Source organism: Phyllobacterium sp. MT110, from assembly GCF_058792715.1.
In genome coordinates, this window is the sequence record NZ_JBXAFE010000001.1 from 1,976,496 (window position 1) to 2,034,166 (window position 57,671).

Annotated in this window: 48 protein-coding genes and 1 riboswitch (1 of these 49 only partly in view); of the genes, 26 read left to right on the forward strand and 22 right to left on the reverse strand. The window is 60.9% G+C overall.

All coding sequences use genetic code 11. The features are described from left to right. Window positions 1-1,223: OmpA family protein (locus tag AC1Q5O_RS10040; protein WP_492562699.1), on the forward strand; the 1,223-nt coding region annotated here is incomplete at its 5' end. A gap of 130 nt (window positions 1,224-1,353) precedes the next feature. After that, complete coding sequence (locus tag AC1Q5O_RS10045) at window positions 1,354-1,878, forward strand: TIGR00645 family protein (RefSeq protein ID WP_403177294.1); 525 nt, start codon at window positions 1,354-1,356, stop codon at window positions 1,876-1,878. A gap of 473 nt (window positions 1,879-2,351) precedes the next feature. Here AC1Q5O_RS10045 and rpoD read toward each other — a convergent pair whose 3' ends face one another. Together rpoD and dnaG are read right to left on the reverse strand one after the other, a co-directional pair. Continuing rightward, on the reverse strand, window positions 2,352-4,376 hold the full coding sequence (rpoD, locus tag AC1Q5O_RS10050) for an RNA polymerase sigma factor RpoD (protein WP_105732097.1): 2,025 nt from the start codon (window positions 4,374-4,376) through the stop codon (window positions 2,352-2,354). A 305-nt stretch (window positions 4,377-4,681) separates the two neighbouring features. Then, window positions 4,682-6,652 carry a DNA primase gene (gene dnaG / locus AC1Q5O_RS10055; protein WP_346306725.1) on the reverse strand — a complete coding sequence of 657 codons (1,971 nt, stop codon included), beginning with the start codon at window positions 6,650-6,652 and terminating at the stop codon, window positions 4,682-4,684. A 383-nt stretch (window positions 6,653-7,035) separates the two neighbouring features. Between dnaG and AC1Q5O_RS10060 the strand changes: the two genes are divergently transcribed. After that, a complete protein-coding gene (locus AC1Q5O_RS10060; RefSeq protein WP_492562702.1) occupies window positions 7,036-8,706 on the forward strand; it encodes a Na/Pi cotransporter family protein in 1,671 nt (556 codons plus the stop codon). Window positions 8,707-9,263: 557 nt separating this feature from the next. Here the strand turns inward: AC1Q5O_RS10060 and AC1Q5O_RS10065 are convergent. Then, a complete protein-coding gene (locus AC1Q5O_RS10065) occupies window positions 9,264-9,713 on the reverse strand; it encodes a GatB/YqeY domain-containing protein (protein ID WP_223612634.1) in 450 nt (149 codons plus the stop codon). A 283-nt stretch (window positions 9,714-9,996) separates the two neighbouring features. Here AC1Q5O_RS10065 and carA point away from each other — a divergent pair, with 283 nt between their 5' ends. Continuing rightward, the gene (gene carA / locus AC1Q5O_RS10070; protein WP_492562704.1) at window positions 9,997-11,235 is read left to right on the forward strand and encodes a glutamine-hydrolyzing carbamoyl-phosphate synthase small subunit; all 1,239 of its coding nucleotides are present in this window, start codon (window positions 9,997-9,999) and stop codon (window positions 11,233-11,235) included. A gap of 166 nt (window positions 11,236-11,401) precedes the next feature. On the opposite strand, the gene AC1Q5O_RS10075 is transcribed toward carA, so the two are convergent. Further along, complete coding sequence (locus AC1Q5O_RS10075; RefSeq protein WP_492562707.1) at window positions 11,402-12,322, reverse strand: aldo/keto reductase; 921 nt, start codon at window positions 12,320-12,322, stop codon at window positions 11,402-11,404. A gap of 159 nt (window positions 12,323-12,481) precedes the next feature. Between AC1Q5O_RS10075 and AC1Q5O_RS10080 the strand changes: the two genes are divergently transcribed. Both AC1Q5O_RS10080 and AC1Q5O_RS10085 read left to right on the forward strand, forming a co-directional pair. Beyond that, on the forward strand, window positions 12,482-12,955 hold the full coding sequence (locus AC1Q5O_RS10080) for a nuclear transport factor 2 family protein (RefSeq protein ID WP_492562709.1): 474 nt from the start codon (window positions 12,482-12,484) through the stop codon (window positions 12,953-12,955). Window positions 12,956-12,957: 2 nt separating this feature from the next. Beyond that, window positions 12,958-13,512 (forward strand): TetR/AcrR family transcriptional regulator, encoded by a 555-nt coding sequence (locus AC1Q5O_RS10085; RefSeq protein ID WP_492562710.1) that lies wholly within the window; start codon window positions 12,958-12,960, stop codon window positions 13,510-13,512. Here AC1Q5O_RS10085 and AC1Q5O_RS10090 read toward each other — a convergent pair. After that, window positions 13,507-14,778: a TCR/Tet family MFS transporter gene (locus AC1Q5O_RS10090; protein WP_492562712.1), complete on the reverse strand. Its 1,272-nt coding sequence runs from the start codon at window positions 14,776-14,778 to the stop codon at window positions 13,507-13,509. The genes AC1Q5O_RS10085 and AC1Q5O_RS10090 overlap by 6 nt on opposite strands. Before the next feature lie 160 nt (window positions 14,779-14,938). Next, a complete protein-coding gene (locus AC1Q5O_RS10095; protein WP_223612630.1) occupies window positions 14,939-15,403 on the reverse strand; it encodes an Lrp/AsnC family transcriptional regulator in 465 nt (154 codons plus the stop codon). A 146-nt stretch (window positions 15,404-15,549) separates the two neighbouring features. Between AC1Q5O_RS10095 and AC1Q5O_RS10100 the strand changes: the two genes are divergently transcribed. After that, window positions 15,550-16,272: an aspartate/glutamate racemase family protein gene (locus AC1Q5O_RS10100; protein ID WP_492562714.1), complete on the forward strand. Its 723-nt coding sequence runs from the start codon at window positions 15,550-15,552 to the stop codon at window positions 16,270-16,272. A gap of 180 nt (window positions 16,273-16,452) precedes the next feature. Here AC1Q5O_RS10100 and ypfJ read toward each other — a convergent pair whose 3' ends face one another. Further along, a complete protein-coding gene (gene ypfJ / locus AC1Q5O_RS10105) occupies window positions 16,453-17,397 on the reverse strand; it encodes a KPN_02809 family neutral zinc metallopeptidase (RefSeq protein ID WP_492562716.1) in 945 nt (314 codons plus the stop codon). A 369-nt stretch (window positions 17,398-17,766) separates the two neighbouring features. On the opposite strand from ypfJ, the gene carB reads away from it, so the two are divergent. Further along, window positions 17,767-21,249, forward strand: a complete 3,483-nt coding sequence (carB, locus tag AC1Q5O_RS10110) for a carbamoyl-phosphate synthase large subunit (protein WP_492562718.1) — start codon at window positions 17,767-17,769, stop codon at window positions 21,247-21,249. Window positions 21,250-21,295: 46 nt separating this feature from the next. Here the strand turns inward: carB and AC1Q5O_RS10115 are convergent, their stop codons facing one another. Continuing rightward, the gene (locus AC1Q5O_RS10115) at window positions 21,296-21,643 is read right to left on the reverse strand and encodes an ArsR/SmtB family transcription factor (protein WP_223612626.1); all 348 of its coding nucleotides are present in this window, start codon (window positions 21,641-21,643) and stop codon (window positions 21,296-21,298) included. 218 nt (window positions 21,644-21,861) lie between these two features. Here AC1Q5O_RS10115 and AC1Q5O_RS10120 point away from each other — a divergent pair, with 218 nt between their 5' ends. After that, window positions 21,862-22,737, forward strand: coding sequence for an NAD(P)H-binding protein (locus tag AC1Q5O_RS10120; protein ID WP_492562719.1), 876 nt, complete (start codon window positions 21,862-21,864; stop codon window positions 22,735-22,737). Between the two features lie 188 nt (window positions 22,738-22,925). Here the strand turns inward: AC1Q5O_RS10120 and AC1Q5O_RS10125 are convergent, their stop codons facing one another. Then, window positions 22,926-24,710, reverse strand: coding sequence for an ABC transporter ATP-binding protein/permease (locus AC1Q5O_RS10125; protein ID WP_492562720.1), 1,785 nt, complete (start codon window positions 24,708-24,710; stop codon window positions 22,926-22,928). Between the two features lie 604 nt (window positions 24,711-25,314). Here AC1Q5O_RS10125 and AC1Q5O_RS10130 point away from each other — a divergent pair. Next, entirely contained in the window at window positions 25,315-25,527 is a 213-nt protein-coding gene (locus AC1Q5O_RS10130; protein WP_027233379.1) for a cold-shock protein, read from the forward strand. A gap of 90 nt (window positions 25,528-25,617) precedes the next feature. Here the strand turns inward: AC1Q5O_RS10130 and AC1Q5O_RS10135 are convergent, their stop codons facing one another. Then, window positions 25,618-27,039, reverse strand: a complete 1,422-nt coding sequence (locus AC1Q5O_RS10135) for an amidohydrolase (RefSeq protein WP_492562723.1) — start codon at window positions 27,037-27,039, stop codon at window positions 25,618-25,620. A gap of 212 nt (window positions 27,040-27,251) precedes the next feature. Then, entirely contained in the window at window positions 27,252-28,283 is a 1,032-nt protein-coding gene (locus AC1Q5O_RS10140; RefSeq protein ID WP_492562724.1) for a zinc-dependent alcohol dehydrogenase family protein, read from the reverse strand. 123 nt (window positions 28,284-28,406) lie between these two features. Between AC1Q5O_RS10140 and AC1Q5O_RS10145 the strand changes: the two genes are divergently transcribed. Next, window positions 28,407-29,333, forward strand: coding sequence for a LysR family transcriptional regulator (locus AC1Q5O_RS10145; RefSeq protein ID WP_492562725.1), 927 nt, complete (start codon window positions 28,407-28,409; stop codon window positions 29,331-29,333). On the opposite strand, the gene AC1Q5O_RS10150 is transcribed toward AC1Q5O_RS10145, so the two are convergent. Then, a complete protein-coding gene (locus AC1Q5O_RS10150) occupies window positions 29,322-29,948 on the reverse strand; it encodes a glutathione S-transferase family protein (protein WP_298702930.1) in 627 nt (208 codons plus the stop codon). The two genes, AC1Q5O_RS10145 and AC1Q5O_RS10150, sit on opposite strands and share 12 nt — an antisense overlap. Window positions 29,949-30,185: 237 nt before the next feature. Here AC1Q5O_RS10150 and AC1Q5O_RS10155 point away from each other — a divergent pair, with 237 nt between their 5' ends. Continuing rightward, window positions 30,186-31,388, forward strand: coding sequence for a pyridoxal phosphate-dependent aminotransferase (locus AC1Q5O_RS10155; RefSeq protein ID WP_298702929.1), 1,203 nt, complete (start codon window positions 30,186-30,188; stop codon window positions 31,386-31,388). A gap of 140 nt (window positions 31,389-31,528) precedes the next feature. Next, the gene (gene msrP / locus AC1Q5O_RS10160; RefSeq protein WP_492562727.1) at window positions 31,529-32,509 is read left to right on the forward strand and encodes a protein-methionine-sulfoxide reductase catalytic subunit MsrP; all 981 of its coding nucleotides are present in this window, start codon (window positions 31,529-31,531) and stop codon (window positions 32,507-32,509) included. 338 nt (window positions 32,510-32,847) lie between these two features. Here msrP and AC1Q5O_RS10165 read toward each other — a convergent pair whose 3' ends face one another. Continuing rightward, window positions 32,848-33,744, reverse strand: coding sequence for a LysR family transcriptional regulator (locus tag AC1Q5O_RS10165; RefSeq protein WP_105732078.1), 897 nt, complete (start codon window positions 33,742-33,744; stop codon window positions 32,848-32,850). 60 nt (window positions 33,745-33,804) lie between these two features. Continuing rightward, window positions 33,805-34,779: a thioredoxin-disulfide reductase gene (gene trxB, locus AC1Q5O_RS10170; protein WP_464661314.1), complete on the reverse strand. Its 975-nt coding sequence runs from the start codon at window positions 34,777-34,779 to the stop codon at window positions 33,805-33,807. Window positions 34,780-35,056: 277 nt separating this feature from the next. On the opposite strand from trxB, the gene AC1Q5O_RS10175 reads away from it, so the two are divergent. Both AC1Q5O_RS10175 and AC1Q5O_RS10180 read left to right on the forward strand, forming a co-directional pair. Beyond that, window positions 35,057-36,457, forward strand: a complete 1,401-nt coding sequence (locus tag AC1Q5O_RS10175; protein ID WP_492562729.1) for a TrkH family potassium uptake protein — start codon at window positions 35,057-35,059, stop codon at window positions 36,455-36,457. Between the two features lie 113 nt (window positions 36,458-36,570). Next, window positions 36,571-37,041 (forward strand): Lrp/AsnC family transcriptional regulator, encoded by a 471-nt coding sequence (locus tag AC1Q5O_RS10180; protein WP_223612615.1) that lies wholly within the window; start codon window positions 36,571-36,573, stop codon window positions 37,039-37,041. Here the strand turns inward: AC1Q5O_RS10180 and AC1Q5O_RS10185 are convergent. From AC1Q5O_RS10185 to greA, 3 genes are read right to left on the reverse strand one after another with little or no spacing between them, the layout of a single operon-like run. Then, the gene (locus AC1Q5O_RS10185) at window positions 37,038-37,766 is read right to left on the reverse strand and encodes a glycosyltransferase family 25 protein (RefSeq protein WP_492562731.1); all 729 of its coding nucleotides are present in this window, start codon (window positions 37,764-37,766) and stop codon (window positions 37,038-37,040) included. The genes AC1Q5O_RS10180 and AC1Q5O_RS10185 overlap by 4 nt on opposite strands. Continuing rightward, window positions 37,763-38,863, reverse strand: coding sequence for a glycosyltransferase family 4 protein (locus AC1Q5O_RS10190; protein WP_492562733.1), 1,101 nt, complete (start codon window positions 38,861-38,863; stop codon window positions 37,763-37,765). Before AC1Q5O_RS10190 ends, AC1Q5O_RS10185 begins: the two co-directional genes overlap by 4 nt. Further along, the gene (greA, locus tag AC1Q5O_RS10195) at window positions 38,835-39,308 is read right to left on the reverse strand and encodes a transcription elongation factor GreA (RefSeq protein ID WP_112526015.1); all 474 of its coding nucleotides are present in this window, start codon (window positions 39,306-39,308) and stop codon (window positions 38,835-38,837) included. Before greA ends, AC1Q5O_RS10190 begins: the two co-directional genes overlap by 29 nt. A gap of 288 nt (window positions 39,309-39,596) precedes the next feature. On the opposite strand from greA, the gene AC1Q5O_RS10200 reads away from it, so the two are divergent. Both AC1Q5O_RS10200 and AC1Q5O_RS10205 read left to right on the forward strand, forming a co-directional pair. Beyond that, window positions 39,597-40,484: a DMT family transporter gene (locus AC1Q5O_RS10200; RefSeq protein ID WP_223612612.1), complete on the forward strand. Its 888-nt coding sequence runs from the start codon at window positions 39,597-39,599 to the stop codon at window positions 40,482-40,484. Between the two features lie 120 nt (window positions 40,485-40,604). Further along, entirely contained in the window at window positions 40,605-41,582 is a 978-nt protein-coding gene (locus AC1Q5O_RS10205) for an extensin-like domain-containing protein (protein ID WP_492562737.1), read from the forward strand. Window positions 41,583-41,588: 6 nt separating this feature from the next. Here AC1Q5O_RS10205 and AC1Q5O_RS10210 read toward each other — a convergent pair whose 3' ends face one another. Beyond that, window positions 41,589-42,773, reverse strand: coding sequence for a low temperature requirement protein A (locus tag AC1Q5O_RS10210; protein ID WP_492562739.1), 1,185 nt, complete (start codon window positions 42,771-42,773; stop codon window positions 41,589-41,591). Between the two features lie 198 nt (window positions 42,774-42,971). On the opposite strand from AC1Q5O_RS10210, the gene AC1Q5O_RS10215 reads away from it, so the two are divergent. Next, a complete protein-coding gene (locus AC1Q5O_RS10215; protein ID WP_464661321.1) occupies window positions 42,972-43,388 on the forward strand; it encodes a VOC family protein in 417 nt (138 codons plus the stop codon). A gap of 9 nt (window positions 43,389-43,397) precedes the next feature. Here AC1Q5O_RS10215 and AC1Q5O_RS10220 read toward each other — a convergent pair whose 3' ends face one another. Beyond that, window positions 43,398-43,742, reverse strand: coding sequence for an acyl-CoA thioesterase (locus AC1Q5O_RS10220; RefSeq protein ID WP_105733051.1), 345 nt, complete (start codon window positions 43,740-43,742; stop codon window positions 43,398-43,400). Between the two features lie 226 nt (window positions 43,743-43,968). Between AC1Q5O_RS10220 and AC1Q5O_RS10225 the strand changes: the two genes are divergently transcribed. The 4 genes from AC1Q5O_RS10225 (at window position 43,969) to uvrB (ending at window position 49,756) form a co-directional block, all read left to right on the forward strand. Beyond that, window positions 43,969-45,165: a mandelate racemase/muconate lactonizing enzyme family protein gene (locus tag AC1Q5O_RS10225; protein WP_492562740.1), complete on the forward strand. Its 1,197-nt coding sequence runs from the start codon at window positions 43,969-43,971 to the stop codon at window positions 45,163-45,165. A 141-nt stretch (window positions 45,166-45,306) separates the two neighbouring features. Beyond that, complete coding sequence (locus tag AC1Q5O_RS10230) at window positions 45,307-46,476, forward strand: alpha/beta hydrolase (protein WP_464661323.1); 1,170 nt, start codon at window positions 45,307-45,309, stop codon at window positions 46,474-46,476. A 139-nt stretch (window positions 46,477-46,615) separates the two neighbouring features. Then, window positions 46,616-46,873 (forward strand): SemiSWEET family sugar transporter, encoded by a 258-nt coding sequence (locus tag AC1Q5O_RS10235; RefSeq protein ID WP_223612606.1) that lies wholly within the window; start codon window positions 46,616-46,618, stop codon window positions 46,871-46,873. Window positions 46,874-46,996: 123 nt separating this feature from the next. Then, window positions 46,997-49,756: an excinuclease ABC subunit UvrB gene (gene uvrB / locus AC1Q5O_RS10240; protein ID WP_492562742.1), complete on the forward strand. Its 2,760-nt coding sequence runs from the start codon at window positions 46,997-46,999 to the stop codon at window positions 49,754-49,756. A 182-nt stretch (window positions 49,757-49,938) separates the two neighbouring features. On the opposite strand, the gene AC1Q5O_RS10245 is transcribed toward uvrB, so the two are convergent. Next, window positions 49,939-50,517 carry a TetR/AcrR family transcriptional regulator gene (locus tag AC1Q5O_RS10245; RefSeq protein WP_472460670.1) on the reverse strand — a complete coding sequence of 193 codons (579 nt, stop codon included), beginning with the start codon at window positions 50,515-50,517 and terminating at the stop codon, window positions 49,939-49,941. A gap of 109 nt (window positions 50,518-50,626) precedes the next feature. Between AC1Q5O_RS10245 and AC1Q5O_RS10250 the strand changes: the two genes are divergently transcribed. After that, entirely contained in the window at window positions 50,627-51,931 is a 1,305-nt protein-coding gene (locus AC1Q5O_RS10250) for an MFS transporter (protein WP_492562743.1), read from the forward strand. Between the two features lie 62 nt (window positions 51,932-51,993). Then, a riboswitch (cobalamin riboswitch) is annotated at window positions 51,994-52,210 on the forward strand. A gap of 105 nt (window positions 52,211-52,315) precedes the next feature. Then, window positions 52,316-54,631: a 5-methyltetrahydropteroyltriglutamate--homocysteine S-methyltransferase gene (gene metE, locus AC1Q5O_RS10255; RefSeq protein WP_492562745.1), complete on the forward strand. Its 2,316-nt coding sequence runs from the start codon at window positions 52,316-52,318 to the stop codon at window positions 54,629-54,631. Here the strand turns inward: metE and AC1Q5O_RS10260 are convergent. Continuing rightward, window positions 54,628-55,185: a CGNR zinc finger domain-containing protein gene (locus AC1Q5O_RS10260; RefSeq protein WP_492562747.1), complete on the reverse strand. Its 558-nt coding sequence runs from the start codon at window positions 55,183-55,185 to the stop codon at window positions 54,628-54,630. The genes metE and AC1Q5O_RS10260 overlap by 4 nt on opposite strands. 121 nt (window positions 55,186-55,306) lie before the next feature. Between AC1Q5O_RS10260 and AC1Q5O_RS10265 the strand changes: the two genes are divergently transcribed. Then, window positions 55,307-56,197, forward strand: a complete 891-nt coding sequence (locus AC1Q5O_RS10265) for an alpha/beta fold hydrolase (protein ID WP_492562749.1) — start codon at window positions 55,307-55,309, stop codon at window positions 56,195-56,197. Between the two features lie 174 nt (window positions 56,198-56,371). Here AC1Q5O_RS10265 and AC1Q5O_RS10270 read toward each other — a convergent pair whose 3' ends face one another. Continuing rightward, a complete protein-coding gene (locus tag AC1Q5O_RS10270; protein ID WP_492562750.1) occupies window positions 56,372-56,959 on the reverse strand; it encodes a TetR/AcrR family transcriptional regulator in 588 nt (195 codons plus the stop codon). 107 nt (window positions 56,960-57,066) lie between these two features. Between AC1Q5O_RS10270 and AC1Q5O_RS10275 the strand changes: the two genes are divergently transcribed. Next, window positions 57,067-57,671, forward strand: partial view of a Rossmann-fold NAD(P)-binding domain-containing protein gene (locus AC1Q5O_RS10275; protein ID WP_492562751.1) — the 5' portion only. The gene runs 460 nt beyond the window's last position; only the first 605 of its 1,065 coding nucleotides appear in the window; its start codon is at window positions 57,067-57,069; the stop codon falls past the right edge of the window.

Sequence of the window (57,671 nt, forward strand, 5' to 3'; positions counted from 1 at the left end):
AACCCGCTGCAGAAAAACCCGCGCCGGTCACCGAACCCGCAGCAGGCGAAAAGCCCGCAACCCCTGTCGAGGCTGGAAAACCCGCACCGAAGGAACCATCGCCGCTGCCGGAAAATGCCGCGCCAGTGCTCGACAGCCAGAAACCCGCGCCGCCGGCCAAGGGCACGGGCGGCCAGGCCGCCGGCAAGCCGGCCGCTGCAACGCCGGTTGTCCAGCAGCCCGCCGTTCAGGCCCCGGCCACGCCGCCCGCACCGCCGCCGAAGAACGATGCGGACGTGCAGAAGGCGCTTGTCCCGGTCAGGATCGAGCCCATCCGCACCGAGGAAGGCACCCGCATCAAGCAGGCGCCGCGCGAGGAGCGCCCGGCCGACGTGCAGGTGATCAAGCAGATCGACAACCGCACGATCGTCGAAGTCAACAACAACATCTTCGTGGAGAGCTCCGACCGTCCGCGCATGTCGCGCGATGCGCAGGATGTCTATTACGAGAACCTGCCGCGCAACCGCACCCGTGAAACCATCGTGCGCGACAATGGCGTCCAGGTCGTCACGATCCGCAACCGTTATGGCGATGTGATCCAGCGGTCGCGCGTCATGCCCGACGGGCGTGAGGTTCTGCTGAGCTACACGCCGGATTACGACCGCGAGGAACGCTATCAGTGGCGCGATCCCGGCCTTGACCTGCCGCCGCTGGTGCTCGATATCCCGATTGCCGACTATATCCTCGATGCCGATCAGGTGCCGGAAACCGACGTCTATGACTTCTTCTCCCGCCCGCCGGTGGAACGCGTCGAACGCATCTACTCGGTCGACGAGGTCAAGCGCTCGGCCCGTATCCGCGACAAGGTCCGCCGCATCGATCTGGACACCATCACCTTCAAGTTCGGTTCGGCTGATATCACCGAAGACCAGATCCCGCATCTCGACAGCGTTGCCAAGGCGATGGCCGAGATCCTGAAGAAGAACCCGGCGGAAACCTTCCTCATCGAAGGCCATACGGACGCCGTCGGTTCCGATCAGGCCAACCTCGTGCTGTCGGACAAGCGGGCTGAATCGGTTGCCCAGGCGCTGACCAATGTCTTCGGCATCCCGCCGGAAAACATGGCGACGCAGGGCTACGGCGAACGCTACCTGAAGATCAAGACCGACGGTCCCGAACAGCAGAACCGCCGCGTCGCCATCCGCCGCATCACCCCGCTGGTGCAGCCGCTGGCCAGCAAATAGCCTGATCCGCAGGCTGTCATGCGAAAACCCGGACCTCGGTCCGGGTTTTTTGTGACGGCCGGTGGTTTTGTCTTGAGTTCGCCGTCCGCATCGCTATCTGATGCATGAGATCAATCGGACCCTGCTGTTTATGAAACGTATCGAAATATTCATCGAAAACATCATCCTGGCGTCGCGCTGGCTGCTTGTTGTTTTCTACCTTGGGCTTGCCGTTGCGCTTGCCATCTATGCCTTTTCCTTTGCCGGAAAGCTGCTGGATTTCGTCATGAAGGTGACGAGCCTCGACGAAACCGAAACGATCCTGAAAATGCTGGGATTGATCGATGCGGCGCTGGTCGCCAGCCTCGTGGTGATGGTCATCATCTCCGGCTATGAAAACTTCGTCAGCCGCTTTGACCAGGCCGATGACGTGCACTGGCTCGGCACGATCGATGCCGGTTCGCTCAAGATCAAGGTGGCATCGACCATCGTCGCCATCTCGTCGATCCATCTTCTGCAGGTGTTCCTTAACCTGACGAAATACACGACGGAACAGCTGACGTGGTTCACGGTGATCCACCTCGCCTTCGTCTTCTCCGCGCTGTTCCTTGCCTATATCGATAAGATCATGGCCAAGGACAAAGGCGCGAAGAAATCGAACGAGCCGTCCATCTGAACCGAATGAAACAAAGAGCCCGGATTTTCCCGGGCTTTTTCTTGTCTGCCCGCATAAAACCACAGGCTCGATCATATCGAACGCGATCATATTGAAAAGGCCACCAAGGCACACGCGACGGACGGCGCAGCACGTGATGCGCAATGAGTGCACGCCCCCCAAGAAGGAGGGTAACAGTGGTGGCTCCTGCACCGCTTTTTGCCTGAGCTTCAAATAGTTGCATCGACATAGTGCGTGGTTCGACAAGCTCACCATGAGGGAGACGGAGGATTGCAGGGAGCCGTATTCTGCGAGACTGTTCAGACTGCAATGTTTCCGTTTAGCCTTGCAGCACCACTCTCCCTCATGGTGAGCTTGTCGAACCACGCACTATGTCGATGCAGCTGTTGGCTGATTGTACCACTCACCCGATCAAGCAAAACGGGATGGGTTTTCACCCATCCCGTCTGCATTTCCAAACTGTTGTCTGCGGTTTAGCTGTCGAGGAAGCTGCGCAGCTTGCGCGAGCGGCTCGGATGCTTGAGCTTGCGCAGCGCCTTGGCTTCGATCTGGCGGATACGCTCGCGCGTCACCGAGAACTGCTGGCCGACTTCTTCCAGCGTGTGGTCAGTATTCATGCCGATGCCGAAGCGCATGCGCAGCACGCGTTCCTCACGCGGCGTCAGTGAAGCGAGAACCCGGGTCGTCGTGTCGCGCAGATTGGCCTGGATGGCCGCATCGATCGGCAGAAGCGCATTCTTGTCCTCGATGAAATCGCCGAGATGTGAATCCTCTTCGTCGCCGACCGGTGTTTCCAGCGAAATCGGTTCCTTGGCGATCTTCAGCACCTTGCGCACTTTTTCCAGCGGCATGGCCAGCTTTTCCGCCAGTTCTTCCGGCGTCGGTTCACGGCCGATTTCATGCAGCATCTGGCGCGATGTCCGGACGATCTTGTTGATCGTTTCGATCATGTGCACCGGAATACGGATGGTGCGCGCCTGATCGGCGATCGAACGGGTGATCGCCTGACGGATCCACCAGGTCGCATAGGTCGAGAACTTGTAGCCGCGCCGGTACTCGAACTTGTCGACCGCCTTCATCAGGCCGATATTGCCTTCCTGAATGAGATCGAGGAACTGCAGGCCGCGGTTCGTGTACTTCTTGGCGATGGAAATCACGAGACGCAGATTGGCCTCGACCATTTCCTTCTTGGCAAGAGCTGCTTCGCGCTCGCCCTTCTGCACCTGGTTGACGATGCGGCGGAATTCCGAAATCGAGATCGCAGTTTCCTGCGCCATGTTCTGGATTTCCGTGCGCAGGTTCTTGATCGTGTCTTTTTCGTTCTTGGTGAACTCTTTCCAGCCGCGGGTGGTAAGGTTGGAAACGGCCTTCAGCCAGTTTGGATCAAGCTCGTTGCCCTGATATTCCTTAAGGAAGTCCTCGCGGCGCACGCCATAGGATTCGGCAAGACGCAGCAGACGGCCTTCGTTCTGCACCAGACGCTTGTTGATGTCGTAGAGCTGGGCAACCAGCGCTTCGATACGGTTCTGGTTCAGCGACAGCGACTTCACCGCCTTGATCAGCTGATCCTTCAGTTCCTTGTAGCGGCGTTCCTGGCTTGGCGACAGGGAACCGGAGGCAGCGAGGCGGTTTTCTACCTGCTGGTCCTGCAGCTTGCGCAGCTTCTTGTAGGTGTCGGCGATGACGTCGAGCGTTTCCATGACCTGCGGACGCAGCTCGGCTTCCATCGCGGCGAGCGACAGATTGGCTTCATCATCCTCGTCATCATCATCTTCAACGGGCGTATCGCCGCCGACATTGGTGATGTCGTCGTCGTCGCGGCGGCTGCGCGAACGGTCATTGCCGGCGGCCGGCTTTTCTTCCTCGACGCGCTCGATCACCGGAGCCTGCTTGGCCTCGGGGCCCGCATAGGTGGTTTCAAGGTCGATGATTTCGCGCAGCAGAATCTGCGAGTCGTTCAAGGCATCGCGCCAGATGATGATGGCCTGGAAGGTCAGCGGGCTTTCGCACAGCCCGGAAATCATCGTCTCGCGCCCGGCCTCGATCCGCTTGGCGATGGCGATTTCGCCTTCGCGCGACAGAAGCTCGACAGTGCCCATCTCGCGCAGATACATGCGCACGGGGTCGTCGGTGCGGTCGGTCGGCTCTTTCTTGGTCGTGGTCGGGGCAACGGCGGTGCCGGTTGCGTCGGCAAGCTCGCGGGCATCACTCTCGTCGTCGCTGTTGTCAGCTTCTTCGGCGTCCGCATCCTGCTCGTCGTCTTCGACAACGTTGATACCCATGTCACTGAGCATGGCCATCGTGTCTTCGATCTGTTCGGAAGTGACCTCTTCGGACGGCAGAACGGCATTGAGCTCGTCCATCGTCACATAGCCGCGCTTTTTGGCGAGCTTGATCATCTTCTTGACAGCGTCATCGGAAAGGTCGAGAAGCGGTCCGTCCGGCGCGCCTTCGCGCTCGACTTCTACTTCTTCGTTTTCCTTTGCTTTCGTTGCCATATTCTATGTCTCCAAGCGACGTTTCGCTTTGTTCATGCATGGGAACTAACGAGTGCGGTGGCGCACCGGTTTCCCTGCAGCGTCAAGGTAATAAATGATCGACTAGCCGAAATCCCGTTAATGCCGGATTAACCTTGTTATTCCGATGGCGAGCACATTGTATATTTGCCGTATTTGCCGGTTTTTCAGCCAAACCTACAAACATCAACCCAATATTTTCAATTCCGCGCAATCTGATTCCGTCATTATTGACCCACGTCAACCCCGACTCAACTGATTCGCGGCAAAAAAGCGAATCAATTTCGTCAAAAACCCTTTCCGGACCGTCCGGAGGGGATTCCAAAGCCCTCGATCAGTGCTTCCGTCGCCTGGGCGTTGCGGATGTCGTTCTGAATATCGAGCAGCCGGTTGAGGTTTTCGTCGGTCGTTTCCGTCGCCAACGCGGTTTCAGCTACTTTCAGCTCTTTATGTAGTGTGCTTGCGCGCTGATGCAAGTGAACGGCCTGCCGCAATGCTTCGAGCGCATCCTCTTCCGCCGCTTCCGCCGTCGCCGTCCACATGCGGGCGCGCCGCACGAGGGCCTCGAGCGCCTCGATCAGCGTGCCGTGTCCGGCCTCTGCCATGGCCTTGCGCATTTCCAGCCCGTCCACCACGTGGTGCTCGGCCAGGGCATTGAGCATGGCGGAATGAAACCGCTTCAGGTCCGGGTGGCTGAATTCCAGCCGCACCACCGTTTCGAAATCCTCTTCGATCAGCCGGGGATGATTGAACAGGGTCATCAGGATGGCGGTCTCGCGCAGGGGCGGCGCCGCCGACGTGGTCTTGACCAGCACCGAGCGGGCAAGACTGTCGGAAACGGCGAGCCGCCCCGAGGCTGCGCCCCTGCCCCGCTGGCCATAGCCGTTCTGGTTGCCATAGCCATTCTGGCCATTGCCGCGCTGGTCGCCGTCGCGCCGGTTGTTGTTGCTGCGCTGGTTCGAGCCGAAGAACTGCTGGATGCGGTCGCGCACATCCTGCGCATAATGCCGGCGCACATTCTCGTCGGCGATCAGCGCCGTCATCTGCTTGAGCCGGGATTCCAGTTCGGCGCGCCGCTCCGGCGTATCGAAAACCCCGCCGCTGGTCTCGCGCGTCCACAGCATGTCAGCGAGTGGCCTGGCATCGTCCAGCACCGCCTGAAACGCCTGCGGGCCCGATGCCTTGACGAGGTCGTCCGGGTCCTTGCCTTCCGGCAGCACGGCAAAGCGCAGCGACCGCCCCGGCTTCAGCGCCGGCATGGCCAGATCGATGGCGCGGTAGGCCGCCTTGATCCCGGCCTGATCGCCGTCGAAACACAGCACCGGCTCCGGCGACATGCGCCAGAGCAGATCAAGCTGGTCTTCCGTCAGCGCCGTGCCGAGCGGTGCGACCGCCTGGCCAAAGCCCGCCTGCGCCAACGCAATCACATCCATATAGCCTTCGACCGCGATCACGGCCTTGGCGGCCTGCCCCGCCTGCGGCTGCGCGGCGCGCCGGGCACGCAGGGCGTTGAACAGCACCTTGCCCTTGTGAAACAGCTCGGTTTCGTTGGAATTGAGGTATTTGGCCGGGGCATTGGGCGTCAGCGCCCGGCCGCCGAAAGCGATGACCCGCCCGCGCAGATCCTCGATCGGGAACATGATGCGGTCGCGGAAGCGGTCGTAGGACACTGGCTTGTCGTCGCCATAGACCACGAGGCCGCAGGCTTCGATCTGTTCGCGTGTCGCGCCTTTCAGCGCCAGATGCTCCTTCAGCGCATTGCGGCTCTCCGGCGAATAACCCAGCCGGTAGGCATGCTGGGTGGTTGCCGACAGGCCGCGATCGCGCAGATAGGCCCGCGCCTTGGCGCCTGCCGCCGACTGCAGCTGCTCTTCGAAGAATTTCGTCGCCATGTCCATGACGTCATAAAGCGTGGCGCGCTTGGCCTCGCGCATTTCCATCTCGGCATCGCGCGCCGGCATGGGAATACCGGCCATATCTGCCACGCGCTGCACCGCCTCGGGAAAGCTCAGGCCCTCGAGTTCGGTGAGAAACTTGAAATGATCGCCCGTCACCCCGCAGCCGAAGCAGTGGTAGCGGCCCTTGCGGTCCTCGCAATGGAAACTCGGCGATTTCTCGCCATGGAACGGGCAGCACGCCCAGAAATCACCCTTCGGCGCGTTGGTTTTTTTCCGGTCGAACGACACCCGCGTGCCGATCACACTGGAAATCGGTACACGCTCCCTGATCTCATCGAGAAAGGATGGCGGAAATCGCATGCTGCTCTTCGTTCACTTCATCCGGCGATTCGGGGGCTCACGCCCTGAATGCCTCCATTTTCCACGGTTTCAACAGCTGTCTGCAGAACCGGTTCCATATTGCATCATATCGGGGGGCGGTGAAAGGTCTGCAAGCCAGTCATCCCCCGCTCATCCTATCTTTTTGATTTAATTATCAGATCGCATATTGAAAAGCCGGCTCATCATTACCGGTACGGCCAAAGACTGTCATAAAACTGTTACACTTTGTCAAAAACGACATAATTTTTCTTAGCCGGAACATATTTTTTCCCCTTTTGGATTGATATGTTATCTTAATAATTGGCAACTAGAATTGGTCTGGTTGTATACCGCATTTTTCCACCTCGTTAGGATTGGCTCAAGTGAACGGTTCGACAGTTTTATTGCATCTCGCAGGTGCGGTGGCCCTTCTCTTGTGGGCCACGCGCATGGTTCGCACCGGTGTCGAGCGCGCCTATGGCGAACGCATGCGCCAGAGCCTGCGCGGCGTGCTGCACAATCCCGTCCTTGCCGTCCTCTGGGGTACGATGCTTTCCATCGCCCTGCAGAGTTCGACGGCCGTCAGCCTGCTCGTCGGCTCCTTCGTCGGTTCCGGCATTGTCAGCGGCATTTCCGGGCTCATGGCGGTGCGCGGCGCCGAGGTCGGCTCGGCACTCGTCGTGCTGATCCTGAGTTTCGACCTGACCCTGCTGGTGCCTCTGTGCCTGCTCGCCGGCACCGTCATCTTCATGTCGACCGAGCGCGGCGACTGGCGCCAGATCGGCCGCATTCTCGTCGGCATCGGCCTTCTCGTGCTGTCGCTCGAGATGACCGGCCAGGCCACCGAGCCCCTGCGCAACAGCGACCTCCTGCCCGTCATCGTCAGCTATCTGAGCACCGACCCGGTCACCGCCTTCATGCTGGCGGCGCTGATGACCTGGCTGTTCCATTCCAGCATCGCGGCCATCCTGCTGCTGGTCACCTTTGCCTCGCGCGGGCTGATCGATCCGGAACTGGGCGTCGTCATGGTGTTCGGCGTCAATCTCGGCTCGTCCTTCATCGCGCCGCTGCTGACCCGCAATGCCGCGCCGCAGGCGCGGATCGTGCCGATGGGCAACCTGCTGATGCGCGGCGCCGGTTCCCTTGTCATCCTCATCGCCTACCTCACCCTCAAGCCATCGGTGGCCTTCCTCGGTGCGGCACCGGCCGACCAGATCATCCATGCGCATATCCTCTTCAACATCATCATCCTGCTTGCCGGCGTGCCGCTGTCGGGCCTCGTCCTGAAGGCCACCAAGGCCATCGTCGCGCTCAATGCCCCGGCGCCGCAGACGCCATCGCTGGAACAGGCGGAGCTCAGCGCGCTGGATGAAAGCGTGCTCGATGCACCGAGCCTTGCCCTTGCCAATGCCACCCGCGAGACCGTACGCGTCTGCGAAACCGTGGAAATCATGCTGCAGCGGATCATCGGGCTCTACGAGAATCCCGAGCAGGCGCGCATCGACGAATTGTCGGGCCTCGATGACAAGGTCGACCGCAAGCACGCCGCGATCAAGCTTTACCTGGCCAAGCTGACCACGCGCGCCCTGTCGCCGCAGGAAGTCAGCCGCGCCCAGGAATTGCTCGGCGCCTGCGTCAAGCTCGAACAGGTCGGCGACATCATCGTGCGCAACATGCTCGCGCTCGTGCAGAAGAAGATGGACCGCAAGCTGAAATTCACCGATGAGGGCTGGCTGGAACTCAGCAACTTCCACGCAAAGGTCCTGACCAATGCGCGCATGGCGTTCAACGTTCTGGTGTCGCGCGACAGCGAAATGGCGCACCAGCTGGTGCTGGAAAAGGATCTTCTGCGCGATCTGGAAAAGCAGAGCAGCCAGCGCCACTTCAGCCGCCTGCGCGAGGGTACGCTGCGCAGCCTGGAGACCAGCTCGATCCACCTCGACACCATCCGCGACCTCAAGCAGATCAACTCGCTGCTTGCCGCCATGGCCTATCCGGTGCTGGAGGAACAGGGCCTGCTCAACACCACCCGCCTGCGCGCGCTGAACAACTGATTTATCGTTCTTCACCCCCCTCTGGGCTGCCGCCCATCTCCCCCACAAGGGGGGGAGATCACATTGGCAGGAACGCTTTCGCGCTATTCTCAATGTTGAAGATTGGCTGAAACAATCGTGACAGCTGATCTCCCCCCTTGGGGGGAGATGTCCGGCAGGACAGAGGGGGGTGAAAAGTAATTGGACTGAAACTTATCCACCACGTCCCAAGCCGAGATATTCTCATCCCTGTCCTTTCCGGCGGGAATGCTTCCGGAAACCTTCGAAAGTCAGGAAAGGACCGGCACTTCATCCCGCAGGGAAAACCTGCGGGATGAGGAGGTTGCGCTGAGGCTGTGCGCGTTTCCGATGAGGAAACAAGGCAGAACAGGCAAGGCCTGAAATCGCCGGGGCGGGTGGTCCCAGGATCGCAAGCATAGCATACCACATACCCCAAGACCCGCGTTCCAGGGACCGCCCGTCTTTCCTCTTTTGCAATGGCCAGATGCGATCGCGGGCGTGGCAAGGCAATGCCGCGCCCGGCGCATCCCATCCGCTGTGCGTGCCGTGTCAGCAGCTTACTGCAGGATTTCCTTGACGATGCCGCTGGCCTTGGTGAAGTCCATCTGGCCGGCGTATTTTTCCTTCAGCGCATTCATGCACTTGCCCATGTCGCGCAGGCCGCCCGCGCCGATTTCCTCGATGACCTGCGAGCAGGCCTGGCGGATATCCTCGTCGCCCAGCTGCTTGGGCAGGAAGCCCCGGATGATCTCGATCTCGCTGCGCTCCTGCTCGGCAAGCTCAAGCCGGTTGCCGTCCTCGTACAGCTTGGCGGATTCCTCGCGCTGCTTGATCATCTTGGCCAGAATCGCGCTGATCTCGTCGCCCGTGACCGGGTCCTTGCCCGATCCGCGATTGAGAATATCCCGATCCTGAATGGCGGCCATGATCAGGCGCAGCGTCGAGACGCGGCGCTTGTCCTGTGCCTTGATGGCGGTTGTCAGTGCCCCGGCGATGGTATCGCGCATGGCTTTACTCTCCTGTTGTCCGCGCAGCCTACCGGCGGGTCCGAACGAAATCAATCATCGCGGCGGACCGGTTCGGCACCGATTTCCACGAAGAGTTGTCGTGTCGCAATTGACCGGAAGCGCGGTTTTCTCTAAGGTCCGTGACCTAGCCAGACATTTTGGGTTGTTGCAGCGGTGGTAAGGTCAATCGACCACCGCGTTCAGCCATGTCATATGGAATACCGAACGGCATTTTTCAATGCCCAATGAAGAACGACGACGCAAGCCCACGCAGGAGTGCCGCATGACCGCCCCGATAACGACAGACGCAGGTGCAAAGACCGCAGCCTGGACAGAATTCAAGCCGACAGCGGTGCTGGTTCTGGCCGATGGAACGGTGATCGAGGGCAAGGGACTGGGTGCGACCGGCGCCTGCGAGGCGGAAGTCTGCTTCAACACCGCGCTGACCGGCTACGAGGAAATCCTCACCGATCCTTCCTATGCCGGCCAGATCGTCACCTTCACCTTCCCCCATATCGGCAATGTCGGCACCAACCGGGAAGACATTGAAGACCTGACCCCGGCCAACCGCGCCGGTGCCGTCGGCGCCATCTTCAAGGCTGACATCACGGCACCGTCGAGCTACCGCGCCGCCGAACATCTCGACGATTGGCTGAAGGCGCGCGGCGTGATCGCCCTTGCCGGTGTCGATACCCGTGCGCTCACCGCCCTCATCCGCGAAAAGGGCATGCCCAATGGCGTCATCGCCCACGATCCCGCCGGCAATTTCGACATCCCTGCCCTGACCAAACGCGCTGCCGCCTGGCACGGCCTGCTCGACCTCGATCTGGCCAAGGACGTCACGTCAGGCCAGAGCGCGGTCTGGACCGAGAAGCCATGGGTGTGGAACGAGGGTTTTGACCAGCAGACCGCACCGGAATTCCACGTGGTTGCCATCGATTACGGCATCAAGCGCAATATCCTGCGCCTCATCGCCGGCCTTGGCGCCAAGGTCACCATCGTTCCGGCCACGGCAACGGCGGACGACGTGCTTGCCCACAAGCCCGACGGCATTTTCCTGTCGAACGGCCCCGGCGATCCCGCTGCCACGGGCAAATATGCGGTTCCGGCCATCCAGGACCTGATCAAGACCGACATTCCCGTGTTCGGCATCTGCCTCGGTCACCAGATGCTGGCGCTGGCGCTCGGCGGCGACACCAAGAAGATGCATCAGGGCCACCACGGCGCCAACCATCCGGTGCGCGACGACACCACCGGCAAGGTCGAGATCGTTTCGATGAACCACGGCTTTGCCGTCGATGCGGATTCCCTGCCCGACGGTGTGGAAGAAACCCACGTCTCGCTGTTCGATGGCAGCAATTGCGGCCTGCGCGTCACCGGCAAGGCCATCTTCTCGGTGCAGCACCATCCGGAAGCCTCGCCCGGCCCGCAGGACTCGCACTACCTGTTCCGCCGCTTCGCCAACCTGATCCGCGCCCGTCAGGGTCTTGCGCCCCTGCCCGAGCGCGATCAGGCCGCCTAAGATAAATATTGCATCCCCATGGTGCGTGGTTCGACAAGCTCACCATGAGGGAGGACGAGGATTGCAAGGGGTATGTTCTGCAACCTTTGCAATTTGCATTGAAATCAGCCCACCTCCCTCATGGTGAGCTTGTCGAACCACGCACAGCGGGAATGCAGCTTATAACTTAAGCAACGTCCCGGCCGGTACTGGCTTTCAGGATGGCAAACCATTGCTGGCGCTCGAGCGTGATATCGAGCGCCGCCACCATTTTCGCCAGGCGCTCCCGCTTCAGGCTGCCGAGCACGGGAACGAGCCGCGCCGGATGGCGCAGCAGCCAGGCAATGGCAACCGCCGAGATATCATCGACACCCAGTTCAGCCCCCACCGCCTGCAACGCGGCACGCACGCGCTGCTCCTGCTCGCCCGTGCCGGTAAACAGACTACCGCCGCCAAGCGGTGACCAGATCATCGGCGCATAGCGCAGGCGCTGGGCGTGATCGAGGCTGCCATCGGTGAGCGGCGCCGTTGAGGTGACCGACATCTCGATCTGGTTGGTTACAACGGGAAATGGCAGGCGCGAAGCCAGCAGATCGATCTGCGACGGCGTGAAATTCGACACGCCCACGGCGCGCACCTTTCCGGCCTTCACCACATCCTGCAATCCCGCCGCCGTGTCATCCGCATCCATCAGCGGATCGGGGCGGTGCAGCAGCAGCACGTCGATATAATCGGTCCTGAGGTTCTGCAGCGAGCGGTCGACGGACGCCTTGATATGCGCCGCGCTGGTATCGTAGTGCTTCACCCGGTTCTCCGGGCGCTGGTCCGATGTCAGCATGATATCGCATTTGGTGATCAGCTCGATCGACTGGCGCTTGCCGCTCCAGCCGGCAAGGCCCGCACCGAAAGCCGCCTCGACACCATAATTGCCGTAGATATCGGCGTGGTCGAAACTGGTCAGGCCAAGCGCAATCGCCTCATCGATCAGGCGCGCCACCTCGGCCGGCGCCGGCTTTGCGCCCTGATCGAGCAGCCGCCACGCGCCCAGCACCAGCCGGGACAGCGACAGACCTTCGGAATTGAGCGGGATACGGTTTTGGGCGGACATGGAAAACCTCGTTTCGGCGGGTGGGACCCGTTGCATATCGTAAAGGGAGGGCCAGTCAAAGGTGCGCATGCGAATCTGCGATCCTCGTTGACAATAATGCACGGCGATTGTACCTATCGATACAGACTTTACCAATCAGTACAATCCATGGAGATGACCATGCCGGAACAACGCCCGCCACTTCCTCCCTTTACCCGCGAGACTGCGATCCAGAAGGTCAGGGCCGCAGAGGACGGCTGGAACAGCCGCAATCCCGAACGGGTGGCGCTTGCCTATAGCGTGGACAGTTACTGGCGCAACCGGGCCGAGTTCATCCAGGGCCGTGATGCCATCGCCGCATTTCTCACGCGCAAATGGAACCGCGAGCTCGATTATCGCCTGATCAAGGAGCTGTGGGCCTTCACCGGCAACCGCATCGCCGTGCGATTTGCCTATGAATACCATGATGATTCCGGCAACTGGTTCCGGGCCTATGGCAACGAAAACTGGGAGTTTGACGAGAATGGCCTGATGCGCACGCGCTTTGCCTGTATCAATGATCTGCCGATCGGGGAATCCGAGCGGAAGTTTTTCTGGGACCGCGCCGCCTCCCGCCCGGCTGACCATCCGGGCCTGTCGGAACTCGGCCTCTGAACATGGCCAAAACCAACGCCGAGCGCGCCGACATCGTACCTGTTCTCGCCGAGATCTTTCGCGAATATGGTTTTGAGGGGGCGAGCCTCGCAGTCATCGGCGACAAGACCGGCCTTGGCCGCGGCAGCCTTTACCACTTCTTTCCCGGCGGCAAGGAAGAGATGGCAACAGCGGTCCTGCACCATATCGATACATGGTTTGAAGACCGGATTTATCACCCTCTGCGCGAGTCGGACGATCCGGCCGCAGCCATCAATGCCATGTGCCGGGCCGTGTCGGATTATTTTCATTCGGGATGCCGCATCTGTGTCGTGGGTGCTTTTGCCCTCGACAATGTTCGGGATCGCTTTGCCGGCGCTATCCTCGACTACTTCGCAGAATGGCGGAATGCGCTTGCGATAGCCCTGCAGAAGACCGGCCACGCCCGTGATCAGGCAATCGACCTCGCGGAAGAAGCGGTGGCCAACATTCAGGGCGCACTGGTTCTTGCCCGCGCGCTGGATGATCCTGCCGTGTTCGAACGGGCCATGCAGCGGATCGAAAAACGTTTGTTATGAGGCTTCGCTCGAGACCAGCGCCGCCTGTTCCAGCGGCTCGTGCGCGGCAATGGCAGGTTTTTCCACCCGCAGGACAAAGACGGCGACGGCGATCACCACGAAGAGCCCGCCGAGTACATAGGGGGCGCCGCCGAAGGCGACCGATGCCGCCGGCGCGGTGAACATCGCAAAAATCTGGGTAAAAATCAGCGGACCGATCACATTGGTGATGCTGAACAGACTGGTCATCGCGCCCTGCAATTCGCCCTGCTCCGACGGCGGAACCTTGGCGGCGGCGATGCTGCGCATGGCTGGATCCGCCAGGCTTTCCAGGCAGGTCGCGACGATGACCGCATAGACCATCCAGCCCTGCCACGCCGCGGCATAGCCGAAGAAACCGAGCGCCGTGAAAACCAGCCCGATCACCGCCGTCCGCCACTCGCCGAAGCGGGCGACGACGCGCGGCAGGATGAAACCCATGACCAGCGCGCCGCCCATGCCGAACACGCCGAGCGACAGGCCGATGTCCCGCTGGTTCCAGTCATAGCGATAGGCGCTGACGAACGACCACACCGAGGGATAGGCCATGTGGCCAAGGGTGAGCATGAAGAAGACGAGGCCGATCCACAGGATCCCCCGGTGGCCGCGCATCTGTTTGAGAGCGCCGAGCGGATTGGCGCGCTTCCAGTCGAACGTCCGGCGGTTCTTCGTTGCAAGCGTTTCCGGCAGGAAGAAATAGGCCACGAGAAAATTCAGGAAGGCGATCAGCGCCGCACCGAAGAACGGCACGCGCGGACCGAACTCGCCGAGCAGGCCGCCGATGATCGGACCGAGGATAAAGCCGACGCCGAAGGCAATGCCGAGAAGGCCGAAATTCTTGGCGCGGTTCTCGTCGGTGCTGACATCGGCGATGTAGGCGGAGGCGGTGGAAAAGCTCGCGCCGCTGACGCCCGCCAGTACGCGGCCGATGAACAGCATGCCGAAACTCGTTGCGAGCGCGCAGATCAGATTGTCGATGGCAAAGGTGAACACCGAGGCAAGCAGCACCGGACGGCGGCCGAAACGGTCGCTCAGATTGCCGATCAGCGGGGCAAAAACGAACTGCATGGCGGCGTAGACGAACAGCAGCCAGCCGCCGTCTATCGCCGCGTGACTGACATCCGATCCCGTCAGCTGTTCGAGATAGGCCGGCATGACCGGCACGATGATCGCGATGCCGATGACATCCATAAGGAGCATGACAAAGACAAGAGTCAGCCCGCGCTTGGCAAGGACAGGATCAATCATCGAAACTCACTTTTGGCGTTCCGGAACGAAATTGATCCGGAAAATGCTCATAATCGATTTCCACGAGTGAAACAATACGTGAACATGATCAGAAAATCTGAGAAAATGCTTGCCGATTATGCTCAGGAATCAATATCTCCTGACATATGCTGCCACATCCCTACCTGGCATAACGGGTCGGCAGCGCGGTGGTTGCCTTCAGCGTCTCCATCGAAACCGAAGCGGATATGTCGAAAAACTCGACCTTTTCCACCAGCGCCTTGTAGATGCCGTCATAGGCTTCGACGCGCGGGAGAACGAGCTTGAGGATATAGTCGAAGGTGCCGGTCATCCGGTGCACTTCGACAATTTCAGGGATATCGATGATCGCGGCGCGGAACTGCTCCAGCCAGTCGGCGGAATGGCGCGCGGTGCGGACAATGACGAACATCGTCGTCGGCAGCCCCATCACCGGCCGGTCGAGCAGAACGACGCGGCGGGCGATATAGCCCTCTTCCTCCAGACGCTGGATGCGGCGGGAACAGGCGGAGACGGACAGGCTGACCCGGTCGGCCAGATCCGACACGGCGATGGACGAATCCGCTTGCAGCAAATCCAGGATTTTACGGTCACGATGGTCGAGCATATCCATTCCCGCGCAATATTTCGGCGTTGCGGCAGGAATATACGCCAATCCTTTGCGTGACGACAGATTTAATCCGCAAACTTTGCGAACCGTTCGCGCGGCATCTGAATTATCATTCCCTCAGTGATTTCAATGGGAGAATGAGAATGCGCACGATTGGGCTGATTGGCGGTATGAGCTGGGAAAGCACTGCCGTCTATTACCGGCAGATCAACGAAGCCGTCCGCGCCCGGCTGGGCGGCCTTGCCTCCGCCAAGGTGGCCTTGCAGTCGCTGGATTTCTCCGAAGTCGTCGCCCTGCAGAAAAGCAACCGCTGGGACGATGCCGCGGCGCTGTTGTCGGATGCAGCCAGGCGGCTTGAAGCGGCCGGCGCCGACTGCGTTCTCATCTGCACCAACACCATGCATCTCGTTGCCAGCGAGGTGGCAGGTTCCGTCAGCATTCCGCTGATCGACATCCGGCAGGAAACCGGCCGGGTGCTTGTCGCCGCCGGCAAGCAACGTCCGCTGCTGCTGGCGACGCGCTACACCATGGAACACGGGTTTTACGCAGACTATATGCGCGATGCATTCGGCATCGAGGTTATGGTTCCCAATGAAATCGACCGGGCAAAAGTCCACGCGGTGATCTTCGACGAACTCTGCTGCGGCATCGTGAAGGAAGAGTCCCGCCAGGCGCTGGAAAAGATCATCGTGCGCGGCAGGGAAGCCGGAGCCGACTGCGTCATTCTCGGCTGCACCGAAATCTGCCTCTCCCTCACCGATGACAATGTCGCCCTGCCGATGTTCGATTCGACCACGATCCATTCCGAGGCGGCCGTATCGCTGGCACTGGGACGGGATTTCACGGATCAGCAGACCGCCGTTTAGCCTCTTGTGATTTCAGGCTTGCAGGTGCGTGGTTCGTGGTTCGACAAGCTCACCATGAGGGAGGTGGGTTAGCTGCATGCCAATCGCGAACGTCGCGGAATAAGGCTCCCTGCAACTCTCAACCTCCCTCATGGTGAGCTTGTCGAACCACGAACCACTCGTCATGCAGCGCGCGTCTTATCAGATCGCGCCGCTGAACGTATCGCAGCTGTCGAGCTTGCCGCTGTCGAAGCCGCGCTTGAACCATGAGCTGCGCTGGGCAGACGTGCCGTGGTTGAAGCTTTCGGGAACCACATAGCCCTGCATCTTGCGCTGCAAGGTGTCGTCGCCGATCTGCTTGGCGGCATTCAGCGCTTCCTCCAGGTCGCCCGCTTCCAGAATACCCTTCTGCTGGGTGAAATGCCCCCAGATACCGGCAAAGCAATCCGCCTGCAGCTCGACCCGCACGGACATGGCATTGGCGTCGGCCTCGCTCATGTTCTGGCGCATCTGGTTGAACTTCGGCAGGACACCGATCAGGTTCTGCACGTGGTGGCCCACTTCATGGGCAAGCACATAGGCCTGGGCAAAGTCGCCCGACGCGCCGAACTTCTTGTCCAGCTCGTTGTAGAAGTTCAGATCGATATAGACCTTGCGGTCGCCCGGACAATAGAACGGTCCTGTCGCCGCGCTGGCGGAACCGCAGGCCGAACGGGTCTGCCCACTGAACAGCACCAGGGTGGGCGGCGGATACTGCTTGCCCTCCGCCTGGAAGATGCCGGTCCAGACATCTTCGGTCTCGGCCAGGACGGTCTTGACGAACTGCGTCATCTGGTCATTGGCCTGCGCCGTCGGGCGTGAGGCGGGCGACTGGCTCTGGCTTTGTCCGGGCGATGATTGATCCATCATACCGCCATCTACCAGAATCTGCATCGGATCGATATTGGTGCAGAATTTCAGGAACAGGAAAATGGCCGCAAGGACAAGGATACCGGATATGCCGCCGCCGCGCACGGACGGTATGCCGCCGCCGCTGGGAAAGCGGAAGCCGCCGCCATTGCCCATGCCGCCGGGAGTGCCGCCATCGTCACCATCGGTGCGGCGGTCCTCAACATTGTCACTTTGCCTACCGCCCTGCCAGCGCATTACCCACCTCCAGATGAACCCTCGGCCATGCCGCTGATATGTTGCACATCAACAGTATAGCTCCTTATTTGTTCCATGCACGATGCTATTTTCAACTGGTGGCTGCAATCAGTTCACGATCAATTTTCATGACCGAATAATGCAGAGTCCGCCCGTTGTTTTCGAGCAGGATGAGCACAAAGCGCCGCCGCATTCCTTTTCCATCCGAAACTGCGGCGAAAAAGCATGGATTTGCGCGTTTTTGGGGTTACGTAATCCGATCGCTTTGCCTATAAGGCAGCCTTAGCCTCGCATTAGGAATTTTGTGTCTGCCCGTACGGTCAAGTCCGTGCGGTTTTTTGTGCAGCACGCTGTTGATAGGAAGAAGCCATGCCAAAACGCACCGACATCAAATCTATTCTGATCATCGGCGCAGGACCGATCATCATCGGTCAGGCATGTGAGTTCGATTATTCCGGCACACAGGCCTGCAAGGCCCTGAAGGAGGAAGGCTACCGCGTCATCCTCGTCAATTCCAACCCGGCCACCATCATGACCGATCCGGAACTGGCCGATGCCACCTACATCGAGCCGATCACCCCGGAAGTCGTCGCCAAGATCATCGCCAAGGAGCGTCCGGACGCCCTGCTGCCGACCATGGGCGGCCAGACCGCGCTGAACACCGCCCTGTCGCTGCGCCGCATGGGCGTGCTCGAACGCTACAATGTCGAAATGATCGGCGCCAATGCCGAAGCCATCGACAAGGCCGAGGACCGCGCGCTGTTCCGCGAGGCCATGGCCAAGATCGGCCTGGAAACACCCAAATCCATGCTGGCCAATGCGACCGACGTGAAAAACCTCGACCGCCGCCTGCACAAGGAGCAGCGCGAAATCGTCAAGGCCAAATATTCCGGCGCCGAACTTGATGCGGCGCTCGACAAGCTGGAAACCGAATGGCAGCTGGGCGAAGGCGACCGCAAGCAGCGCTACGTCTCGCACGCGCTCGGCATGGCCGGTGCGGCGCTCGACCATGTCGGCCTGCCCGCCATCATCCGCCCCTCCTTCACCATGGGCGGCACCGGCGGCGGCATTGCCTACAACCGCACCGAATTCTACGAGATCATCGGCAGCGGTCTCGATGCCTCGCCGACCACCGAAGTGCTGATCGAGGAATCGGTTCTCGGCTGGAAGGAATATGAGATGGAGGTCGTCCGCGACAAGGCGGACAACTGCATCATCATCTGCTCCATCGAGAACATCGATCCGATGGGCGTCCATACCGGTGACTCCATCACCGTTGCCCCCGCCTTGACCCTGACGGACAAGGAATACCAGATTATGCGCAACGCCTCGATTGCGGTGCTGCGCGAGATCGGCGTCGAGACCGGCGGATCGAACGTGCAGTTCGCCGTCAATCCGGAAAACGGCCGCCTGATCGTCATTGAAATGAACCCACGCGTGTCGCGCTCCTCGGCGCTGGCGTCCAAGGCTACCGGCTTTCCCATCGCCAAGATCGCGGCCAAGCTCGCGGTCGGCTACACGCTGGACGAACTGGAAAACGACATCACCGGCGGCGCCACCCCGGCCTCGTTTGAACCATCCATCGACTATGTCGTCACCAAGATCCCGCGCTTTGCCTTCGAGAAATTCCCCGGCGCCGAACCGACGCTGACCACGGCGATGAAGTCCGTCGGCGAAGTCATGGCCATCGGCCGCACCTTCAAGGAATCGCTGCAGAAGGCGCTGCGCGGCCTTGAAACCGGTCTCACCGGTCTCGATGAAATCGCCATTCCCGGCCTTGGTGAAGGCAGCGACAACAATGCCATCCGCGCCGCCATCGGCACGCCGACGCCGGACCGCCTGCGCATGGTGGCCCAGGCGCTGCGCCTCGGCCTTTCCGTCGAGGAAGTGCACGAGGGCTGCAAGATCGACCCGTGGTTCCTGCAGCAGATGGCGGAAATCATCGCTACGGAAGAGCGCGTGCGCGAGCACGGCCTGCCGCAGGACGCGCAGAACCTGCGCATGCTGAAGGGCATGGGCTTCTCCGATGCCCGTCTCGCCAGCCTGGCCAAGGTCGACCCCAACGAGGTGGTCAAGCTGCGCAAGAAGCTTGACGTGCATCCCGTTTTCAAGCGCATCGATACCTGCGCGGCCGAGTTCGCCTCGCCGACCGCCTATATGTACTCGACCTATGAAGTGCCCTTCGCCGGTGCCCTCGCCTCGGAAGCCCAGGTTTCCGACCGTAAGAAGGTCGTCATCCTCGGCGGCGGCCCCAACCGGATCGGCCAGGGCATCGAGTTCGACTATTGCTGCTGCCATGCCGCCTTCGCCCTGCGCGATGCCGGCTATGAAGCCATCATGATCAACTGCAACCCCGAGACGGTATCAACAGACTATGACACCTCGGACCGGTTGTACTTCGAACCGCTGACCGCCGAAGACGTGCTGGAAATCCTGCGCGCCGAACAGACCGCCGGGACACTGCATGGCGTCATCGTCCAGTTCGGCGGCCAGACACCGCTCAAGCTCGCCGATGCGCTGGAGAAGGCCGGTATCCCGATTCTCGGCACCTCGCCGGATGCCATCGATCTGGCTGAGGATCGCGACCGCTTCCAGAAGCTGCTGATCAAGCTCGACCTGACGCAGCCGAAGAACGGCATCGCCTATTCCGTCGAACAGGCCCGCACCATTGCCGGTGAACTCGGCTTCCCGCTGGTGGTACGCCCGTCCTATGTCCTGGGTGGCCGCGCCATGCAGATCATCCATGACGAGCGCGCCCTGCAGAGCTATCTGCTCGACACGGTTCCCGAACTCGTGCCGGAAGACATCAAGCAGAAATATCCGAACGACAAGACCGGCCAGATCAACACCCTGCTCGGCAAGAACCCGCTCCTGTTCGACCGTTATCTCAGCGAAGCCATTGAAGTCGATGTGGATTGCCTGTGCGACGGCAAGAACACCTGGGTTTCCGGCATCATGGAACATATCGAGGAAGCCGGCATTCACTCGGGCGACAGCGCCTGCTCGCTGCCGGTGCATTCGCTTTCGGCGGAGATCGTCGCCCAGCTCGAGGCAGAAACCGCCGCGCTGGCAAAATCGCTCAACGTCGTCGGCCTGATGAACGTGCAGTACGCCATCAAGGACGGCACGATCTATGTGCTTGAAGTCAACCCGCGCGCCTCGCGCACGGTACCCTTCGTTGCCAAGACCATCGGCAAGCCGATCGCCAAGATCGCCGCGCGCATCATGGCGGGCGAAACGCTGGACGAGGCGCTGGCCAATTATGGCGGCAAGCCGTCCGGCACCGCGCGCAAGCACATCGCCGTCAAGGAAGCCGTCTTCCCCTTCGCCCGTTTCCCCGGCGTCGACATCCTGCTCGGACCGGAAATGCGCTCGACCGGCGAAGTGATGGGCCTCGACTACGACTATGCGCTGGCCTTTGCCAAGGCGCAGCTCGGCGCCGGTGTCGACCTGCCGCGTGACGGCACCCTGTTCGTCTCGGTGCGCGACGAGGACAAGCAGCGCATTCTTGCGCCGGTCAAGCGGCTGGCGAATCTCGGCTTCAAGGTCCTGGCGACTGGCGGCACGGCGCGTTTCCTCGCGGAGAACGGCGTTGCCGCGCAGAAGATCAACAAGGTCCAGGAAGGCCGTCCGCATGTCGAGGATGCCATCCGCAACCGGCAGGTGCAGCTGGTGTTCAACACCACCGACAGCGCCAAGGCGATCTCGGACTCAAAATCGCTCCGCCGCGCCACGCTGATGCAGAAGGTGCCCTACTACACGACCCTGTCGGGTGCCGATGCGGTGGCCGAAGCCATTGCGGCGCTCAAGGCAGGCTCGCTCGAAGTGCGGCCGCTGCAGGATTATTTCTGACACTTGCTCCGGTCGCGGCCCTTGCCGTGACCGGATTTTCCCTCACTCAGTTGGGCGTTCCCTCAGGATCGCCCTTCTGCAGCGCCTGCAGATAATCCTCGAGCCGGTCGAGGCTCTCGTCCCAGAAACGCCGGTAATGGTCGAGCCAGTCCGACACTTCGCGCAACGGCCCGGCTTCCAGGCGGCAGGGGCGCCACTGCGCCGCGCGGCCGCGGGCAATCAGCCCGGCCCGCTCCAGCACCTTCAGATGCTTTGAAACCGCAGGCATGCTCATATCGAACGGCGCCGCCAGTTCGGTGACGGAGGTTTCACCTTCGGCTAGCCGCGCCAGAATGGCGCGCCGCGTCGGATCGGCGAGCGCGGCCAGAATGCCACTGAGACGGTCAGGCGTCATATTTTTTACATTACCTATTGGTTAAATAACTAAATAGTTTAATATTGCAAAGCCCGGGCCTTGTCAAGATTCGGCACGCCGATGGTAACGGCAGCAAAGAGCGGAAACCAGACCCGCCGGAGCTTGGACAAAATGACCTGCACCCGCGATTGACCTCAACTTAAGTTGAGGTTTTATAAGCTTCACTCCGCCCGGAATCCATCCACTCAGGAGCACGCATGTTGACCGATATCGAACGACTTACAGACGCACAGTTTCTCCGGCTGTTTCAGGCAAAACGGTTTTTTGTGACAGGCGCGACGGGCAATGTCGGCCGGCACGTCGTCAATGAACTGCTGGAAAACGGCTATCTCGTGCGGGCGCTCACCCGTAATGCGCAGCGCGCCAATCTGCCTGCCGGCGTCGAGGTGGTCGAGGGCGACCTGACGCGGCCGGAAACATTCGAACGGGCGCTTGCCGGCGTGGCCGGCATGCATCTCATCACCATCGGCGGCGACGATTACACGCCTCTCGACAACGGCGCCGAGATTGTCCAGCTGGCGCGCTGGGAGGGCGTGCAGCGCATCAGCGTGCTCAGCGACGAGCGGGCCGGAAGCGTCGAGGAGGCCGTCCGGGCAAGCGATCTGGAATGGACCATCCTGCAGCCCGTCGACCTCATGTCCAACACGCTCGGCTGGATCAAAAGCATCAAATCGGCCAATATCGTGCGCGAGCCCTATGGCAGCACGGCAAGAACCCTCATCCACGAGGCGGATGTGGCAGCCGTGGCCGCCCGGATTCTCAGCCATGGCGGCCACGCCCGCAAGACCCTCAAGCTAACGGGCTGCGAAGTCCTGACCATACCGGACAAGATCAAGGCGATCAGCGCGGTGACGGGCAAGCCGATCCGCTATGTCGAGGTGAGCGAGGAGCACACGCGGCAATCCATGCGTGAACTCGGCATCGGCGAAGACGTCATCGACTATGTGGTGGCGTGGAACAGCAATCCGCCGCCGGAAGGGCGTGCCGTCACCGGAAGCGTCCAGCAGGTCATCGGCCGCACGCCCCGCCGCTTCAGCCACTGGGTTAAGGAGCATGCCCCGCTGTTCATGTGAGGGAAAGGCAAGGCTGCATGTTATTTGGTGCGTGCCTGGTGCGTGGTTCGACAAGCTCACCATGACGAAGGTGGTTTGGTGCAAGATCAATCACAAACGCTGCAGAACGGTGCTCCCTGCAGCCCGCCCACGTCCCTCATGGTGAGCGTGTCGAACCACGCGCCATAAATCGCGCAGCGGCAAAACGCCTAGACGCCGCTCAGGCCTTCCGCTTCCATGCCATGGCCACTGGGATCGCTGACAAAGTGCAGCACCTTGGAAAAGACGTGATTGCTCATGTCCTCGCGCCCGATATGCACCACGGTGGACTTGGCCAGCTTGTCGCGCAGCACGGCCATCACCCGGTCATGCGCGCCCGCTTCCATGGCATCCAGCGCCTCGTCGATAACCACCCAGTCCGGCTTGTGCAGCATCAGGCGGGCAAAGGCCAGGGATTGCTGCTCGTCGTCGCTCAGTTCGCGGTCCCAGCGCGAGCGGAAGTCGAGCATGGTCTTGAGGCGGTCCAGGCCCAGCTCATGCAGCGCCGAAATGAGCTCGCTGTCGGGAAAGGCCCCCTTCCCAAGCGGATAGGACATGACCTCCCGCAGGCTGCCAGGCGGAAAATAGGGTGAGCGCGGCATATAGAGGATCGCCGTGTCTTTCGGCAGGGCAATATTGCCGGCACCCCATGGCCACAGACCGGCAATCGCACGGAAAAGCAATGTCCTGTCGATGCCGGGTTCGCTGGTGATCAGCACCCGTTCGCCTGCATTGACGACCGCCTTTTTTTCCTTCAGGCGCACGGTTGCCAGCGGTGCCGTGATCTTGAGCGTATCGAAAACAAGCTGGTTGCCTTCCGACTGGGAGAACTTGATGCGCTGCTCGACGCTGTTCAGCGTGTCCATCGACTGGACCGCCTGCCGGAATGACGTCACGCGCAAGAGCGTGGCGCGCCAGTCGGCAATGGCGCTGAAATTGTCGACGAACCATTTGAGCGATGCCTGGACCTGATTGAAGGCGCCGACGGCGATGATCAGACCACCGAATGACAGGTTACCGGCAAAATACACGGGTGCGGCCACCAGATAGGGGGCGACCTGCGTGAACCAGCCATAGCCGGAGGTCACCCATACGAGCTGCGTCCAGGCCGTTACCAGCTGGCGGATCGCGGCGAGCAGCGAATCGACGTCCAGACCAAGCCGGACCTTTTCATCCTGTTCGCCCCGGTAGAGCGCAATCGCATCGATATGCTCGTTGACGCGCATCAGCGAAAAGCGCAGGTCGGATTCACGCTGGTAGCGGTCCGCATTGAGCTTGATCAGCTTGCGCCCGACAAACCAGCTGATGGACGAAGCGGAACCGGCATAGAGGATGGCCGCCCACACCATGTAGCCCGGAATGGAAAAACTGTGGCCGGAGACGTTGAAGATGAAGCCGCTGGACAGGCCCCAGAGCACGCCGATGAAGCTCATCATCAAAATGGAGGCTTGCAACAGGCCGAAACCGAGGTCTGTCGACATTTCGGCGAGATGGCGTGCATCCTCGTGCAGACGCTGATCGGGATTGACGCCGATCGGCCCGGAATTCGACAGCTTGAAGGCCCGCCGGGGAACCAGCCACTCGCCGATGAGGTCGCGGGTCAGACCTTCGCGCAGTTTCATGCGGGTCATCTGATTGAACCAGGTCTGCCCGACGGCGAGGATCAACAGGCAGATGGCGATGCCCAGAAAAACCAGCAGTTCGTTGAGAAATGCCGGAAAGTCGCGATGGGAAAGCGCGTCGAGAAAGCGCCCGTTCCATTGCACCAGACGAACCTGGCCGGCGGAGGTGATGATGATGATGGCAAACATGCTGAGCAGCAGCAGGACGAGCCGGTTGCGGACGGGTGATATCCAGTAGACATGCAAGATAACGCGGAGCTGAGAAAGCAGGCCCGCCTGTACTTCGCCGGCAACGGCGATGGCGGACGTCTTGCTCTGTTTGTCTTCCGCCATCAGTTAGAGCCTTTCCTGCCTAAATAGAAACAGTTCTGTTTCTCGGATGGCGAGACAACCCACGCGGAAGGTAGCAAGGCCGATGTTTACCCATCGGACGAAGCTGCCTGACAAAGTGGTTGGCCGCCAGCCGGAAACCCGACGGGCCGGGTGAATTTGGCCCAATGCCATCGGGCTTTGTCTTCACCCGATGGATAAACATCGGCCTCGCCAAATCCCTCGCCCTTGAACCAAATTCCCTCCGGCAGAACGATTCTATTTAGGCAGGAAAGGCTCTAGCCCCGTGGACGACCGTGATTCGGCCTCTCCACTTTATCATTGTTGGTTGGATTGCACCGGATAAAGCGCCGGATTTACCCAAGGGAAGTAAGGCTGAATTCCGCCCGGTCAAGGGCGCGCGCGTGACGGGCACATGCGGCCGATTTGAATCCCGCTTGTTTCGGCTCCGATTCTGTCTTATGTATCCCGCATCGATTTATCGGTCGAGTGACTTTGCGACCTGCGTAACCCGTTGCGCTTCCTGATGAACTCCATTGCATAGGTTCGATTCCCTGGGCAGCATAGCTGTATGTTGCCTGTCTTATATCTCTGAAAGGAATTTCCCATGGCTACGGGAACAGTGAAATGGTTCAACAGCACTAAGGGCTATGGTTTCATCCAGCCTGACACCGGCGGTGCAGACGTATTCGTACACATCTCCGCTGTTGAGCGCGCAGGACTGCGCGGCCTCAATGACGGCCAGAAGGTCAACTACGAAATCGTACAGGATCGTCGTTCGGGCAAGTCGTCCGCTGACAACCTCAGCGTTGCCGGCTAATCGCCGCACGCGAAAATCGACAGGTTTTCGAATATACAAATTTGGAAAGGCGGGATTTTGATCCCGCCTTTTTGCATTTTCCGGGCAGGCTCAGACGATATCGCTTTCGGAGTAATCAGCCACCAGTTGCAGCATGGCGCGCAAACCGACGATGAGACCGCTTTCATCGACCAGGAAAAAATCGGAGTGGTTGCCCGGCGCTTCTTGAGGGTCCTGCCCGTTGCCCGTGATCCCTACCCTGAAGAAAAGCCCTGGAACCGCCTGAGCGAAATACGAGAAGTCCTCGCCGCCCATGCCGCGCTCGATCAGTTTCGTATTCTCCATTCCGGCGACACGGGCAAGCGTCGGGGCCATCTTTGTGGTCAGTTCTTCATTGTTGACAACCGGCGGATAGCCGTTCGCTTCCCAGATAACCTCCACGTCTCCCCCCATTGCCTTGGCAGTAAAGGTAGCCAGTTCGGTGAAGCGTTGCATCAGGTGCTGGCGCTGTTCTTCGGTCGACGTGCGCAGTGTGCCCACGAGTTCCACCTTGGCGGGAATGATATTGTAGCGTGTCCCGCCTTTGAACACACCGACGCTGAGAACCGCCGGCTCGCGCACGATATCGGTTTCCCGGCTGACGAGCGTCTGCGCGGACGATACGATTTCCGATGCGATGACAATGGGATCGACACCATTCCAGGGTGTTGCGCCATGCGTCTGCTTGCCTTTCACCGTCAGGCGGAAACCATCGGAACCCGCGCTGATGGGGCCGGGACGATAGCCAATCGTTCCGGTAGCAAGATTGCTGGTTACATGCAGACCAAAGACAACATCGGGTTTCGGATCGGCGAAGGCGCCCTCTTCCAGCATCTTTCGAGCACCGCCGATCTCGACCCTGGGTAGTTTCTCTTCGGCAGGCTGGAACAGGAGCTTTACCGTTCCCTTGAGATTGGCCCTGTTTCGCGCGAGGATTTCAGCAGCGGCCATCAGAATGGCAACGTGGCAATCATGACCGCATGCGTGCATGACTGACACCTCATCACCCTCCCACATTGTCCGCACCCTCGATGCAAACGGCACATCGGTCTTTTCCTCGACAGGCAGGGCGTCCATATCGGCACGCAGGGCAATGACCGGACCTGCCCCCGCCCCACCTTTCAAAACCGCAACGATACCGGTGGTGGCGACCTTCTCCCGGACCTCATAGCCAAGCGCCTTCAGATGCTGCGCCACGAGCGCCGAGGTGCGGACCTCCTGGTTCCCCAGTTCCGGATTTTCATGGATATCGCGCCGCCAGGCAATCATCCGCTCTTCGATGTCATGCGCCTGCGTATCGAAAACACCATGAATCTTTCGAGCCGGGGCGGGCTCAATACCCAATGCGGCGTGAAGTGGTGAGACGCCCAGCGCGAACAATCCGCAACAGGCACATAGGGTCTTGAGGAACTGACGACGCTCAAGCACGTCATCAATGGCTTCGGCTACAAATCGCTGGGGTGAAGAAGACTTTGCGGGCGTGAACAATTTCATGGCAATCAACCTTCGTGCTGAAAATGAGAGGCAATAAAAATTCATTTCAAATGCAATAAAACAGGATGGTACCCCAACCCGCGGCGCTGTCAAGAACGGGGCCCGGCCATTGGCAGAATGAAACCGCGCCCCCGCAACCGTTCGTTCAGGATATTCACCGCACACAATCGGCAAGCTCGGATCGAGCCCGCCGATTGTGAATCTCGGCGTCCTCAGCCGATCTCGACGACCACCTTGCCGAACGGTCCGCGGTCCAGATGATCGAGCGCGTCGGTAAAATCCGCCATGGTGTAAACGGCATCGATGACGGGGGTAGCACCCGACAGTTCGAACGCGGCAACCAGATCCTCCAATGCCCGCCGGTGCCCGACCTGAATGCCCTCGACGACCACGCGCTTGCGGGCAAACGGGCCAAAGCCGCCGGATATCTCAAAGCCGTCGATCACCCCGATCAGCGAAATGCGTCCGCCGACCGCCGCCGCGCGCAGGGACTTGTCGAGATGGGCGCCACCGATCGTCTCAAGGATGTGGTCGGCGCCGTGATCGCCGGTCAGCCGGTAGACGGCTTCGACCCAATCCTCCTTCTGGCGGTTGATCCCATGATGGGCACCGAGTTCCCTGGCCCAGGCGAGTTTCTTGTCGTCGCCGGAGACAACGATAACATTCGCCCCATGCATCAGCGCAATCTGCATGCCGAAGATCGACACGCCGCCGGTTCCGATGACGACCACGGTCTGCCCGGCCCTGAGCCTGCCGCGTTCGACCAGGGCGGTCCAGGCGGTGAGGCCGGCGCAGGGCAGCGTGCTGGACTGAAGACCGGTCAGCGTGTCAGGCGCCCGAACCGCCCAGTCCTCGTGCAGCACGACATATTCGGCCAGAACCCCCTGCATCGGCCCGCCAAGGGTGCGGCCATTGGGATCGCGCGCCGTGCCGGGACCATTGCCATCGATCCAGTCGGGCAGGAAGGTCGAGATGACGCGGTCGCCCGCGGCAAAGCGCGTCACACCGGCGCCGACCGCCGCAACGGTGCCGGACAGATCCGACAGCGGCGTGAGCGGTTCCGTATGGGGCGCCGGCAATCCAAAGCCGAGATCGACCAGCAGCTTATCGCGGTAATTGAGGGAAGCCGCCGCGGCCTTGACCAGAATTTCACCGGGCCCGGGCGTTGGCACCTCGGCCTCGACCAGTTTGAGATTGTCGCGTCCGGCCCCATTCAGCGTCCAGCGTTTCATCGTCTTCGTCATCATCTCTGTCCTTGCATGCCCCGCCAGCCGGGGTGAGAACAGCGTTTTATATGATCGCAACACGATGCAGTTGCGCCCATTCCACCCATTATTGTATCGTTCCATTCTACAATGGAGCGAAGAATGGACCGGCTTGCAGGTATTCAGGAGTTTGTCACGGTGGTGGATGCCGGCGGATTTTCCGCCGCCGCGCAAAAACTGCACCTGTCGCGCTCGGCGGTCGGCAAGGCGGTCGCCCGGCTGGAGGAGCGGCTTGGCGTGCGTCTCTGCCATCGCACCACGCGGGCGTTCACGCTGACGAGCGACGGCAACGCCTTCTACGCGCATTGCGTGCGCATCCTGGCCGAACTCGACATGGCGGAAGGTGCCCTGGCCTCCGACAGGGAACAACCGGCTGGCCGCCTGCGCATCAGCGTTCCTGTGATATTCGGCCGTTACTGCGTGGCGCCCGTCATCGCCGACCTCTCCCGCCAATACGCGGCGTTGCGCTTCGATGTGTCTTTCACCGACCGGCCGGTGGACCTGATCGAGGAAGGCTATGACCTCGTCGTTCGCAATGCAGTCCTGCCCGACAGCGCCGTCCTCACCGCCCGCCGCATCGCACGCCAGCGCATGACCATCTGTGCAGCGCCGTCCTATCTCGCCGCACGCGGAACCCCGCGCACCATCGGGGATATCGCCGAGCACGACTCCATCGTCTATGGCCGCGACGGCAACACCCGGCCCTGGCTTTTCGCCGATGGCAAAGGCGGTACCTATGCGGCCCCGGCCCGCACCCGGCTGATCCTCGATGATCTGGATACTGCCGCCGATATGGCGGTCGCGGGCATGGGGCTCGCCTGGCTGCCCTGCTGGCTCATCCGCGAACGGGTGCACAGCGGCAGCCTTGTCCGGGTTCTGCCCGACGTCGAACCGCTGGTTTTCGACACCTATGCCGTCTGGCCGCGGGCGCCCTTCATGCCGGCGCGCATGCGCGTGCTCATCGACGCCCTCGCCTCCCGCCTGCCCGGCATGACCGGCACAGGCGGCGAAATCAAGTCAGCCGCCTGACGCCTCCGGCAGCCAGGTGATCGGCACATGGCCCTCGTCACCGGCAACCCGGCTCAGCCATTTCGCCACGGACGGATAGGCCGAGAGATCATAGCCGCCCTGATTGGCCTCGTGGGTATAGGCATAGAGCGCGATGTCGGCGATGCTGATGGCGTCACCGGCGAAATAGGGCGTCTTCTGCAGCTGCTGCTCCATGACGAGCAGCGCCTTGTTGCCGCCTTCCAGCGTGGCCGCCAGCCGTTCCGGCGTCGCATCCTTCGCCCGTTCGGGATAGACAAGCAGGGCGCGGCGCACCGCGATATTGGGCTCGTGCGTATATTGTTCGAAGAACAGCCATTGATACATCAGGCCGCGCGCATAGGAATCATCGGGGATGAACCGGGTTCCCTCGGCCAGATAGAGCAGGATTGCATTGGACTCCGCCAGAAACCGGCCATCGTCAAGCTCCAGCAGCGGCACCTTGCCATTGGGGTTCTTGGCGGTGAATTCCGGTTTTCGCGTCGACCCGTCCGTCGATGAAATGGCCACATGCTCGAACGGCAGGCCGAGCTTCGCCATCAGCAGGCGCGGCTTGTAGCAATTTCCGGAGCTGAGCTGCGAGTAAAGTATCGGCATGGCTGGTCTCCTGTGGCGGGCGAATATCGCCGCTGGTGTCCGGTCTCATCGGTTTGCGTGAAACATCGCATGAACGGCAGTGATGCTTTGAATGTTTCATGTCACACCCTGCATAGAAACAGCGCGATGTGAAGCCTTTTGCGCACGCTTTTGCTTGCGATTCCGTGCCTGTTGCGACATAGCAGACCCGCACACCGGCTACCCCTTGTCAAACACCCGCTTCAGGAGAACGATACCATGGCATTCCTCGCCGACGCCCTTTCCCGCGTGAAGGTTTCCGCAACGATTGCGATCACCCAGAAAGCACGCGATCTGAAAGCCGAGGGCCGGGATGTGATCTCGCTCTCCGTTGGCGAACCGGATTTTGATACGCCCGACAATATCAAGGAAGCCGCCATTGCCGCCATCCGCCGCGGCGAGACCAAATATACCCCGGTTTCCGGCATCGTGCCGCTGCGCGAGGCGATCACCCGCAAGTTCAAGCGCGAAAATGAACTCGAATACAAGCCGAGCCAGACCATCGTCTCCACCGGCGGCAAGCACGTCATCTACAACGCGCTGCTCGCCACGCTCAATCCCGGCGACGAAGTCATCTGCGTTGCGCCATACTGGGTGAGCTACCCGGAAATAGTGGCGCTGTGCGGCGGCACGCCGGTCATCGTCTCGGCCACGCAGCAGCATGAATTCAAGCTGCAGCCGGAAGATCTGGAACGCGCCATCACGCCGAAGACCAAGTGGGTCATTCTCAATTCGCCGTCCAATCCTTCGGGCGCCGCCTACAGCTGGGATGAGCTGAAGAAGATCACCGACGTTCTCGTGCGTCATCCGCATGTCTGGGTTCTCACCGACGACATGTACGAACACCTGACCTATGGCGACTTCAAGTTCGTCACCCCGGCACAGGTCGAGCCAAGCCTCTACGACCGCACGCTGACCATGAACGGCGTGTCGAAAGCCTATGCCATGACCGGCTGGCGCATCGGCTACGCCGCCGGACCGCAGGCGCTGATCAACGCCATGGACATGGTGCAGGGCCAGCAGACATCCGGCACCAGCGCCATTTCGCAATGGGCTGCCGTCGAGGCACTGGACGGCACGCAGGAACACCTGCCGGTGTTCAAGAAGGCGTTCGAAGGCCGCCGCGATCTCATCGTTTCCATGCTGAACCAGGCGCCGCTGCTGCAGTGCCCCAAGCCGGAAGGCGCCTTCTACGTCTACCCGTCCTGCGCAGCCGCCATCGGCAAGACGGCGCCGTCGGGCAAGGTGATCGAAACCGACGAGGATTTCGTCAGCGAATTGCTGTCGAGCGAAGCCGTTGCCGCCGTGCATGGCTCGGCCTTCGGTCTTGGACCGAACCTGCGCATTTCCTATGCGACGTCGGATGCCAAGCTCGAGGAAGCCGGCAAGCGCATCCAGCGCTTCTGCGCCAGCCTGCGCTGATCGCACAACCGGATTGAAGACAAAAAGGGGCCCATCGGCCCCTTTTTCTTTGCGGCAAAGGCTTCACGGCTTTGTGTTGATCGTTCTTGCACGGAAATGGCATATTTCCACCGCAACGCCGCAGAGATGAAAGAACAGTTATGGCCGCCATTCACCGCAAGCCCGCCTGGGCGATAGCCGAAGCCCTGGCAACCCCCGAGGCGGCATTCCTCAACCGGCGGTCGATCCTGCAGGCCTGGGGCCTTGGTGCGCTGGCAACCGCTGCGCTCACGGCACTGCCAAAGGCAGCGCGCGCCGCGGCAGAGCATAAACCCGCCGGCAATCCGGCGTTCTATCCGGCCAGGCGCAATGACGCCTATACGCTCGACCGCAGCCTGACACCGGAAGAGATCAACGCGACATACAACAATTTCTACGAATTCGGATCGGACAAGGGGATTTATGCGGAAGCGCAGAGCCTCATCACCAATCCCTGGGCGATCGACATCGACGGCATGGTGGACAAACCTTTCACCATCGAATTTGCCGATCTTGAAGCAAAAATCCCGCTGGAAGAGCGCCTCTATCGCCATCGCTGTGTTGAGGCATGGTCGATGACCATTCCATGGACCGGCTTTTCGCTGGCCAAACTGGTTGAGCTGGCGAAACCGCTCGCCTCGGCCACATACATCCGCTTCGAGACGTTCAACGATCCGTCCATGGCCAGCGGCCAGAACGGCTTTCTCTATAGCTGGCCCTATGTGGAGGGCGTCACCATGGCGGAAGCGGCCAATGAGCTCGCCTTCCTGGTGACGGGCGCCTATGGCAAGCCCCTGCTCAACCAGTTCGGCGCGCCGATCCGCCTCGCCCTGCCGTGGAAATACGGGTTCAAGTCGATCAAGTCGATCCGCAGGATCACCTTCACCGACAAGCGGCCGGTAAGTTTCTGGGAGGAGCTGGCATCGAACGAGTACGGTTTCTGGGCCAACGTCAATCCGGCGGTGGCACACCCGCGCTGGAGCCAGGCGCAGGAGCGCGTGCTGCACACGGGTGAAACCGTGCCGACGCTGTTGTTCAATGGTTATGGCGATCAGGTCGCGTCCCTCTACACGGGGCTCGAAAACGAAACGCTCTATCGCTGATTTTTTGGAAACATACCCCAGAAAAGAAAAGAGGCCGGACAATTGCCCGGCCTTAAGTTTTGAAGGATGCCATTTCTGGCAAAACCTCCAGAGGGGAACACTAGCGGATGCGCAATGGGAGGAGGAGACGCATCGGCTAGTGATGTGGATATGGGCCCTTTAACCGCTTCTTGCAATCCCCCAATTGTGCAATGCACCCATGCACTAAATGCATACCGACAATTTATCGGCATTTTTGAAATGAGAGCGCGTGTTTGCGGTGCAATCCGGCAAGATCATGCTCCGAACCGGCCCGCTTGCGAAAGAAAATTTTTTCGCAAAAATGCAAAAACAGCCGATCAATAGGACCAGGTGCGCGCCTTCGAGAAAAGGAAATCTCGAAACACGTGCAATTTCGCCGCGTTCTTGATTCCCTCGGGATAACAGAAGAACGTATCGAAGGACGGCAGCTCCATCTCCGGCAGCAGGCGCACGAGGGTCGAATCCTTCTCGACCATGTAATCGGGGAGCACGCCGAGGCCGACACCCTTCTGGATGGCGCGCTTGATCGACAGGAGATTGTTGATCTGCAGAACGGCGGGGCGCAGATTGCCGTCCGACCGGCCTATCCCCTCCAGCCAGTTGAGGTTGGTCAGGTACGACGGGGCCGGCTCACCGAAGCTGACGATGCGATGGGAATCGATCTCATCGATGTTTTCGATCTTGCCGTATTTGGCGATGTAGCCCGGCGAGGCGTAGACGTGCATATGCACTGTGAACAATCGCCGCTGGATCAGGTCAGGCTGCTGCGGCTGGCGCAGGCGGATGGCACAATCCGCGTGGCGCATCGTCAGATCCAGCTCCTCGTTGTCGAGCAGCAGCTGCAACTGCACTTCCGGATAGAGTTCGATGAATTCCTGCACGCGCTCGATCAACCAGCCGGAACCGAGACCAACGGTGGTGGTGACGCGCAGCTTGCCCGACGGGCGGTCCTTGCTTTCGGTGAGGCGCGAGCGGACGTTTTCCAGCTTCATCAGCACTTCATGCGCCGTGCGGTACAGCACCTCGCCCTGCTCGGTCAGGATAAGGCCGCGCGCGTGCCGGTGAAACAGGGGAACGCCGACATCCTGCTCCAATGCGCTCACCTGGCGGGAGATGGCCGATTGCGACAGATGCAGCGTCTCGGCGGCATGGGTGAATGACCCAGCCTCCGCCGCAGCATGGAATATTCGCAATTTGTCCCAGTCAAGCGACATGGCGCAGTCTCTCCCCCATTCCGGTTCCGCATATCGCAACCGGCCTTATCTCAAACGCCCTTATTCGGCAGCCTGGCGCACCGGTTCCTGTGCCGCCAGCCAGCGTTCGGCCTCAAGGGCCGCCATGCAGCCCATTCCGGCCGCAGTCACGGCCTGACGATAGATATCGTCGGTGACATCGCCGGCGGCGAAAACACCGGGAACATCGGTCGCCGTCGAATCCGCAGCGGTCCACAGATAGCCATTCGGCTTATGCTTGAGTTTCCCCTTGAACAGTTCAACTGCCGGTGCATGGCCGATGGCGACAAAAACACCATGCGTTGCAAGGTCCGTCGTCTCGCCTGTCTTGACATTCTTCAGGCGCACGCCGGAAACCGATGCTGCCATAGGCGGCTTTGCCTCCGTACCCGTGATTTCGTCGATGACGTTGTCCCAGACGACTTTGACATTTTCGCGGGCAAACAGGCGATCCTGCAGAATTTTTTCCGCACGGAAATGATCGCGGCGATGCACGACCGTGACGGACTTTGCCAGATTGGCAAGATAGAGCGCTTCCTCGACGGCCGTATTGCCGCCGCCGACAACGACGACATCCTTGTTGCGGTAGAAGAAACCGTCGCATGTGGCACAGGCGGAAACGCCGAAGCCCATGAAGGCCTGTTCGGTCGGGATTCCAAGCCATTTCGCCTGCGCACCCGTCGCGATGATCAGCGCATCGCAGGTGTACTGCGTGCCGCCATCACCGACAAGGCGGAACGGCCGGACGGAAATGTCCACTTCCGTGATGATATCGTGAATGATCTCGGCGCCGACATGTTCGGCCTGAATGCGCATCTGGTCCATCATCCATGGCCCCTGCACCGGATCGGCATAGCCCGGATAGTTCTCGACATCCGTGGTGATCATCAGCTGGCCGCCCTGCTGCAGACCGGCAACGATCACAGGTTTCAGGTTGGCGCGGGCCGCATAGATGGCTGCGGTATAGCCGGCAGGACCGGAACCGATAATGAGGACGGGCACGTGGCGCTGTGACATATCAAGACCTATAAACAGATGTTCAGCCAGAACGGGTTGGGAGCAGACTTATGATCATTTCCAATGCCATAAGGTAGTGGGTCAGCCCCCTCCGTTGCAAGGTCTGCGCGTGATATAGGCCGGTTAGCCACAGCTTGTACGCGGTGTTTTGCCGTTTGGCGCGCATTGTGGCGCCTGACGGAACCGGTTATGAAACATTCCCATGTCTCTCTTCCCGTTCTGAGGTCCGCTCATTTTTCGCACCATCATCAATATTTGCGCGCGATTTGGTCTGGTCATGGCGGCAGCCATGCTGATTCCCGCCGCTGTTGATCTGCATATCGGCAACCGGGACTGGATCACCTTCGTGGAATCGGCGATTTTCACCGGTGTACTCTGCGGGCTTGTCGCCCTCGCCACCCACAATCCCGATATCCGGTTTACCCCGCGCCTCGGCTTTCTCCTGATCGTTTCCGTCTGGCTCACGGCGGCGCTGCTCGGGTCCCTGCCCCTCTATTTCTCGACGCTGCCGATCAGTTTCGCCAAGGCGCTGTTCGAATCCATGTCCGGCATCACCTCGACGGGCGCCACCGTGCTGACAGGGCTCGATGCCATGCCGCGCGGCATCCTGCTCTGGCGCTCGCTCCTGTGCTGGTTCGGCGGTTTCGGTTTCGTCGGCCTCGGCCTGTTGCTGCTGCCGTCGCTGCGCGTGGGCGGCATCCAGCTCCTGCACATGGAATCCTCCGACAAGTCGGAGAAAATCCTGCCGCGCATCCACCAGATCGCCACCGGCATCATCATCGCCTATGTCAGCCTGACGGTGCTGTGCACCCTGTCTTACTTCGCCGCCGGCATGGGCATGTTCGATGCGGTCAATCACGGCATGACGACCGTCGCCACCGCCGGCTTTTCCACCCATGATTCATCCCTGGGCTTCTATGCCCACAACCGGGCCATTCTCGTCATCGCCACCATCTTCATGGTGCTCGGCGCCCTGCCCTTCGTGCTCTACATCAAGGCCGTCATGCCGCAGCGCCTGACCTCGCTCGCCGACCCGCAGGTGACCCTGTTCTTCATCATCATTATCGGCCTCAGCTTTTTTCTGGTGGTGGGGCTTACGCTGGAAACCGGCATCGGGTTTGGCGATGCCCTGATTGCCGCCGCGTTCAATCTCGTCTCGATTATCTCAACCACAGGTTTTGCAACCGAAGATTATACGCGCTGGGGCCCGGAAGCCCTCGGCATTTTCTTCATCGTGACGTTCATCGGCGGCTGTGCCGGGTCGACCTCCGGCGGCATCAAGCTCAATCGCCTGATCATCCTCTGGCAGCTGGCATCCGCCAGCCTGACACGGCTGATCATGCCGAATGCCGTCATCAAAATGCGCTATGGCCGCGCGGAAATCAGCCCGCAGGTGGCGCAATCTGCACTGCTTTTCATCTTCCTCTACATGTCATCCCTGATCGTTGGAGCCACGGCGCTGACGATCCTCGGCAACGATCTCGGCACGTCGATCACCGGGGCACTGACGGCGCTTTCCAATGTCGGGCCGGGTTTCGGCGATACGATCGGGCCGGTCGGCAACTTTTCGACACTCAGCGACCCCTCGCTTCTGCTCCTGAGCTATCTCATGCTGGCGGGCCGGCTCGAAATCATCACGGTCGTCATTCTGTTTACACGCAGCTTCTGGAGCCGGTAGAGGCTTTCCTGCTATGAACCTGTTTGTAACCGGATGCGAATGCATTACACAGCGGCAGGAATCGCCTATGGTGCTCGCTGTAAGCGCCTTTTTGACAGGGATATAATCAGACCATGCCTTTGAAGGCGGACTTGGACGAGATCGACTGGAAAATCCTGAAACAGCTTCAGGACAATGGCCGCATCACCAATGTGGAGCTTGCCGAACGTGTCGGCATATCGGCACCGCCCTGCCTGCGCCGGGTGCGCAAGCTCGAGGAAGGCGGCATCATCCAGGGCTACAGGGCCATCCTGAACGGTTCGATCCTCGGCCAGGATATCGTCGCCTTCTGCATGATCAGGCTGCACCGGCAATCGGACGCCGACCTGAAGAGCTTTGCCGAAAAGACCAACAGCTGGACCATCGTGCGCCGGGCATGGATGGTGTCGGGCGAATCCGACTTCCTCCTGCATTGCGTGGCGAGCGACATCAGCATTTTCCAGAATTTCGTCATCGAAGACCTGACATCGACGCCGAATGTCGATTCCGTCCGCACGTCGCTGACCATCCGCGCGGTCAAGAACGAACCGCTGATGGTGCTCTAACCGCGAATTTTCGAATAGAAGAACAGCAAGACACGGTAATACGGTCGGAGCACTTCGCGCTTCAGCTTGTCCGAAAGAGTCTTTTTGCCCTGGACGACCGTGCCGCCGAGATTGAAATCGATCTCGCGAATGGTGATGGGCCGGGCGGACAGCATGCGCACCGGGTGCAGCCAGCGCATCTGCAGCGTGGTGTCCACCGGCCGGTCGAACCGCTTCGTCGCTGCCAGCAGCGCAATCGCGGCATCGCGGCCGATCAGCTGCATCTGCATGCCGAGGCCGGGCAATGCGGGCTGCATGACGGCGTTACCACCCTGGCGGGCAATATCGCCGCCCTTTTCGCCCCGCGTCCAGCGCGGAAAACGGATGTAGTCACCGGGCCGCACCGTCTCCATCGCCAGTTTCAGCTGATCGGCAAAGCCCGGATCGATATCGACATCGTCCTCGATGACCAGGCCCGCATCGAGATTGCCATCGACAATCGCCTGCCACGCCTTGCGATGCGAGAGAAAGCAGGCGATCTCGGTGGTGCGCAGATGGAAGGGATAAGGCGGGAAATGCCGGGATGTCCGGCTGTAGACCGCCGTGATTTCACCCTCACTGAGCTGCTGCGCGTCGACGGCGTCGATAATCTCCGCTGCAACCGGCAGCCGCTGCATCAATGCCCTGACATGCGCGCCGCGTTTTTCAGCACGCTTGAGGTGAATGATGAACGCGGCAACCTTCATGATCCGGCCCGGATGCTGCCCGCGAACAGGCGCTCGTAGACGGTGAGGATTTTCTCCGCTTCGTTCTGCAGCGGGAAATTTTCCCGCACATGTTCGAGTCCGGCCTTTCCGGCTTCCTCGCATTTTGCCGGATCGGCGAGATAGCGTTCGATGGCCTCTTCCAGTGCCGGCCGGTCACCCGCCGGAACAACGGTGCCCGTGGCGCGCTCCACCATCTCCGCATAGGCACCGGCATCGCTGGTCACAACGGCGGTTTGCGAGGCCATGGCTTCCAGCGGCGTCAGGCCGAAACCTTCATTGCGCGACGGCGCGACATAAAGGGTCATGCGGCGGTACCAGAGTTTCACGTCAGGCACTTCGCCCAGAAAGAGCAGGCGATCCTGCAATCCCGCCCCGGCAATCTTCTCGCGCAGCGCCTGCTCGAACCCCTTGTGCTCGGCGGTTGTCCGGCCCGTCATGACGGCCGTCCATTCGGGATAGCGCGGCAGGAGATTGATCATGGCATCGACGAAAAGATCCGTGCCCTTCGAATGGCGGATACGCCCGGAACAGCCGACAAGATATGTGCCCGGCAGGCCGGAGGCGGCAAAGGCATCCTCGGGCGTTGCCGGCGGATGGAACGTGTCCGTATCCACCCCGTGCATGATCACGGTGTGCGGCACCTGCAGATAGCTGCCGGATTTCGCGCTGGTGGCAATCACGGCATTCATCCGCCGGATCAGCCATTTGGTGAAGGGCTTGTGGTCGCGCTGCGCTGCCGAGGTAAAGAGCAGCGACAGCTTCATGCGCAGGACATGGCGCATCAGAATGCCCGCAAGCATCTCGTTGTTGCGGCGGGCATGCCAGATTCGGAAGGGTCTGGTCTTTGGCCTGAACCAGAAACCGGGCAGCGAACGCCACCCGATTTTCGGCATTGTGTCGGGAAGACCCGGTCCCATGGCCACGATTTTGAGGCCGTTGGCCCGCTGCAGCGGAATGAGCTGCACGATAGTCGAGGTGACCCCGGAAAGCTTGCGCTTGAAATTCGGAGCGATCACCTCGACGTTGCTTACCCGTTCCGGCACGATATCAGGCGAACTTGAACCCGACGATTTCATACGAACGGGCGCCGCCCGGTGCATTGACCTCGATCGTGTCGCCTTCGCTCTTGCCGATCAGGGCACGGGCGATGGGTGAGGAAATGGAAATGCGGCCGGCCTTCGGATCAGCTTCCTGATCGCCGACGATCTGGTAGATCTTCTTGTCTTCCGTATCTTCGTCGATCAGCTGGACGGTGGCGCCAAACTTGATCTTGTCGCCGGACAATTTCGAGATATCGATGATTTCGGCATGCCCGATATAGCCTTCGAGCTCGCTGACGCGGCCTTCATTGTGGCTCTGGGCTTCCTTGGCGGCATGATACTCGGCATTTTCCGAGAGGTCGCCATGGGCGCGCGCTTCCGAAATTGCCAGGATGATGCGGGGCCGCTCTTCCTGCTGACGCCAGCGCAATTCTTCCTTGAGCTTGTCAAATCCGCCTTGAGTCATCGGGACCTTTTCCATGCCCTCTCCTTTCGCAGTCAAGTGTCAAATGCGCCCCGCCAGGGCCGCGCGACACAAAAAGAAAACGGTCACCGAAGCTCAAGACTTCGGAACCGTTCAGTCATTCGTCGTTTAATATAGCACTCTTTCCGGCGATTTCACGAAGAAAGTAGAAAATGTCGCGGATCGGCCGGTTTTCCCTGTGCCGCCGGGGAGCAATGCTCCCTTCGGGGCTCTTGCAGTCCATCACGGCAATCGATAGAGCAGGTTGCGGGCAAGGGATGACCGCGGATATTCTGTGGATTCATCATGACGCAAGGCCGTGCCAATCTGTTGCTGCTTGTCGCAGGCGCCATCTGGGGCCTCGGTTTTGTCGCGCAGGCGAGTGCCGTCGGCAATGTCGGCGCCTTTCTGTTCATCGGACTGCGCTTTGCCCTGGCAAGCCTGACCGTTGCGCCGCTGGCATGGCGCGAAGCACGGCTGGCGAAACACCGCCTCACCCGCCGGGATTACGGCAGCTTCATCTTCATCGGCCTGTTCCTGTCCATCGGCTCGGTTCTGCAGCAGATGGGTCTTGCCACGACAACGGTCACCAATTCCGGCTTTCTCACCGGCCTCTATGTGGTGATGGTGCCGATCCTCGGCGTCATGCTGTTCTGGAGCTGGCCGAGCCCGATCGTCTGGCCCTGTGCGCTGACGGCGCTGGGCGGCATCTATCTCCTGTCGGGCGGGCAGCTCAACAACCTGACGACCGGCGACTGGCTGACCATCCTGTGCGCCGTCTTCTGGGCGCTGCAGATCATCTTCATCAACCGTCTCGCGCATGAAAACGGCCGGCCGTTCATGCTTTCCTTCGTGCAGTTCCTGACCTGCGCCGTGTTCGGCTTTACCCTCGCCGCGTTCATGGAACCGTTCAACTGGCCATCGGTCATGCTGTCCTGGCCGGCGATCCTCTTCGGCGGCGTGTTCTCCTGCGGCATTGCCTTCACCCTGCAGGCGGTCGGCCAGCGCTATACCAGCGCGCCGCAGGCGGCCATCATGCTTTCCTCCGAAGCCCTGTTCGCGGCACTCTTCGGCGCCATCCTCCTCGGCGAGCGCATGACGGTCCACGGCATGATCGGCTGTGCGCTGATCTTCATCGCCATGATCACGGTTGAAATCGTCCCGGCCCTGCGCAACCGGACGGATGCCGCCTAGGGTGCAATTCCTGCCTTGTTGCCGACACAGGCATTACCGCCGCCGCTGACCTTTCCTTTACACTTTGGTCTTATTTTATCCATGTCTGCGCTTGGTTTCAGGCGAAAAGGATGTGGTGACATGAGTTTTGCGTTGTCGTCCGCCGTGCCCTTGCGGCGCCTTGCGACCGTCTTTGTCCTGTGCACGGCAACCGCGCTCAGCGCCTGCGGCATGGGCGATGTGCGCCGCCCGCAGGCCAATGTCGGCCATGGCGCGAGCCCTGCGGAGTCCGACGACTATATAGCGGTGGCGCCCGCCGCGGACATGACACCCGACACCGCTGCCCCCGACAATTCAATGGCTGACAATTCCCTGGCTGGTGAAGAAAACCGCATTGCCAACAATGAAGCCGACCAGCCGGTGGCGCAGGAACAGAACCTGGCGGCGGCAGAGCCCGTGATGACGGAAGAAAACCACGCGCTGACCAGCCGCGAACAGAATTACGGCTATGCCGGCGGCGGTCTGCGCGATCCCATGGCGCGCAGCGAAAGCCGCTACGCCATACCCGCCGGTGAGATCGCCTGCCGGACCCAGCTCAAGCAGCTTGGCGTCGTCTTTCAGGAGCACGCGCCGATCAATGATGGCGGCGTGTGCCGTATCGACAACCCGCTGACAGTCAGCGGCTTCGCCAGCGGCCAGATCCGGCTGAAACCCAGTGCGACGCTGAACTGCCAGATGACCCTGGCCTTTGCCCGCTGGGTCAAGGGCGACCTGCAGCCGTCGACGCGGCTGCGCTATCTCTCCGGCGTCAACACCATTCATCAGGCCTCGAGCTATTCCTGCCGCACCATGAGCAACCGGCCGGGCGCCAACATGTCCGAACATTCCAAGGGCAATGCGCTGGACATCGCCAAGATCACCCTGAACAACGGCACCGACATCAAGGTGCAGAAGCCGGGGTTCTTCGCCTTCCGGCAGCGCGGCCTGCTCAACAATGTCCGCTCCGATGCCTGCGACTACTTCACCACGGTGCTCGGCCCCGGCTACGATATTTTCCACCGCGACCATTTCCACTTCGATCTGATGCAGCGGCGCAACGGCCATCGCGCCTGCCGCTAGCGCGTCCTAATGGTGGCCGGGTTCCCTGATCCGGCCGACATATTCCCAGATCGTCACCATGATCAGGATCAGGCTGGTTGCAGCACCGAGCACGAGCGGCGAGAGTGCGCCGCCCGCAAAGGCCAGAACGGCGCACAGGACCAGTCCCGCCATATGCGACAGCGGTGGCCTGCCCTCCACATAGCCCTTGAACAGCAGGTTGCCGATGAGATAGAGCGCCGTTCCGCCGATGGATGTCCAGAGAACCGAGGGCGCTGAATGGCCGAGCGGATGCGCCAGCACCAGTTCATCGGAAACAGCCACCACGATGATGCCCGCCACCAGCAGCACATGGATATAGGTATAGGCGACGCGGGCGATGCGGCCGGGATCATCAGTCGAGGCGATCTTGTGGTGCGCGCGCAGCTGCCCGACATTGAAATAGATCAGCCACATGGCCACCGAAGCGACGAAGGTGGTCAGGAAGGCCGAGAATGAAATGAAGGTCCATTCCTGCTCGGCGAATGTCGCGCCGGATACAAGGATGGATTCGCCGAGCGCAATGATGATGAACAATGCGGCGCGCTCGGCCATATGGTCGCCGTCCACGTCCCAGTCCGCCGTCGTCGAGGCGCCAAGGCCGGGGGTGCGGAAGCCCAGCGCCGGACCCGCCAGCTCGATCAGCAGCGCAACCAGCCAGAAAAACACCCGGTTTTCCGGATCGGCCAGCCCACCGCTGATCCAGAACACGGCGGAGACGCCAAGCCAGATCGAGATGCGCACGAAGTTGAGATAGTTGGAGCGGTTGTGGTGGCGCATCGCCCACATGACGAAGAGCGAGCGGCCCAGCTGCATGGTGACGAAAGCCAGGGCAAAAACCAGCCCGCGGCCGGCGAAGGCCGTGGGTATGGACGTTGACAGCACCAGCCCCGCCAGCATCAGCACGAACAGCATCACCCGGACCGGCGGCGTCGTCGGATCGAGCCAGTTGGTCACCCACGCCGTGTAGACCCACACCCACCAGACCGCCGCGAGCAGCAGCGCGCTTTCGCCAAGCCCCTTGAGGCTGAGATCATGCAGCAGGAAGTGCGAAATCTGGGTGACGGCAAAGACGAAGACGAGATCGAAGAACAATTCGACGAAATCGACTTTCGCGCTGTCGCTCCCGCCCCGTATACGCGCGTAATTCCGGATTGCCCCAGACAGTGCCATGCATCGCCCTCCAATATCAGACCCTGAAAAAACGCTGCCTGATTAATGCCGCCAATCCAAGCCTTTTACGATCTTAACCACAGGATGGTGCACGTATCCCGCAAGCGGGCGCGTGAAGACTACTGACAAAACGCCCTTGTCATCGCTACGCCGACTGCATCTAATGCTGCAAATCACCACCATTGGGAAAGGCTTACCATGCGCTTCACGGACCGCTATCCGATCATCGTCACCGAGAAAAAAGAGGCTTGCCGCGATTTCTGGATACGGCATCTCGGCTTCACCAGCGGTTTTGACAGCACATGGTTCTGCTGGCTCGCGGGAGAAGACCATACGGCCTCCATCGCCTTCATGACGCCGGACCATCCGTCGGCGCCGCCCGGCCCGGAAAGCTTTGGCGGCAAGGGCATGTGTTTCGAGCTGCAGGTGGATGACGCCGCGGCGGCTTTCGAAAAGGTCACCGCGAGCGGATTGCAGGTGGAATATCCGCTGACCGACGAGCCTTTCGGCCAGCGCCGTTTCGGTTTTCACGATCCGTCGGGCCTGTGGATCGACATTGTCGAGCAGATCGAACCGCAGGCCGGTTTCTGGGACAAGTATATGATCGGAGGCTAGGGTCTGACCTCAGGCCTTGGTTTCCGGCGGCACCGGCGTCGGCTTGCCCGATGTATCAAGCGCCACCATGACGAAATCCGCATGGGTGACCCGCTCCATCAGGTCGGAGAGGTAGCGTTGCGCCCATGCTTCCACCTTCAGCGTGATGGAGGTGCGCCCGACATGTTCGATATGCGTGTAGACGCACAGCGTATCGCCGATCTTGACCGGCTTGGCGAAGGCCATTTCCTTCACCGCCGCCGTCACCACACGGCCGCGCGCGCGTTCCGCCGCGCGGATACCGCAGGACAAGTCCATCTGTGCCATGACCCAGCCGCCAAAAATATCGCCGGCGGCATTGGCATCCGCAGGCATGGCAAGCGTGCGCAGGGTCAGTTCGCCGATCGGCTTGGTTTCTTCACTCACGTCCGGTCTCCATAGGCATGTGCATATGGGCTTATGATGCAGTGCAATAGAGGCAATGGAAAGACCTTCTGTGCAAGAACTGTCAGAAAGCCGACATGCGGGGTCGTTGCACGGTTTTTGACATGCGCGCCCTCTCCCTTAGGGTCGGGCGGACAGTGAACCACCGGAGCAGGCCATGAAAATCACCGATGTAAAAACCTTCGTCGTCGGCAACCCGCCGCCATCGTTTGGAGGCACGTGGTTCATCTTCGTCAAGCTCACCACCGATTCCGGTGTCGTCGGCTATGGCGAGGCCTACAATTCGACGGTCAGCCCGCAGGTCATGCGCAAGGTGATCGAGGACGTCGCCGAGCGCTGGCTGATCGGCCAGGACCCGCACCACATCGAGCGGTTTTTCCGCCGCGCCTATTCCGGCGGCTTCACCCAGCGTCCTGACGTGACCATCATGGGCGCCGTATCGGCGCTGGAAATGGCCTGCTGGGATATCATCGGCAAGGAAGCCGACAAGCCCGTCTATGAATTGCTGGGCGGGCGGGTGCACGAGCGGCTGCGCAGCTACACCTATCTCTATCCCAAACCCGAACTGGGCGAGACCTCGGCGATCTACTGGAATGCCGAAGCCTCGGCGGAGCGCGCCGCGGAATATGTGGCGCAGGGCTACACCGCCGTGAAATTCGATCCGGTCGCGCCCTACACCTCCTTCGACCCGCGCCAGCTCTCGCTCGAAGAACTCGATCTCGGCGAAAAATTTGTGCGTCTGGTGCGTGAGGCTGTCGGCTCCAAGGCGGATATCCTGTTCGGCACCCATGGCCAGATGACACCGACCAGCGCCGTGCGGCTGGCCAGACGGCTCGAGCCCTACGATCCCTTGTGGTTCGAAGAGCCGGTCCCGCCAGATATGCCGGAGAATATGGCCTATGTGCAGCAGCACACCACGATCCCCGTGGCGACGGGCGAACGCCTCACCACGAAATATGAGTTTCAGCGGGTGCTGGTGAACCGTGCTGCCAATATCCTGCAGATGGATCTGGGACGTGTCGGCGGCATTCTGGAAGCCAAGAAGATCGCCGGCATGGCTGAAACGTTTCATGCGCAGATCGCCCCGCATCTCTATTGCGGACCGATCGTCGGTGCGGCCAATATCCAGCTTTCCACCTGCAGCCCGAATTTCCTCATTCTCGAATGCATCCAGGCCTTTGGCGGGTTCCATGCCAAGCTGCTCAAGACGCCGCTTCAATGGGAAAACGGCTATGTCATCCCGCCGACGGCGCCGGGCCTTGGCGTCGAACTCGACGAAGCGGTGGCCGAAGCCCATGCCTATGACGGCCACGAGCTGCATCTGAACATGGGCCGCGACCCGTTGATCGTCTGATCGGCCGCAGCACCCGGTTGTTGAAAAATTGTCACGCCGGCGGCAGTTCGGCGTGCCCGCCGCCGGCCGCGCGGTGCTTTTAAGTTGCAGTGCGGCCGAAATACTGGTTCTAACTTCCGGAGTGCTGTCCGGAGTGTGTTCATGACCGTATCCCGCTTGTCGGCCTTTCTGCTCGTGATGCTTGTGCTGACAGGGTGCGGTGGCCGTGCTGTGCTGGGTCTCACGTCCCAACACGTCGTCAAGGCCAATGCGGCGGTGCCCGCGCCGGTGCTGAATGACAAGACCGGACCCAAGGCCGTCATTCCGATCTTCGTCGCGACCAGCCGTGAGCGGTCGGACAATCTCTCCCTGCCCTATTCGGCCAAGCGCTCCCCAACCCTCAATTTCGCCCGCGTCGATGTCGGCATCCCGCCGAACCACAAGCGCGGCGAAGTGGAAAAGAGCAGTACCAAGCCCAACCCGGCCCGGGATTTTGCCGCAACGGCGTTCCAGCCCTATGGCAGCAAGCAGGTCTTCGTCGAGAAGATCAACGCGGAACTGGCCAAACGTCCCGCCAACCAGCGCGAGCTGTTTGTTTTCGTCCACGGCTACAACAACAATTTTGCCGACAGCGTCTTCCGGCAGGCGCAGTTTGCCTATGATTACGGCCTTCCCGCCGTTTCCGTCCACTATTCCTGGCCCTCGGCGGGTTCGCTCGGCCTTTACGTCTATGACCGCGACAGCGCCACCTATGGCCGCGACGGTCTTGCCGAACTTCTGCAACTGGCCGCGGCGACCAAGGCGACGAAAATCCTGCTGGTCGGCCATTCCATGGGCTCGTTCGTGGTCATGGAAGCCCTGAGCCAACTGGCGCAGACCGGCCATCGCGACGTGTTCCGCCGCCTGTCGGGCGTCATGCTGGCGGCGCCGGACATCGATATCGACGTGTTCCAGGGACAGGTCCGGGATATCGGCGAACTGCCAAAACCCTTTACCGTGCTGGTTTCCCGCGCCGACAGTGCCCTGAGCGTGTCAGGACGGATTACCGGCGGCCACCCGCGCGTCGGCGACGGCTCCAGCATTGCCGTGCTGCAGAAACTCGGCATCGTCGTCCTCGATGCGTCCGACCTCGACGGCGGGTCGCATGGGGTATTTGCAAGCTCGCCGACGCTGATGAACATGGTGCGCAGCGGGCAATTGTCGCAGAAAGTGCTGTCCGGTGATGAGACACCCGCCGGGCAGTCCGTTCTCGCCGATGGCACCTCCGTCATAACAGGCGCAGCGTCGCTTGTGATCTATCTTCCGGCCCGGCTTCTCGGCGCCGTTCAGTAGGCCGCCGGCGGGAGACACGAAACCAACAATCCGCGACATAAATTTTTATCGCGGATTGTTGGTTAAGTCATGATTCCGCTGTATTTTTTTGAAGAATTCGCTCATATATCAATTCTCTCTTTTTCTGAAAGATCGGTCCGTGCCTCTCCATATCGAGCTCGTTGGCAGTCTTGCTGCCTTGATCACCACCCTGTGCTGGGTTCCGCAGATCATCAAGATCGTTCGGCACCGGGAAACCGGCAGCATTTCGCTCATCAGCAATGCTTCGCTGGCACTTGGCGTGCTGCTCTGGCTGTTCTACGGTATCATGATCAGTTCCTGGCCGGTCATCGCGGCAAACGCCACGACGCTGCTGCTGATCCTGACCATTCTCGGCCTCAAGCTGCGCTACGGCTGATACCCGGAACAGGACGGACCCTGACAATCCTCCTGACAACCTTATGTCAGGAGCCTGCCGCTTCCGGCGACTTTTGCGGACTTGGCTCTTTCCATTTTGCCGGACTCCCACCATATTCAACCCATGGTTAAATCTCCTGACAAATATAACGCGGATGGTTTCGGCGAAGCGCCGCAATCGGAACTGGAAGGCACACCGCTCTCCGGCTCGATCAGCGATTGGGCCAAGCAGATTTCCGAGGAAACGGCCAAGCCGCAGCCCAAGGTGACGAAGCCGAAGAAGGCAGCCGCCAAGCCAACCAGCAGTTCCAGGACCTCGCGCGGCACCTCCATCGGCGGATCGAGCGATCCGAAGACGCGCGCCGCGGCCGGACTGAACCCGGTCGCCGGCCTGGATATCGCGCTGGAGGACACGGCGAACCTGCCCGCAGGCGGCGCCACCGCCACCGTTGCCGCGCTCTCCGCCCTGATCGAAAGCGGCAATCCGCTGTTCAAGAACGGCACGGCCTGGCAGCCGCACCGCCCTGCCCGCCCTTCGAAATCCGAAGGCGGCATTGCCATCCGCATGGAAACCGATTTCCAGCCCTCGGGCGACCAGCCGACGGCCATCCGCGATCTCGTCTCCGGCATTGCCGACGATGACAAGACGCAGGTGCTTTTGGGCGTCACCGGTTCGGGCAAGACCTTCACCATGGCCAAGGTCATCGAGGAGACCCAGCGCCCGGCCCTGATCCTCGCGCCGAACAAGACGCTGGCCGCGCAGCTTTATGGGGAGTTCAAATCCTTCTTCCCCAACAATGCGGTCGAGTATTTCGTTTCCTATTACGATTACTACCAGCCGGAAGCCTATGTGCCGCGCTCGGATACGTTCATCGAGAAGGAATCGTCGATCAACGAGCAGATCGACCGGATGCGCCACTCGGCCACCCGTTCGCTCCTGGAACGCGATGACGTGATCATCGTCGCCTCCGTCTCCTGCATCTACGGTATCGGATCGGTCGAGACCTATACGGCCATGACCTTCGAGATGAAGATCGGCGACCGGCTCGACCAGCGGGCGCTGCTCGCCGATCTGGTGGCGCAGCAGTACAAGCGGCGCGAGATGGATTTCACCCGCGGCTCGTTCCGGGTGCGCGGCGACACGATCGAACTGTTCCCGGCCCACCTTGAGGACCGGGCCTGGCGCATTTCCATGTTCGGCGACGAGATCGAGACGATCACGGAATTCGACCCGCTGACGGGCCAGAAAACCGGCGACCTCAGCCAGGTGAAGATTTACGCGAACTCGCACTATGTGACGCCGCGCCCGACGCTGAACCAGGCGATCAAGTCGATCAAGGAAGAGCTGAAGCACCGGCTGGTGGAACTCAACCAGGCCGGACGCCTGCTCGAAGCGCAGCGGTTGGAGCAGCGCTGCACCTTCGACCTGGAAATGCTCGAGGCCACCGGTTCCTGCGCCGGCATCGAGAACTATTCGCGTTACCTCACCGGCCGCAAGCCGGGCGAGCCGCCACCCACGCTGTTCGAATATATCCCCGACAATGCGCTTGTTTTCATCGACGAAAGCCATGTGACTGTTCCGCAGATCGGCGCGATGTACAAGGGCGACTTCAGGCGCAAGGCAACGCTGGCCGAGTACGGCTTCCGCCTGCCCTCGTGCATGGACAACCGTCCGCTGCGTTTCGAGGAATGGGACGCCATGCGCCCGCAGACCGTTGCGGTTTCGGCGACCCCGAGCAATTGGGAAATGGAAGAAGCCGGCGGCGTGTTTGCCGAGCAGGTCATCCGGCCGACCGGCCTGATCGATCCGCCGGTCGAGGTGCGTCCGGCCAAATCGCAGGTCGACGACGTTCTCGGCGAAATCCGCGAGACATCGGCAAAGGGCTACCGCACGCTGGTCACCGTCCTGACCAAGCGCATGGCCGAAGACCTGACGGAATATCTGCACGAGCAGGGCATCCGCGTGCGCTACATGCACTCGGACATCGATACGCTCGAGCGCATCGAAATCCTGCGTGATCTGCGGCTCGGCGCCTTCGACGTGCTCGTCGGCATCAACCTGCTGCGCGAGGGCCTGGACATTCCCGAATGCGGGTTCGTCGCCATTCTCGATGCGGACAAGGAAGGATTCCTGCGCTCGGAAACATCGCTGATCCAGACCATCGGCCGCGCCGCCCGCAACGTCGATGGCAAGGTTGTTCTTTATGCCGATCACGTGACCGGTTCGATGGAACGGGCCATGGCGGAAACCAGCCGCCGCCGCGAAAAGCAGGAGGCCTACAACACGGCCAACGGGATCACGCCCGCCAGCATCAAGAAGAACATCGGCGATATCCTCAACAGCGTGTACGAGCGCGATCACGTCCGGGCCGATATTTCCGGCTTTGCCGAGTCCGGCGCGATGATGGGCAACAACCTCAAATCGCACCTCGAACATCTGGAAAAGCAGATGCGCGAAGCCGCCGACGATCTCGACTTCGAAGTGGCGGCACGGCTGCGCGACGAAATCAAGCGGCTGCGCGAGACGGAGCTGGCCATATCGGACGACCCGATGGCGCGCGAAGTGGAACTGGAAAGCCCGGTCAGCGGCCGCACCAAGGGCCGGCACAATGCCGGGCGCGCCATGCACCGCGTGGTCACCGACGAGAACAGCGATCCGAACTCGCCGCTGTTCCGCAAGAATACGCTGGACGAGATGACAGTCGGCCGGACCGAAAAGCCCGTGCGCGGCGCCGTGCCGGAAAAACCGGCGCTTCCCGGGGCTACCAACCGGAATGACGATACCATCATTCGCCGCGAGCGCAGCGGCATCGGCTCCTATGAGGACGCAAACGATGCGCGTAAGAAGCGCCGGCCGGGCAAGACGGGACGCCCGGGGCGGTAGATCGGAACACTCACCCCCCTCTGGGCTGCCGCCCATCTCCCCCACAAGGGGGGAGATCACATCGGCATCGATGGTTTCGCGTTATTTTCACTGCCGAAGATTGGCTGAACGGTTCTGAGAGCTGATCTCCCCCCTTGTGGGGGAGATGCCCGGCAGGGCAGAGGGGGGTGTAAATCCACTCCCTACTCCGCATCCCTCCCGAACACCTCCGCACCGACCCGCTTGATCTCCCGGGCAAAGTCGGGATCGTCCACGGCACGCGCCAGCACCACGGTGCCCACCAGCCCCGCCATGATGGCGATGGCCTTTTCGCGCTGCCGGGCTTTGCTGCGGCCAGTCACCGCGTTGACGAGGATATCGAGAAGCGCCTTGGTACCCTCGGTGAAACGCGAACGGACGGGACCGCCACGACGGGCGATATCCGGCGCCAATGCGGCCATCATGCAGCCGCTCATCTGTCCCTCACCATGGGCATCACCCGCCAGATAGGATTGGGTGATCGCGCCGAGCGCATCGTCGGGCGAGGCCTCGGACAGGCTGGTCCACCGCCGGACCGATAAAGCCATGGCCGCCGCGCAGGCCTCGGCGATCAGGTCATCCTTCGAATTGAAATGACCATAGAAACCGCCATGGGTGAGCCCCGCGCTTTTCATCACATCGGCGACGCCGATGCCGTCAAAACCCTTTTCGCGGAACTGCTGTCCGGCGATCTCGATGATGCGGGCGCGGTTCTGTGCTGCCTGGTCCCTGCTGACGCGCATGAAACATTCCTTCAAAAAAACTGCATTGACAATTTATATGATGACCGTCATCAATAGTCAATATGATGACCATCATCTAAAAGCCGATTACCCTCCAGGGAACACGAACATGATTTCATCGCCTCTCGCTGCCGCGCTTGCCCGGCGCAATGTCCACTATGGCTGGGTCGTCGTATCCGTCACCTTCCTTACCATGCTTGTGACGGCGGCGGCCGTCGGCGCCCCCGGCGTGCTCATCGTGCCGCTGGAAAAGGAATTCGGCTGGACGACGGAACAGATCGCCACCGCCTTTTCCATCCGGCTGCTGCTGTTCGGGCTGATGGGCCCGTTCGCCGCGGCGTTCATGAACTATTTCGGCGTGCGGAAGGTCGTGTGCGTGGCGCTTGCGCTGATCGCCGGCGGCTCCTTCCTGTCCCTCGGCATGACGCAGATCTGGCAGCTCATCCTGCTTTGGGGCGTGGTGATCGGTTTCGGCACCGGCCTGACCGCCATGGTGCTCGGTGCGACCATTGCCACCCGCTGGTTCACCGACCGGCGCGGGCTGGTGCTGGGCATGCTCACGGCAAGCTCGGCCACCGGACAGCTGGCTTTCATGCCGCTCATGGCCTCCATCAGTGAAAACTACGGCTGGCGCGCGGCGACCATGATGGTCTGCGCCCTGCTCGCCGTCGCAGCGGCCGCCGTCTTCCTGCTGATGCGGGACCGCCCGTCCGATGTCGGCCTGCCCGCCTATGGCGAGAAGGACGTGGCCAAGACCGCACCGATTACCGGCGGCCTGCTGTCGCTCATCATCCTGCCGCTGGCCACCCTCAAGGAAATATCGCGCACCAGCACGTTCTGGGTGCTGTTCGCCACATTCTACATCTGCGGCGCCAGCACCAACGGCCTCATCCAGACCCACTTCGTCGCGCTCTGCGGCGATTACGGGCTTGCGGCCGTCACCGCCGCCAGCGTGCTGGCCATGATGGGTTTCTTCGATTTCTTCGGCACGATCGGCTCCGGCTGGTTGTCCGACCGGGTCGACAATCGCTGGCTGCTGTTCTGGTATTACGGCCTGCGCGGCGCCTCGCTGCTGTTCCTGCCCTACAGCAATTTTTCGATCTACGGCCTGTCGCTGTTCGCCATGTTCTACGGCCTCGACTGGATCGCCACCGTGCCGCCGACGGTCAAGCTGGCAACGGACCGGTTTGGCCGGGAGAAGGCGGGCATGGTGTTCGGCTGGGTCTTTGCCGGTCACCAGCTTGGCGCAGCGTCGGCGGCCTATGGTGGCGGTTTTGCCCGTACGGAATATGCGAGCTACCTCCCGGCCTTCTTCACCGCCGGTATCCTGTGCCTGATCGCCGCGCTGCTGGCGCTGACCATCCGCAAGAGCAGCAAGGACGACCGCGTCGGCGAACCCGCCATCGCCCACTGAACTGAGGATGTAACCATATAAATATGTCTTTATGTGTTATTGACAGTCTACGGGCACGCGCCTACCATACCCCGCATCGTGGTTCTCTGCGCCTTCGGGCGCAGAGCTAAGAGGGAATACGGTGCGATCGCTGCCAGCGGTCCAATCCGGAGCTGCCCCCGCAACTGTAAGCGGCGAGTTCTCGTCAATTTCGTGTCACTGATCCCAGGACGGATCGGGAAGGCCTGACGAGAGCACCGACCCGCAAGCCAGGAGACCTGCCTCGATAGATAACGTCCACGGGCGGGGTGTCCGGTGTGTCGCTTGCAAGCGGACGTCTTGGGCGCCCGTATTTCCTGCATGCGTGCGCCTGACCTTTGCCCTCAACCATCGGGGTAAAGAACTATGTCTATCACCACAAGCAATCTGGGTTTTCCGCGGATCGGCAAACGGCGCGAACTGAAATTCGCGCTGGAAAAATTCTGGTCTGGCCAGTCCCATATCGTCACCCTGCAGGATATCGCCGCCGGGTTGCGTGAGGAGAACTGGGCCTTGCAGCAGAAGCTCGGCTTCGGCCACATACCCAGCAATGATTTCTCGCTCTATGACCACGTGCTGGATACCAGCGTCATGCTGGGCGCGGTGCCGCAGAGCTACGAATGGAAAGGCGGACCGGTTTCGCCCGAAACCTATTTCGCCATGGCGCGCGGCAGCCAGGGCGGCCATGATCACGGCGCCTGCACCCATCACGGGGTGGCCGCACAGGAAATGACGAAGTGGTTCGATACCAACTATCATTTCATGGTGCCCGAACTGACAAAGGGGCAGGAATTCACCCTCGGATCCAACAAGCCGGTCGACGAATACCGCGAAGCGAAGGAGCAGGGCTTTGACACGCGCCCGGTGATTCTCGGGCCGGTTACATTCCTCAAACTGGCCAAGAGCAAGGACGCACAGCTCGACCCGCTATCACTCCTTCCGGGTCTCCTGCCGGTCTATACGGAAATTCTGCGCCGCCTTTCCGCCAACGGCGCCGAATGGGTGCAGATCGACGAGCCCGCACTGGTGCTCGATCTCGATGAAAGCACGCAGACGGCATTCCGCGTGGCATATGAATTCTTCGCGCGCGCCCTTCCCCGCCTGAAACTGTTGCTGACGCCCTATTTCGGTGCGCTTGGCGACAATCTCGACCTGGCGCTCGGGCTGCCCGTTGCCGGCCTGCATCTCGACCTCTGCCGTGCACCGCAGCAGCTCCAGACGATCGTAACCCAAGCGCCTGCCGGACTTGTCCTGTCGCTCGGCGTCATCGACGGCCGCAACGTCTGGCGGGCCGATCTCGAGGCCGTCCTGCGGCGTATCGAACCGGTGATCAGCCAGCGGGGAACAGATCACCTCATTCTCGCCCCGTCCTGCTCGCTGCTGCACACGCCTGTCGATCTCGAGCTTGAAACGGACATCGACCCTGACTTCAAGAGCTGGCTGGCCTTTGCCACGCAGAAGCTTGAGGAATTGTCGATCCTTGGCAGGGCGATCAACACCGGGCGGGACAGCGTCCGGGATGAACTGGCAGCGGCCGCGACGGCAGTGCAAACCCGCAGGACGTCGAGCAAAATTCATGATGCGGCGGTCAAGCGGCGCCTGCAGACAGTGACGGAGGAACTGTCGCGGCGTCAAAGCCCCTATCCTGCCCGCCGGGAAAGGCAGAAATCGCTGGGGCTGCCGGATTTTCCGACCACCACCATCGGTTCCTTTCCGCAGACGGAAGGGGTGCGCAAGGCGCGGGCGGAACATGGCAAGGGGGCGCTGACCGCCAATGCCTATGCCGCCCTGCTGCGCAAGGAAACGGAAAACTCCATCCGCTGGCAGGAGGAAATCGGCATCGATGTGCTGGTGCACGGGGAATTCGAGCGCAATGACATGGTGCAGTATTTCGGCGAGCAACTGTCGGGCTTTGCTTTCACCCGGCATGGCTGGGTGCAGAGCTACGGCTCGCGCTGCGTCCGCCCGCCGGTCATTTTCGGCGATGTCAGCCGCCCGCAGGCGATGACGGTCGAATGGGCAGCCTACGCCCAGTCGCTAACGAACAAGCCCATGAAGGGAATGCTGACGGGGCCGGTGACCATGATGCAATGGTCGTTCGTGCGCGACGATCTTCCGCGCGATCAGGTCTGCCGCCAGATCGGACTGGCATTGCGGGATGAAGTGAGCGATCTGGAAAAAGCCGGAATCCGCATCATCCAGATCGACGAACCGGCCATTCGCGAAGGCCTGCCCATCCGCCGGGCCGATTGGGCCGCCTATCTCGACTGGGCCACCGAATGTTTCCGCCTGTCCGCTTCAGGCGTTCAGGACGAAACGCAGATCCACACGCATATGTGCTATTCGGAGTTCAACGACATCATCGACTCCATTGCGGCCATGGATGCGGATGTGATCTCCATCGAGACATCGCGGTCGAAAATGGAACTGCTCGATGCGTTCGTGACCTACCATTATCCCAACGAGATCGGGCCGGGTGTCTATGATATCCATTCCCCGCGCATCCCGCCGGTGGATGAAATGGCTGGCCTGCTGCGCAAGGCCCGGAAGAATCTTGATCCCGACCAGATTTGGGTCAATCCCGATTGCGGCCTGAAAACCCGCAAATGGGAAGAGGTGAAGCCAGCCCTCGTCAACATGGTCGAAGCCGCAAAGCTTCTGCGGCTGGAACAACAGGACTAATGCGCAACACGCGCGCGGCGACCGGCAGCTTTGGCCCGGTTGCCGCACGTTTCCATGCTGCACCAGCGGCGCGTGTGATTCTTGCTGGTGTCGTAGAACACGATGCAGCAGCGCTCATTGCCGCAGTGGCGGACATTCGTCGCTTCGGTGGAAACAAACCGGGCAAAGTCAGTGGCGATTGCAGCCAATACGCTTTGCGGCCCGCTGGTGACAGGCTTTGCGCTGGTCGCCCACCCGCTGCCTGAATTCTCCAGAACCGTCGCAACCGGATGCTCAGCCATGCGCCGGTTGATATCGGCGACAAAGGCAGGATTGAGCGCCGTCCCGGCCGCGAGACTGTCCGCCGCCCCGCGCAAGTGCGCACGGAACGCCTGCGCCTCGGTCAGGGCCGCGTCGAACGTGGCCGCATCATCCTCGTCAGCCTGAAGATCGGCCGTCTTCGCCCACCGCAGAAACGCACCGTCATTGCCGATGAGATCGATGAGCGCGCCATCGATGATCTGCGTGTTGACGAAATCCAGCCAGAGGGCATTGCCCAGAAAAATGAACGGCATCGCATGTCCTTTCACTCCTAGAAGTAACCATCAAAATTCAATTTGACAAGTTACTCCATTTGAGTAACCATCAAAATGTAATTTAGACGGTGCAACCACCCATCCAACAGGAGCAGGAACGATGTCACAATCGAACGAACACGCACGCCCGGTGATCAGCTACCGGACCGAGGAGATCGACGGTCTCAAGATTTTCTATCGCGAAGCAGGGCCGAAGGACGCGCCGACGCTGCTCCTGCTGCACGGCTTTCCCACCTCGTCGCACATGTTCCGCGACCTCATCCCGCTGCTGGCCGACCGCTACCACGTTGTCGCGCCGGATTATCCCGGCTCGGGCTACAGCGACGCCCCGTCCCACACGGCGTTCCGCTATACGTTCGATCATCTCGCCGACATCATCGACGCATTCACCCGCAAGCTTGGCCTCAAGCGCTACGCTCTTTACGCGCAGGATTTCGGCGGTCCCGTCGGTTTCCGCCTCGCCTCCCGCCATCCCGAACGGGTGACGGCAATTGTCGTGCAGAACGCCGTGGCGCATGAAGAGGGCCTGTCGGACGGCTTTGCCGCCGCGCGCCGCCTGTGGGCCGACCGCAATGCGGAGACGGAGGCCGCCATGCGCCGTCACCTCTCGATCGAGGACACAAGGGGCCAATACCTGTTCGGCGCGAAAGATCCGGCCCGCATCAGCCCCGATGCCTGGACCCACGCGCAGAACGGCCTTGACCGTCCCGGCATTGCCGAGGCCCAGCTTGACCTGCTCCATGATTACCAGTCAAACCTCAAGCAGTACCCGCATTTCCACGCCTATTTCCGCGAGCACCAGCCGCCCATGCTGATTACCTGGGGCAAGCATGATCCGTTCTTCGCGCTTGCCGGGGCCAGGGCCTATGCCGGACAACTGCCCAATGCTGAGCTGCATATTTTCGACGGCGGGCATTTTCTTCTGGAAGACCATGCCGAAGAAGTCGCCGTGCTGATGCGGGAGTTTCTTGGGCGGACGGTAAGCATCTAAAGCAAAAACTGTAGTGCGTGGTTCGACAAGCTAACCATGAGGGATGTTGAGGATTGCAGGGAGTTATAGTCTGCAGCGTTTGTGATTTGCCTTGCACCAAACCACCTCCCTCATGGTGAGCTTCCTGAGCTTGTCGAAGGGCGAACCACGCAACACCGCGATGCAAATCCGGCATCAGTTGGCCACCCATTGCAGGATCAGCGATCCCAGGGTGGCGGATGCGGTGGCCTCGTCGACGCAGCCGCAGGTCATTTCCCGTGAAATGGCCTCGGCAGCGCCGATGATGCCCACGCAGCGCAGGCGCAGATCACCCGCAGAAAGCGCCGAATAGGGTGCCAGCGCGGTGCGATAGAGATCGACATAGCCGTCGATCAGCGCTTTCTGAAATGTTTCCATCTCCTCATCGCCCTTGAGCGCGGCGGAGATGGCGTGCCATTCCGGGCCTATGGAGCGGTAGCAGGCCATATAGGCCTCGCTCATCAGCCGGGCGACGCTCGCCAGCTGCTTCGGTGCCTGTTCCAGCGCCGCCAGCAAATCATCGACCTGCTGCTGGTCCAATTGCTGGTACAGCGCGATCAGCAGGCCGGAGCGTGTGCCGAAATGCTCATAGGCAATCGGCTTGCTCACCCCCGCGCGCTCCGCCAGATAGCCGAGGGTCAGCGCATCCGTTCCCTGTGTGCGAACGATCTCCAGCGCCGTTTCCATGAGCTGCTCCCGCCGCTGGGCTTTCGGCATTTTCTTGGCGGCTGCGGTCTTGCTCATGCAAATTTCCTTTTTCACCAGAATAGCAATCCTGCCCCTTGACTTGCAATCGCACGCCCACATATTACTAAAGGTAACTTACTTATAGTAACATGAAGGGAATTCCCATGTCCACGACCATTGCAGCCCCTGTCCTCATCATTGGCGGATCCGGCATCGTCGGTTCGCAAGCGGCACAAACCCTGCGCAAGCTCCACCCGGATCTGCCGATTGCCATTGGCGGACGCGATCTGGCCAAAGCAAAATCCGTCGCCGATTCTCTCGGCAATGCCGAAGCCGTTTCAGTCGATCTTGACCGGGCCGATCTCGGCCAGCCCGCCGGCAGGGCCTTCAGCGCCGTCGTGCTGTTCGTCAAGGACGAGACGCTCAACAGCCTGAAATTCGCGCAGGCGCACGGACTGCCCTATCTCAGCGTTTCCAGCGGGGTGTTCGAAGTCGGACCGGAAATGGCGCATTACATCCATAAACCCAACAGTTCGGCGATTCTCATGGCCAGTACATGGCTGGCAGGGTCGGCCACCTTCCCCGTGCTTCAGGCCGCCCGAGACTTCCGCCGGATAGACGAAATCACCATTGCGGTGGTGCTGGACGATCAGGACATGGGCGGGCCGGCCGCCTTTGCCGATTTCGAACGGCTGACCCAGTCCGCCCCCAATCCGCTGGCGCTCAAGAACGGCAAATGGCGCTGGGTGACGGGCGCGGAAGCCACGCG

Bases quoted from the DNA above. Each gene is read 5' to 3' on its own strand.
- AC1Q5O_RS10045 (WP_403177294.1), top strand. From the start codon at position 1,354: ATGAAACGTATCGAAATATTCATCGAAAACATCATCCTGGCGTCGCGC.
- rpoD (WP_105732097.1), bottom strand. From the start codon at position 4,376: ATGGCAACGAAAGCAAAGGAAAACGAAGAAGTAGAAGTCGAGCGCGAA.
- dnaG (WP_346306725.1), bottom strand. From the start codon at position 6,652: ATGCGATTTCCGCCATCCTTTCTCGATGAGATCAGGGAGCGTGTACCG.
- AC1Q5O_RS10065 (WP_223612634.1), bottom strand. From the start codon at position 9,713: ATGCGCGATACCATCGCCGGGGCACTGACAACCGCCATCAAGGCACAG.
- carA (WP_492562704.1), top strand. From the start codon at position 9,997: ATGACCGCCCCGATAACGACAGACGCAGGTGCAAAGACCGCAGCCTGG.
- AC1Q5O_RS10075 (WP_492562707.1), bottom strand. From the start codon at position 12,322: ATGTCCGCCCAAAACCGTATCCCGCTCAATTCCGAAGGTCTGTCGCTG.
- AC1Q5O_RS10080 (WP_492562709.1), top strand. From the start codon at position 12,482: ATGCCGGAACAACGCCCGCCACTTCCTCCCTTTACCCGCGAGACTGCG.
- AC1Q5O_RS10085 (WP_492562710.1), top strand. From the start codon at position 12,958: ATGGCCAAAACCAACGCCGAGCGCGCCGACATCGTACCTGTTCTCGCC.
- AC1Q5O_RS10090 (WP_492562712.1), bottom strand. From the start codon at position 14,778: ATGATTGATCCTGTCCTTGCCAAGCGCGGGCTGACTCTTGTCTTTGTC.
- AC1Q5O_RS10095 (WP_223612630.1), bottom strand. From the start codon at position 15,403: ATGCTCGACCATCGTGACCGTAAAATCCTGGATTTGCTGCAAGCGGAT.
- AC1Q5O_RS10100 (WP_492562714.1), top strand. From the start codon at position 15,550: ATGCGCACGATTGGGCTGATTGGCGGTATGAGCTGGGAAAGCACTGCC.
- ypfJ (WP_492562716.1), bottom strand. From the start codon at position 17,397: ATGCGCTGGCAGGGCGGTAGGCAAAGTGACAATGTTGAGGACCGCCGC.
- carB (WP_492562718.1), top strand. From the start codon at position 17,767: ATGCCAAAACGCACCGACATCAAATCTATTCTGATCATCGGCGCAGGA.
- AC1Q5O_RS10115 (WP_223612626.1), bottom strand. From the start codon at position 21,643: ATGACGCCTGACCGTCTCAGTGGCATTCTGGCCGCGCTCGCCGATCCG.
- AC1Q5O_RS10120 (WP_492562719.1), top strand. From the start codon at position 21,862: ATGTTGACCGATATCGAACGACTTACAGACGCACAGTTTCTCCGGCTG.
- AC1Q5O_RS10125 (WP_492562720.1), bottom strand. From the start codon at position 24,710: ATGGCGGAAGACAAACAGAGCAAGACGTCCGCCATCGCCGTTGCCGGC.
- AC1Q5O_RS10130 (WP_027233379.1), top strand. From the start codon at position 25,315: ATGGCTACGGGAACAGTGAAATGGTTCAACAGCACTAAGGGCTATGGT.
- AC1Q5O_RS10135 (WP_492562723.1), bottom strand. From the start codon at position 27,039: ATGAAATTGTTCACGCCCGCAAAGTCTTCTTCACCCCAGCGATTTGTA.
- AC1Q5O_RS10140 (WP_492562724.1), bottom strand. From the start codon at position 28,283: ATGACGAAGACGATGAAACGCTGGACGCTGAATGGGGCCGGACGCGAC.
- AC1Q5O_RS10145 (WP_492562725.1), top strand. From the start codon at position 28,407: ATGGACCGGCTTGCAGGTATTCAGGAGTTTGTCACGGTGGTGGATGCC.
- AC1Q5O_RS10150 (WP_298702930.1), bottom strand. From the start codon at position 29,948: ATGCCGATACTTTACTCGCAGCTCAGCTCCGGAAATTGCTACAAGCCG.
- AC1Q5O_RS10155 (WP_298702929.1), top strand. From the start codon at position 30,186: ATGGCATTCCTCGCCGACGCCCTTTCCCGCGTGAAGGTTTCCGCAACG.
- msrP (WP_492562727.1), top strand. From the start codon at position 31,529: ATGGCCGCCATTCACCGCAAGCCCGCCTGGGCGATAGCCGAAGCCCTG.
- AC1Q5O_RS10165 (WP_105732078.1), bottom strand. From the start codon at position 33,744: ATGTCGCTTGACTGGGACAAATTGCGAATATTCCATGCTGCGGCGGAG.
- trxB (WP_464661314.1), bottom strand. From the start codon at position 34,779: ATGTCACAGCGCCACGTGCCCGTCCTCATTATCGGTTCCGGTCCTGCC.
- AC1Q5O_RS10175 (WP_492562729.1), top strand. From the start codon at position 35,057: ATGGCGGCAGCCATGCTGATTCCCGCCGCTGTTGATCTGCATATCGGC.
- AC1Q5O_RS10180 (WP_223612615.1), top strand. From the start codon at position 36,571: ATGCCTTTGAAGGCGGACTTGGACGAGATCGACTGGAAAATCCTGAAA.
- AC1Q5O_RS10185 (WP_492562731.1), bottom strand. From the start codon at position 37,766: ATGAAGGTTGCCGCGTTCATCATTCACCTCAAGCGTGCTGAAAAACGC.
- AC1Q5O_RS10190 (WP_492562733.1), bottom strand. From the start codon at position 38,863: ATGAAATCGTCGGGTTCAAGTTCGCCTGATATCGTGCCGGAACGGGTA.
- greA (WP_112526015.1), bottom strand. From the start codon at position 39,308: ATGGAAAAGGTCCCGATGACTCAAGGCGGATTTGACAAGCTCAAGGAA.
- AC1Q5O_RS10200 (WP_223612612.1), top strand. From the start codon at position 39,597: ATGACGCAAGGCCGTGCCAATCTGTTGCTGCTTGTCGCAGGCGCCATC.
- AC1Q5O_RS10205 (WP_492562737.1), top strand. From the start codon at position 40,605: ATGAGTTTTGCGTTGTCGTCCGCCGTGCCCTTGCGGCGCCTTGCGACC.
- AC1Q5O_RS10210 (WP_492562739.1), bottom strand. From the start codon at position 42,773: ATGGCACTGTCTGGGGCAATCCGGAATTACGCGCGTATACGGGGCGGG.
- AC1Q5O_RS10215 (WP_464661321.1), top strand. From the start codon at position 42,972: ATGCGCTTCACGGACCGCTATCCGATCATCGTCACCGAGAAAAAAGAG.
- AC1Q5O_RS10220 (WP_105733051.1), bottom strand. From the start codon at position 43,742: ATGCCTGCGGATGCCAATGCCGCCGGCGATATTTTTGGCGGCTGGGTC.
- AC1Q5O_RS10225 (WP_492562740.1), top strand. From the start codon at position 43,969: ATGAAAATCACCGATGTAAAAACCTTCGTCGTCGGCAACCCGCCGCCA.
- AC1Q5O_RS10230 (WP_464661323.1), top strand. From the start codon at position 45,307: ATGACCGTATCCCGCTTGTCGGCCTTTCTGCTCGTGATGCTTGTGCTG.
- uvrB (WP_492562742.1), top strand. From the start codon at position 46,997: ATGGTTAAATCTCCTGACAAATATAACGCGGATGGTTTCGGCGAAGCG.
- AC1Q5O_RS10245 (WP_472460670.1), bottom strand. From the start codon at position 50,517: ATGCGCGTCAGCAGGGACCAGGCAGCACAGAACCGCGCCCGCATCATC.
- AC1Q5O_RS10250 (WP_492562743.1), top strand. From the start codon at position 50,627: ATGATTTCATCGCCTCTCGCTGCCGCGCTTGCCCGGCGCAATGTCCAC.
- metE (WP_492562745.1), top strand. From the start codon at position 52,316: ATGTCTATCACCACAAGCAATCTGGGTTTTCCGCGGATCGGCAAACGG.
- AC1Q5O_RS10260 (WP_492562747.1), bottom strand. From the start codon at position 55,185: ATGCCGTTCATTTTTCTGGGCAATGCCCTCTGGCTGGATTTCGTCAAC.
- AC1Q5O_RS10265 (WP_492562749.1), top strand. From the start codon at position 55,307: ATGTCACAATCGAACGAACACGCACGCCCGGTGATCAGCTACCGGACC.
- AC1Q5O_RS10270 (WP_492562750.1), bottom strand. From the start codon at position 56,959: ATGAGCAAGACCGCAGCCGCCAAGAAAATGCCGAAAGCCCAGCGGCGG.